The 57671-nt window shown below is 67.6% G+C and carries 47 protein-coding genes, 1 tRNA gene and 1 pseudogene (2 of these 49 running past the window's edge); 26 read left to right on the forward strand and 23 right to left on the reverse strand.

From position 1 onward, the window contains the following. From ACTTAG_RS05150 to ACTTAG_RS05160, 3 genes are all read left to right on the forward strand, one after another. Positions 1-136, forward strand: the 3' portion of a protein-coding gene (locus tag ACTTAG_RS05150; protein WP_444464465.1) for a ribonuclease E/G. It extends 905 nt beyond the left edge of the window; only the last 136 of its 1041 coding nucleotides appear in the window; its start codon lies off the left edge, out of view; it ends in the stop codon at positions 134-136. Then, the gene (locus ACTTAG_RS05155) at positions 133-306 is read left to right on the forward strand and encodes a DNA gyrase inhibitor YacG (protein WP_444464466.1); all 174 of its coding nucleotides are present in this window, start codon (positions 133-135) and stop codon (positions 304-306) included. Before ACTTAG_RS05150 ends, ACTTAG_RS05155 begins: the two co-directional genes overlap by 4 nt. A gap of 66 nt (positions 307-372) precedes the next feature. Continuing rightward, complete coding sequence (locus tag ACTTAG_RS05160) at positions 373-1083, forward strand: response regulator (protein WP_444464467.1); 711 nt, start codon at positions 373-375, stop codon at positions 1081-1083. On the opposite strand, the gene ACTTAG_RS05165 is transcribed toward ACTTAG_RS05160, so the two are convergent. Both ACTTAG_RS05165 and ACTTAG_RS05170 read right to left on the reverse strand, forming a co-directional pair. Further along, the gene (locus ACTTAG_RS05165) at positions 1050-3725 is read right to left on the reverse strand and encodes an ATP-binding protein (RefSeq protein WP_444464468.1); all 2676 of its coding nucleotides are present in this window, start codon (positions 3723-3725) and stop codon (positions 1050-1052) included. The genes ACTTAG_RS05160 and ACTTAG_RS05165 overlap by 34 nt on opposite strands. Next, a complete protein-coding gene (locus ACTTAG_RS05170; RefSeq protein WP_444464469.1) occupies positions 3722-5137 on the reverse strand; it encodes an ABC transporter substrate-binding protein in 1416 nt (471 codons plus the stop codon). Before ACTTAG_RS05170 ends, ACTTAG_RS05165 begins: the two co-directional genes overlap by 4 nt. A gap of 66 nt (positions 5138-5203) precedes the next feature. On the opposite strand from ACTTAG_RS05170, the gene ptsP reads away from it, so the two are divergent. From ptsP to ACTTAG_RS05225, 11 genes are all read left to right on the forward strand, one after another. Next, positions 5204-7684: a phosphoenolpyruvate--protein phosphotransferase gene (gene ptsP, locus ACTTAG_RS05175; RefSeq protein WP_444464470.1), complete on the forward strand. Its 2481-nt coding sequence runs from the start codon at positions 5204-5206 to the stop codon at positions 7682-7684. Beyond that, a complete protein-coding gene (gene pfkB / locus ACTTAG_RS05180) occupies positions 7681-8631 on the forward strand; it encodes a 1-phosphofructokinase (RefSeq protein ID WP_444464471.1) in 951 nt (316 codons plus the stop codon). Before ptsP ends, pfkB begins: the two co-directional genes overlap by 4 nt. 18 nt (positions 8632-8649) lie before the next feature. Next, positions 8650-10386, forward strand: a complete 1737-nt coding sequence (locus tag ACTTAG_RS05185) for a PTS fructose-like transporter subunit IIB (protein WP_444464472.1) — start codon at positions 8650-8652, stop codon at positions 10384-10386. A 246-nt stretch (positions 10387-10632) separates the two neighbouring features. Then, positions 10633-13392 (forward strand): sensor domain-containing protein, encoded by a 2760-nt coding sequence (locus tag ACTTAG_RS05190; protein WP_444464473.1) that lies wholly within the window; start codon positions 10633-10635, stop codon positions 13390-13392. A gap of 106 nt (positions 13393-13498) precedes the next feature. After that, entirely contained in the window at positions 13499-15466 is a 1968-nt protein-coding gene (locus ACTTAG_RS05195; protein ID WP_444464474.1) for a putative bifunctional diguanylate cyclase/phosphodiesterase, read from the forward strand. A gap of 128 nt (positions 15467-15594) precedes the next feature. Continuing rightward, complete coding sequence (gene trpB, locus ACTTAG_RS05200) at positions 15595-16803, forward strand: tryptophan synthase subunit beta (RefSeq protein ID WP_444464475.1); 1209 nt, start codon at positions 15595-15597, stop codon at positions 16801-16803. A 161-nt stretch (positions 16804-16964) separates the two neighbouring features. After that, positions 16965-18701 (forward strand): calcium-binding protein, encoded by a 1737-nt coding sequence (locus tag ACTTAG_RS05205; protein ID WP_444464476.1) that lies wholly within the window; start codon positions 16965-16967, stop codon positions 18699-18701. Between the two features lie 194 nt (positions 18702-18895). Next, positions 18896-19870, forward strand: a complete 975-nt coding sequence (gene cysK / locus ACTTAG_RS05210; protein WP_444464477.1) for a cysteine synthase A — start codon at positions 18896-18898, stop codon at positions 19868-19870. A gap of 216 nt (positions 19871-20086) precedes the next feature. Next, the gene (cysT, locus tag ACTTAG_RS05215) at positions 20087-20923 is read left to right on the forward strand and encodes a sulfate ABC transporter permease subunit CysT (protein ID WP_444464478.1); all 837 of its coding nucleotides are present in this window, start codon (positions 20087-20089) and stop codon (positions 20921-20923) included. Next, entirely contained in the window at positions 20916-21779 is an 864-nt protein-coding gene (cysW, locus tag ACTTAG_RS05220) for a sulfate ABC transporter permease subunit CysW (protein WP_444464479.1), read from the forward strand. The genes cysT and cysW overlap by 8 nt, the downstream gene beginning before the upstream one ends. A gap of 8 nt (positions 21780-21787) precedes the next feature. After that, positions 21788-22507 (forward strand): sulfate/molybdate ABC transporter ATP-binding protein, encoded by a 720-nt coding sequence (locus ACTTAG_RS05225; protein WP_444464480.1) that lies wholly within the window; start codon positions 21788-21790, stop codon positions 22505-22507. A 361-nt stretch (positions 22508-22868) separates the two neighbouring features. Here the strand turns inward: ACTTAG_RS05225 and ACTTAG_RS05230 are convergent, their stop codons facing one another. The 4 genes from ACTTAG_RS05230 to ACTTAG_RS05245 form a co-directional block, all read right to left on the reverse strand. After that, complete coding sequence (locus ACTTAG_RS05230; RefSeq protein WP_444464481.1) at positions 22869-23567, reverse strand: hypothetical protein; 699 nt, start codon at positions 23565-23567, stop codon at positions 22869-22871. Positions 23568-23630: 63 nt separating this feature from the next. Beyond that, positions 23631-25019: a PucC family protein gene (locus ACTTAG_RS05235; RefSeq protein ID WP_444464482.1), complete on the reverse strand. Its 1389-nt coding sequence runs from the start codon at positions 25017-25019 to the stop codon at positions 23631-23633. A gap of 93 nt (positions 25020-25112) precedes the next feature. Continuing rightward, complete coding sequence (locus tag ACTTAG_RS05240) at positions 25113-25289, reverse strand: light-harvesting protein (RefSeq protein ID WP_444464483.1); 177 nt, start codon at positions 25287-25289, stop codon at positions 25113-25115. A gap of 21 nt (positions 25290-25310) precedes the next feature. Then, positions 25311-25460, reverse strand: coding sequence for a light-harvesting protein (locus ACTTAG_RS05245; RefSeq protein WP_097068188.1), 150 nt, complete (start codon positions 25458-25460; stop codon positions 25311-25313). A gap of 816 nt (positions 25461-26276) precedes the next feature. Here ACTTAG_RS05245 and ACTTAG_RS05250 point away from each other — a divergent pair. Both ACTTAG_RS05250 and preA read left to right on the forward strand, forming a co-directional pair. Continuing rightward, positions 26277-27608 (forward strand): NAD(P)-dependent oxidoreductase, encoded by a 1332-nt coding sequence (locus tag ACTTAG_RS05250; protein ID WP_444464484.1) that lies wholly within the window; start codon positions 26277-26279, stop codon positions 27606-27608. A gap of 1 nt (position 27609) precedes the next feature. Next, entirely contained in the window at positions 27610-28911 is a 1302-nt protein-coding gene (gene preA, locus ACTTAG_RS05255) for an NAD-dependent dihydropyrimidine dehydrogenase subunit PreA (protein WP_444464485.1), read from the forward strand. Positions 28912-29177: 266 nt separating this feature from the next. On the opposite strand, the gene ACTTAG_RS05260 is transcribed toward preA, so the two are convergent. Further along, the gene (locus ACTTAG_RS05260; protein ID WP_444464486.1) at positions 29178-29462 is read right to left on the reverse strand and encodes a helix-turn-helix domain-containing protein; all 285 of its coding nucleotides are present in this window, start codon (positions 29460-29462) and stop codon (positions 29178-29180) included. Positions 29463-29765: 303 nt separating this feature from the next. Between ACTTAG_RS05260 and ACTTAG_RS05265 the strand changes: the two genes are divergently transcribed. The 6 genes from ACTTAG_RS05265 to ACTTAG_RS05290 all read left to right on the forward strand — a co-directional run bounded on the left by ACTTAG_RS05265 (position 29766) and on the right by ACTTAG_RS05290 (position 36179). Continuing rightward, positions 29766-31016 (forward strand): Zn-dependent hydrolase, encoded by a 1251-nt coding sequence (locus ACTTAG_RS05265; protein WP_444464487.1) that lies wholly within the window; start codon positions 29766-29768, stop codon positions 31014-31016. Positions 31017-31099: 83 nt separating this feature from the next. Further along, entirely contained in the window at positions 31100-32551 is a 1452-nt protein-coding gene (gene hydA, locus ACTTAG_RS05270) for a dihydropyrimidinase (protein WP_444464488.1), read from the forward strand. 6 nt (positions 32552-32557) lie between these two features. After that, positions 32558-33349, forward strand: coding sequence for an ABC transporter ATP-binding protein (locus ACTTAG_RS05275; protein WP_444464489.1), 792 nt, complete (start codon positions 32558-32560; stop codon positions 33347-33349). A gap of 93 nt (positions 33350-33442) precedes the next feature. Next, positions 33443-34306 carry an ABC transporter permease gene (locus ACTTAG_RS05280; RefSeq protein WP_444464490.1) on the forward strand — a complete coding sequence of 288 codons (864 nt, stop codon included), beginning with the start codon at positions 33443-33445 and terminating at the stop codon, positions 34304-34306. Next, positions 34303-35151, forward strand: a complete 849-nt coding sequence (locus tag ACTTAG_RS05285; RefSeq protein ID WP_444464491.1) for an ABC transporter permease — start codon at positions 34303-34305, stop codon at positions 35149-35151. The genes ACTTAG_RS05280 and ACTTAG_RS05285 overlap by 4 nt, the downstream gene beginning before the upstream one ends. A gap of 47 nt (positions 35152-35198) precedes the next feature. Further along, positions 35199-36179, forward strand: coding sequence for an ABC transporter substrate-binding protein (locus tag ACTTAG_RS05290; RefSeq protein ID WP_444465200.1), 981 nt, complete (start codon positions 35199-35201; stop codon positions 36177-36179). Positions 36180-36217: 38 nt separating this feature from the next. Here the strand turns inward: ACTTAG_RS05290 and ACTTAG_RS05295 are convergent, their stop codons facing one another. Further along, positions 36218-38773: a hypothetical protein gene (locus tag ACTTAG_RS05295; protein ID WP_444464492.1), complete on the reverse strand. Its 2556-nt coding sequence runs from the start codon at positions 38771-38773 to the stop codon at positions 36218-36220. A gap of 182 nt (positions 38774-38955) precedes the next feature. On the opposite strand from ACTTAG_RS05295, the gene ACTTAG_RS05300 reads away from it, so the two are divergent. After that, entirely contained in the window at positions 38956-40857 is a 1902-nt protein-coding gene (locus tag ACTTAG_RS05300; protein WP_444464493.1) for a putative bifunctional diguanylate cyclase/phosphodiesterase, read from the forward strand. A 68-nt stretch (positions 40858-40925) separates the two neighbouring features. Here ACTTAG_RS05300 and ACTTAG_RS05305 read toward each other — a convergent pair whose 3' ends face one another. From ACTTAG_RS05305 to ACTTAG_RS05370, 14 genes and pseudogenes are all read right to left on the reverse strand, one after another. Then, positions 40926-41960: a class I SAM-dependent methyltransferase gene (locus ACTTAG_RS05305; protein WP_444464494.1), complete on the reverse strand. Its 1035-nt coding sequence runs from the start codon at positions 41958-41960 to the stop codon at positions 40926-40928. Positions 41961-42113: 153 nt separating this feature from the next. After that, positions 42114-42189: transfer RNA gene (locus ACTTAG_RS05310), tRNA-Ala, on the reverse strand. An 83-nt stretch (positions 42190-42272) separates the two neighbouring features. Further along, entirely contained in the window at positions 42273-42716 is a 444-nt protein-coding gene (gene trxC, locus ACTTAG_RS05315; protein WP_444464495.1) for a thioredoxin TrxC, read from the reverse strand. Between the two features lie 55 nt (positions 42717-42771). Further along, positions 42772-43362: a thymidine kinase gene (locus ACTTAG_RS05320; RefSeq protein WP_444464496.1), complete on the reverse strand. Its 591-nt coding sequence runs from the start codon at positions 43360-43362 to the stop codon at positions 42772-42774. 69 nt (positions 43363-43431) lie between these two features. Continuing rightward, complete coding sequence (locus ACTTAG_RS05325) at positions 43432-44778, reverse strand: DEAD/DEAH box helicase (RefSeq protein ID WP_444464497.1); 1347 nt, start codon at positions 44776-44778, stop codon at positions 43432-43434. A 232-nt stretch (positions 44779-45010) separates the two neighbouring features. Continuing rightward, positions 45011-45460 (reverse strand): D-aminoacyl-tRNA deacylase, encoded by a 450-nt coding sequence (dtd, locus tag ACTTAG_RS05330; RefSeq protein ID WP_444464498.1) that lies wholly within the window; start codon positions 45458-45460, stop codon positions 45011-45013. Continuing rightward, positions 45457-46380 carry a carbohydrate kinase family protein gene (locus ACTTAG_RS05335; protein WP_444464499.1) on the reverse strand — a complete coding sequence of 308 codons (924 nt, stop codon included), beginning with the start codon at positions 46378-46380 and terminating at the stop codon, positions 45457-45459. Before ACTTAG_RS05335 ends, dtd begins: the two co-directional genes overlap by 4 nt. Positions 46381-46434: 54 nt before the next feature. Beyond that, positions 46435-47562: a primosomal protein N' (replication factor Y) - superfamily II helicase gene (locus ACTTAG_RS05340; protein ID WP_444464500.1), complete on the reverse strand. Its 1128-nt coding sequence runs from the start codon at positions 47560-47562 to the stop codon at positions 46435-46437. 3 nt (positions 47563-47565) lie between these two features. Beyond that, a pseudogene (locus ACTTAG_RS05345) lies at positions 47566-48679 on the reverse strand (SPFH domain-containing protein). A gap of 9 nt (positions 48680-48688) precedes the next feature. Beyond that, positions 48689-49633, reverse strand: coding sequence for a DUF2927 domain-containing protein (locus ACTTAG_RS05350; RefSeq protein ID WP_444464501.1), 945 nt, complete (start codon positions 49631-49633; stop codon positions 48689-48691). Continuing rightward, positions 49630-50796, reverse strand: a complete 1167-nt coding sequence (locus ACTTAG_RS05355) for a toxic anion resistance protein (RefSeq protein ID WP_444464502.1) — start codon at positions 50794-50796, stop codon at positions 49630-49632. The genes ACTTAG_RS05350 and ACTTAG_RS05355 overlap by 4 nt, the downstream gene beginning before the upstream one ends. 22 nt (positions 50797-50818) lie before the next feature. Continuing rightward, positions 50819-51520, reverse strand: a complete 702-nt coding sequence (locus ACTTAG_RS05360; protein ID WP_444464503.1) for a hypothetical protein — start codon at positions 51518-51520, stop codon at positions 50819-50821. A 128-nt stretch (positions 51521-51648) separates the two neighbouring features. Continuing rightward, positions 51649-52554, reverse strand: coding sequence for a 5-bromo-4-chloroindolyl phosphate hydrolysis family protein (locus ACTTAG_RS05365; protein WP_444464504.1), 906 nt, complete (start codon positions 52552-52554; stop codon positions 51649-51651). A 157-nt stretch (positions 52555-52711) separates the two neighbouring features. Beyond that, the gene (locus ACTTAG_RS05370; protein WP_444464505.1) at positions 52712-54514 is read right to left on the reverse strand and encodes a pseudouridine synthase; all 1803 of its coding nucleotides are present in this window, start codon (positions 54512-54514) and stop codon (positions 52712-52714) included. 119 nt (positions 54515-54633) lie between these two features. Here ACTTAG_RS05370 and ACTTAG_RS05375 point away from each other — a divergent pair, with 119 nt between their 5' ends. The 3 genes from ACTTAG_RS05375 (at position 54634) to ACTTAG_RS05385 (ending at position 56979) form a co-directional block, all read left to right on the forward strand. Next, complete coding sequence (locus ACTTAG_RS05375; RefSeq protein WP_444464506.1) at positions 54634-55083, forward strand: nucleoside deaminase; 450 nt, start codon at positions 54634-54636, stop codon at positions 55081-55083. A gap of 411 nt (positions 55084-55494) precedes the next feature. Next, entirely contained in the window at positions 55495-56454 is a 960-nt protein-coding gene (gene nudC, locus ACTTAG_RS05380) for an NAD(+) diphosphatase (protein ID WP_444464507.1), read from the forward strand. 66 nt (positions 56455-56520) lie between these two features. Then, complete coding sequence (locus ACTTAG_RS05385) at positions 56521-56979, forward strand: SRPBCC family protein (protein ID WP_444464508.1); 459 nt, start codon at positions 56521-56523, stop codon at positions 56977-56979. Between the two features lie 179 nt (positions 56980-57158). Here ACTTAG_RS05385 and ACTTAG_RS05390 read toward each other — a convergent pair whose 3' ends face one another. After that, positions 57159-57671 carry the 3' portion of a prephenate dehydratase gene (locus ACTTAG_RS05390; protein ID WP_444464509.1) on the reverse strand. It continues 327 nt past the right edge of the window, so only the last 513 of its 840 coding nucleotides appear in the window; its start codon lies off the right edge, out of view; its stop codon occupies positions 57159-57161.

A 57671-nucleotide genomic window follows, 5' to 3' on the forward strand; every position in this document is an offset into this window, starting at 1 on the left:
ACAGCAGCTGCGCACCGCTTTCAAGGGCGAGGCGGCGGAAACCAGCCTTGCGGGCTGGACGCCGCTGGGGCTTTATGAACTGGTGCGCAAGCGCGACCGCGTGGCGCTGGCGTCTCTGCTTGCGGGGCGGACATGAGCTGCCCGATCTGCGGCAAGGAGACGGCGCCGAAATACCGCCCCTTCTGTTCCAAACGCTGCGCCGATGTCGATCTGGCGCGCTGGCTGAACGGCAGCTACGTCATCCCCGGCGACATCGCCGAGGAAGAGGAGCGCCCGGGCGAAGACCCCGCGGGCCCGGTGCAGTAAAGCCCTTGCCGCAAGACTGGCGGGCCGGGCGATCCCTTCTTATGCTGCGGCGGGGGAGGCCTGCGGATGGTGAGGATTCTGATCGTCGATGACGACCCGGATGTGCGCGAGCTTGTGCGCTACGAGCTTGAAACGCGCGGCTGGGAGGTGACCGAGGCGGCGACCGCGGCCGAGGTGGCGCCGGCGCTGGCCGCGGCGGCGCCCGATCTGATCTTGCTCGATCTGCGCCTGCCCGATGAAGACGGGCTGGTGCTGGCGGCGCGGTTGCGCGCGGTCTCGCGGCTGCCGATCATCATGCTGACCGGTCTGGGCGGCGATGTGGACCGGATCGTCGGCCTTGAAATGGGCGCCGATGATTATGTGGTGAAACCCTTCAACCCGCGCGAACTGGTGGCGCGGATCAAGGCGGTGCTGCGCCGGGCGGGCGTGGCCGCGGTGCCGGTCGCGCTGAGCGAACATGACCGGCGCAGTTTCGCGGGCTGGGTGATCGACCTGACGGCGCGCAGCCTTGAAACCCCCGCGGGGCAGTCGGTGGCGCTGACCAATGCGGAATTCCTGCTGCTCGAGGCGTTCGTGCGGGCGCCGCGCTGCGTGCTCAGCCGCGATCAGCTTCTGGAACGCACCCGGACGGATGGCGGCGAGGTCTTTGATCGCACCATCGACGTGCTGATCTTGCGGCTGCGGCGCAAGATCGAGCCCAATCCGCGCGCGCCGCAGCTGATCCGGACCGAGCGCGGCGCGGGTTATGTGCTCGATGCCGAGGTGCGGCGGCTCTGATCTTCCAGCGTCAGGCGGATCGCGGCGGCCAGCACCTCCTCGGGGACGGGTTTTCGAAGCAGGTTCGGCAGATCCGCCCCCGCCTTGCCCGGCGCGCCGGAGGTAAAGAGCACCGGCAGATCCGGGCGCAGCGCCCGCGCCCGTTCGGCCAGCGCCCGGCCATCCAGACCGGGCATGGCGAGATCGGTGTAAAGCAGGTCGATTTCGGGAATTTCCTTCAGCATTTCCAAGGCGGTCAGCCCGTCGGGCGCGGTCACCACGGCATGGCCCAGCCGACGCAGCTGATCGGCGGTGATCTCCAGCAGGTCGGCGTCATCATCGACGGCCAGAATGCAGGCCTCGGCCGTCTCCAGCCCCGCCGGGCGCGGCAGATCGGGCGCGGTGCTTTCGGGCAGGCGCAGGCGGACGCAGGTGCCCGCGCCCGGGGCGCTTTCGATCGTCACCGTGCCGCCCGATTGCCGCACGAAGCCATAGACCATGGAGAGCCCCAGCCCGCTGCCCTTGCCCACGGGTTTCGTGGTGAAGAAGGGCTCGAACACCTGATCCAGAAGCTCGGGCGGGATGCCCGCGCCGGTGTCGGAAACGGCCAGTTCGACAAAGCCATCCTCGGCGCGCCGGGTGGTGACGGTGATCTCGCCCACGCCCTCCATCGCGTCGCGGGCATTCACCGCCAGATTCATCAGCGCGTTTTCCAGCTGCCCCGGATCGACCCGCACCCGCGGCAGATCTTCGGCGAGACCGGGGGTGATCCGCACGCCCGATCCCAGGCTTGAGTGCAGCAGATCCAGCGTCCCGCGCACGAGGCCGTTCAGATCGACATTTTCGGGCGCAAGGCGCTGGCGGCGGGAAAAGGTCAGCAAACGGTTGATCAGCCCGGCGGCGCGGTTGGCTGCAGAAAGGCCGCGTTCGGCGCGGGCCTTCAGCGCCGGGCTGGGGCCCAGTTCGCGCGCCAGAATGTTCAGATTGCCGATGATCACCGCAAGGATGTTGTTGAAATCATGCGCAATCCCCCCCGTCAGCTGGCCCACCGTCTCCAGCTTTTGCGCATGCAGCAGCTGGCTTTGTGTCGCCCGTTGCTCGGTCACATCCATGTGGATCGTGGCAAAGCCGCCCATCGGGATCGGGTTCGAGCGCAGCTCCAGCACCCGCCCCGAGGGAAAGCGCATCTCGACCCGCGTCGGCCCGGCCAGCCGCCGCGGCACGAGGTCATCGAGATCGACCGGCGTGCCGTCCGGCAGGCTGGCCTGCACCCCGCGCGCCACCAGCCTTTGGTTGATCTGCGCAATCGTCGGGGTGTCGGCGACCTCTTCGGCGCTGAAATCATGCAACGCCAGATATTGCGGGTTGAAAGCCACCAGCCGCCGGTCGTGGTCAAAGACGGAAAAGCCGTCCTTCATCGTCTCGAAGGTCGCCAGCAGCAGGTTCGAACGCTCCGCCAGCTCCCGGTCCAGCTTTTCCACCTGCGCCGAGTTTTCGCGAAAGACGGCGAAGGCGCGGGCCAGATCGCCGATCTCGTCGGCGCGATCCGCCCCGGGCACGGTGGCGTCGCGTTCGCCCGCGGCCAGCCGCACCATCGCCGCCGTCACCGCGCGCAGATTGCGCGACAGCGGCCCGATCACCAGACCATAGGACAGCCCGCCCGCGATCAGGATCACCGCAAGGCCGATCGCCGCGAAATGCGTCGTGCGTTCCAGAATGGTGCGGCGCAGGCTTTCGGTCACCTCGGCGGTGGTGCGGCTGGCGGCCAGAACCCGTTCCTCGACCGCGGCTTTCAGATCCACCGCCCGCGCCGCCGCCGCGGCCAGCGCCGTCTCGGCCGCGGCGCGGGCGCGCAACTCCTCGGCCTGCAGATCGAAAAGCCCCCCCGGCCCGGCCTGATCGCGCAAGGCGGCAAGCGCCGCGCCGAAATCGGCGCGCAGCCCCGCGGGCAGCGCCGATCCGGTGGCGTCAAGCTGCGCCAGCGTGCGCAGATAGGCGGCCCGCCCGTCTTCAAGCGCCTGCGCCTCGCGGGCATCGCCCGCCAGCAGCAGCTCCGACATCGCCCGGTCGGTCAGCCGCTCTGCCGCCAGAAGCGGCGCCTGGGACCGGACGGCGGTGCGGTAGATCTCCGGCTCGGGCAGGCTTTGCCCGGCGGTGATCGCCTCGACCGCCAGGATCGAGGGGCCGAGCAACTGGCGCAAAGCATCCTGTTGCGCCAGCATCTGCGCCCGCTCCCCCGCGCGCCGCGCCGCCAGATCGCGCAGCTGCCCCAGATCGGCGCTCAGATCGCGCAGCCGCGCCGCCAGATCCCCCGACAGCGTCGCGATCCGATCCGGGCTTTCCGTGGGCGCGGCGGCCCGCAGGGCGCGCATCTGCTCGGCAAAGGCGGCCAGATCGGCGTCGATGGCGCGTTGCGCCTCGGTCAGGGCGGCATCGGTGCTGGCGGCCATCAGGCTCGCCCCGCGGCTTTGCAGCCGGTCGCCGATCCGCGCGAGCCGCAAGGCCGCCGTCATCGCGGGCACGTCGCGGCCGGTCACCGTTTCGGCCGCCTCGCCGATCTGATCGAGCGCCCGGATCGCCGCGACCCCGGCCAGCGCCATGGCCAGCGTCGACAGCGCGACGATCAGCAAAAGCCGCCCCTGAATGCCGCGCCAAAGGGTCATCTGGATGCCTCCAGCCCCATCGCCTCACGGTAGTGGCGGCGCTGGCTGGCGCGGCCGAGCCGGTCGGTGATCCGGTCCCATTCCGCCGCCGCTTCCGCCAGCGCGGCCTCGGGCGTGATCTCGCCCGCCAGCACCCGGCCGATCCGGGCATCGAGCGCGGCCATATAGGCGGGATAGCCTGGCAGGCGCAGATCCGGCGCGGTCTGCGGCGCCGACAGGCTTTCGCGCAGCACGGACAGGTAGTCACCCGCCGCCTGCGCCCCCATCAGTCGCGTCCAGCCCGCGCTGTCCTCAAGTTGCGACAGCCGATAGGGGTTGAAGCCCGAGGCGCCCGACATCACATCGCGCGCCGCCCGCGCCGGATCGGCCATGAAGGCGATGTAATCCCAGGCGGCCTTCGGATCGGCGGCCCCGCGCGGCACGACCGCGATCCAGCCGCCGAAGGCCAGAAACGGCACCGGGCGCGGCGCCGTCAGCTGGTCCCAGCGTTTCGCGACCGGGTTCCAGACCTGATCGGCGCCGGGCAGCGCAAAGAAGCCGACCCGGTCGCGGATTTTCGACGCGGCGGGATCGGTCGCCACCGTGCCGATGTCGGACCAATCGAGCGCCATCGCCCCCCGGCCCGCGGCAAAATCCGTGCGCACGCCGTGACTGGCCAGCGGCGCCCCCGGCGCGGTGGCGAGCGCGGCCAGATAATCCTGCAGCGCGCGACGCCAGGCCGGGTTGTCGATCTCGGGCGCCATCGTGTCCGGGTCGAAGAAGAAATGCCCCGGATGGTCGGGATGGGCGGTATAGGCCGCCGCATGGGAGAAAAGCGACCAGAGCCGCTGGCCATTCTCGGCCGAGGCTTCCAGCGTGCCGGCAACGCCCCGGGCGCGGAAAAATCCCGCAAGACGGGCGTAATCGTCCCATGTCCGCGGCGGCTCCAGCGCGCGGCCGGTCTGCGCCCGATAGGCTGCCTGCGTTTCCGGGTCCTCGAACAGGTCGCGCCGATAGGCGCCCATGTGCAGATCGCCATCCAGCGTGACCGCCAACCATTTGCCGCGCCAGCGCATCTGCCGGTCGCGATAGGCGGGGTGGATGCCCTGCACCAGCGGGCTTTGCACCAGCGCCTCGGGCACCGGCATGAGATAAGGCGCCACATCGGGCAGCCAGTCGGCGGGCAGGATCAGCACATCGGCGGGGGTTTGGCCGGTGACGAAGCCCATCATCACCTCGCCGTAAAGCGCATCAAACGGGCGGGGCGTCACCTGCACCGCGACGCCGGTTTGCCGCGCAAACTCCGCCCCATGCGCGATGGCGGGCCCGGCAATCGGGCCGCCGTCGCGGGTCAGCACCTCCAAAGCCTCGGCGCGGCCAAGGCTCAGCGCCAAGATGACAATTGTTACAAGCCGGGCCGTCACGGGCGACATACTCCATTCATCTGCCGGGCGCTTCGTTCCCCCAGAGCATCGCACATCCGATGCCGAGGAGGAACCGTGATACCCCTGACCAGCGAACTTGTGGCCATCGGCAAGACGGCCACCGACAAGGCCGATGCCATCGCGCAGGCCGTGGACCTGCTGACCGCCGCGGGCAAGATCGACCCGCGTTACGGCCAAAGCATGATGGGCCGCGAGGCCGTCGCGAACACTTTCCTTGGCAATGGCATCGCCATTCCGCATGGTCTGCCGCAGGATCGCGACCTGATCCATGACACCGCGATTGCGGTGGTGCAGTTGCCCGCGGGCGTGGACTGGGCGCCGGGCGACAGGGCGCGTCTGGTCGTGGCGATCGCCGCGAAATCGGATGAGCATCTGCAGGTTCTGAGCAATCTGACCGACGTTCTGGCCGACGAGGCCGAGGCCGAGCGGCTGGCGACGACGACGGACGCCGCGGTGATCGTGGCGCGGCTGACTGGCGCCGCGGCGCCCGTGGCGGCCACCGAGGTGCCCGCGGATTTCGCGCAGGGCTTTGACGTGGTGGTGACGGGCGTGCATGGGCTGCATGCACGGCCCGCGACCACGCTTGTCGATCTGGCCAAGGGTTTTGCGGCCGAGATCCGGCTGCGCAACGGCGCCAAGGTGGCGAATGGCAAAAGCCTGATTTCGCTGCTCAATCTGGGCGCGGCGCAGGGGGCTGCGCTGCGCGTCAGCGCCGAGGGCCCGGATGCGCAAGCGGCTTTGGCGGCCATCGCCGCGGCTTTCGAGGCCGGGCTTGAGGACGAAGAAGACACCGGTGCGGCGGCCCCCGAAGCCGCAACGCCCGGTCTGACGGGGGCGGGGGCGTCGATGGCCTGCTACGAGGGGCGCACCCTTCATGGCATCTCCTCCTCGCCGGGTTACGCGCTCGCCCCCGTCTTCCGCTTTGCCCGCGACGCGGTGGTCTTTGACACCGACGGCACGGATGCGGCCTTTGAAACCGACCGGCTGGAGGCCGCGCTTCAGACCGCCTGGCACGAGCTTGAAGAGCTGCACGACGAGGTCTGGAAGAAATCCGGCCCCGCCCGCGCCGCGATCTTCCGCGCGCATCAGGAGTTCCTGCACGACCCCGAAATGGTCGAGGCCGCCAAGGCGCTGATCGGGCAGGGCCGCTCGGCCGGGTTTGCCTGGCATCGGGTCTTCAGCGAGCGCGCCGACCTGCTGGGGGCGATGAAGGATGCGGTGCTCTCGGGCCGCGCCATCGACCTGCGCGATGCGGGACAGCGCGTGTTGCAACATCTGGGCCGGGTGCAGAGTGGCGAAACCCATCTGCCCACCGCGCCTTGCATCCTTCTGGCCGATGACCTGACGCCGTCTGACACCGCGCGGCTGGATCCGGCGCTGGTGCGCGGCCTTGCCACGGCGCAGGGCGGGCCGACCTCGCATACCTCGATCATTGCGCGCGCGCTTGATATTCCGGCCGTCGTGGGCCTTGGCGCGGGGCTTTTGGACCTGCCCGCGGGCACGCCGGTTCTGCTCGATGGCGGCGCAGGCGTGATCGTTGTGGCGCCCACCCCTGCCGATACGGCACGCGCCGAGGCCGCGATGGCGGCGCTGACGGCGCAACGCGAGGCCGAGGCGCGCGAACGCTACAAGCCCGCGCTGACGGTCGATGGCGCGCGGGTCGAAGTGGTTGCCAATATCTCGGACGTGGCCGAGGCCATCGCCTCGGTCGAGGCCGGGGCCGAGGGGGTGGGCCTTCTGCGCACCGAATTCCTGTTCGTGAACCGCGAGGCCCCGCCCAGCGAAGACGAACAGGTGGCGATCTATTCCGCCATGCTGACGGCGCTGAACGGGCTGCCGATCATCATCCGCACGCTGGATGTGGGCGGTGACAAGGAAATCCCCTATCTGCGCATGCCGGTTGAACAAAACCCGTTTCTGGGCGTGCGGGGCATCCGCTTTTGCCTGAGCCACGAAGACCTGTTCCGCACCCAGTTGCGGGCGATCTACCGGGCGTCCGCCAAGGGTCATGTGCGCATCATGTTCCCGATGATCGCGATGATCGAGGAGCTGGAGACCGCCCGCCGCATCGCCGAGGAGGTCCGGGCCGAGCTTGGCGCCGAACCGGTCGAGATCGGGATCATGATCGAGATCCCCTCCGCCGTGATGATGGCGGCGGAACTGGCGAAACGGGTCGATTTCTTCTCGATCGGGACGAATGACCTGACGCAATATGCCCTTGCCATGGACCGGATGCATCCGGTGCTGGCGAAACAGGCCGACGGGCTGCATCCGGCGGTGCTGCGGCTGATCGACTTCACCGTCCGCGCGGCGGATGCGGCGGGGATTTGGGTCGGCGCCTGTGGTGGCATCGCGGGCGATCCGATGGGGGCGGCGGTGCTCTCGGGCCTTGGGGTGCGGGAACTGTCGGTCTCCATCCCCGCGGTGGCCGGGATCAAGGCGCAGCTGCGCCGGTCCTCGATGGCGGACAACCGCGATCTGGCGCGCCGCGCACTGGCGTGCTGCGACGCCGCTGAAGTGCGGGGGCTGACATGAGCCCCCGGATTGCGACGGTTTCGCTCAATTCCGCCGTCGATCAGACGGTGACCGTGCCGGGCTTTACCGCCGATGCGGTGAACCGGGTCGCGGCGTCCCGGATCGATGCGGGCGGCAAGGGCGTCAATGTGGCCTCGTTCCTGGCCCATTTCGGCCATGAGGTTGCGGTGACCGGCCTGCTGGGCCTTGAAAACGAGGCGCTTTTTGCGCGCCATTTCGCGGCGGCGGGGCTGGTGGATGCCTGCCTGCGCCTGCCCGGCGCGACGCGGACGAATGTCAAGATCGTCGATCCGCTGCAAGATCAGGTCACCGATCTGAACTTCCCGGGCATTGCGGCCGGGCCTGCGGATCTGGACGCCGTGGCCGCGCGCCTGACCGATCTGCTGGCGCAAGGCCTTGATTGGGTTGCCCTTTGCGGCAGCCTGCCCGAGGGGCTGGGGCCGGAGGCCTATGCCCATCTGACCGCGATTGCCCGCAAAGGCGGCGCAAAGGTCGCCGTCGATACCTCGGGCCCGGCGCTGGCTTTGGCGCTGGCGGCCTGCCCCGATATCGTCAAGCCGAACACGGCCGAACTTGGCGCGCATCTGGGCCGCAGCCTGACCGATCTTGAAGCCGTGATGGCCGCCGCCCGCGATCTGATTGCCGAAGGCGTCGGGCTGGTGGCTGTGTCGATGGGCGAGGCGGGCGCGGTGTTGGCGCGGGGCGACGAGATTGCCCTTGCGATCCCGCCCGCGACGCGGGTCGCCTCCACCGTGGGGGCGGGGGACGCGATGGTGGCGGGGCTGATCCATTGCGCCACGCGCGGCCTGAGCCTGTCCGACACCGCCGCGCTCGCCACCGCCTTTTCGCTGGGCGCGCTGGGCGAGATCGGCCCGCATCTGCCGCCGCAAGACCGCATCGCCGGGCTGGCCCGCAGCGTCACCGTCAAGACGCTGCCGCCCGTCTGAGCCGAAGGGGAGGAACCCATGTCGAACATCATAGCCGTGACCGCCTGTCCCACAGGCATCGCCCATACCCATATGGCCGCCGAGGCGCTGGCCGCCACCGCGCGCCAGATGGGCCATGACATCCGTGTCGAGCGCCACTCTGCCATGGGCGTCGAGGCGCCCCTGCAGGCGGCCGAGATCGCCGCCGCCGATGTGGTGGTGATCGCCGCCGATATCCGTGTCGAGGAGGCCCGCTTCGTCACGAAACCCGTTTACCGGACCACGACCAGCCGCGCCGTCACCCGGACGGCGGCGGTTCTGGCCGAGGCCCTTGCCCTGACCGGAGAGGAGACCCCGCAGATGACACAGGAAACAGGCCAAAGGCCGCTCAAGGTGGTGGCGATCACCTCCTGTCCGACCGGCATTGCCCATACGTTCATGGCGGCCGATGCGCTGAAAAAGACCGCCGCCGCGCGCGGCTGGGAGATCGCGGTGGAGACCCAGGGCTCGGTCGGCTCGCAAAACGCCCTGACCGAGGCGCAGATCAAGGCCGCCGATCTGGTGGTGATCGCGGCCGATACCCATGTCGATGACAGCCGGTTCGGCGGGAAAAAGGTCTACAAGACCTCGGTCGGGGCGGCGGTGAAGGGCGCGGCCAAGGTGCTGGATGCGGCGCTGGCCGAAGGCGTGGTGCTGGGCAGCAATCTGGCCGATACCGTCGATGCGCTGAAGGCGCAACGCGCTGCGAACCGCTCCGGCCCCTACATGCATCTGCTGACGGGCGTGTCCTACATGCTGCCCTTGGTGGTCGCCGGTGGTCTGCTGATCGCGCTGTCTTTTGTCTTTGGCATCAAGGCCTTCGAGGCCGAGGGCACGCTGCCCGCGGCGCTGATGGCGATCGGTGGCGGCGCGGCCTTCAAGCTGATGGTTCCGGTTCTGGCGGGCTTCATCGCCTATTCGATCGCCGACCGTCCCGGCCTGACGCCGGGTCTGATCGGCGGCATGCTGGCGGTGAACCTGAACGCCGGGTTCCTGGGCGGGATCGTCGCGGGCTTCCTGGCGGGCTATGTCGCGCGCTGTTTGCGTGACGCGATCCAGCTGCCGCGCACGCTTGAGGGCCTCAAACCCGTCCTGATCCTGCCGCTTCTGTCCACCGCGATCACCGGCCTTGTGATGGTCTATGTGGTGGGCGAGCCGGTGGCGGCGATCCTGGCGGCGATGACCTCGTTCCTGCAGGGGCTGGGCACCACCAATGCCGTCGTTCTTGGCCTGATCCTCGGTGGCATGATGGCCGTCGACATGGGGGGCCCGATCAACAAGGCGGCCTATACCTTTGCCGTGGGCCTTCTGACCTCGGAGACCTATGGGCCGATGGCGGCGGTGATGGCCGCGGGGATGACGCCGCCGCTCGGTCTGGCGCTGGCGACGCTGGTTGCGAAGAACCGCTTCACCGCGGAAGAACGCGAAGCCGGTGGCGCCGCCGCGGTGCTGGGGCTCTCCTTCATCACCGAAGGCGCCATTCCCTTCGCCGCCAAGGACCCGGCCCGGGTGATCCCCGCGATCATCGTCGGCTCGGCGATCACCGGGGCGCTGTCGATGGCGCTGGGCTGCCTGCTGGTCGCGCCGCATGGCGGGATCTTCGTGCTGGCCATTCCGAATGCGGTGACCCATCTGGGCCTTTACGCCGCCTCGATCGTCATCGGCACGCTGGTGACCACGGGCCTGCTGATCGCGCTGAAGAAACCGATCCCGGCCGAGGGCGCCGCCCGCGCCTGACCCGGCTTCAGACCCCCGCCGCCGACGGTCCCCCGACCGTCGGCGCCTTTTCCGGCCCGGCCTGCGTGTCGGAATTTTCTAAAATGCCTTTGAAATTCGGGGATTGTCGCGGAAATCGTCAGGATTGCTTCATCCCTTCCGGTGCAGGTTGACCAAGGGTCTCGGGGCGGTCCGTTCACGGCGATTGACACATCGTCCGCGTTCGTGTCCGACTTTCCCTGACCCGGAACACACCCAAGGCACACCATGCCCGCCAGACTGGTTCAACATGTCACCGCGTTTCGGATCGCCGCCGCCTATGCGCTGGTCGGCGTGCTCTACATCCTGACCAGTGACCGGCTGCTGGCGCTGGTGGCCGGGGATCTGCCGCAATATCAATCTTATCAGACGCTGAAAGGCTGGGGGTTCATCGCGCTCACCTCGCTGGGGCTGTGGCTGATGCTGCGCTTTGCCTTTCGCCGCCTTGAACACACGCTGCGCGCCGTCACCCGGGCCGAGGACCGGCTGCGCGGGGCGCTGGACGCGGCGGGGGGCTGTGCCTGGGAAACCCGCATGACCGCAGCGGGCGAGGTGGTCTTTCGCGCCAGCGGCAGCCTTGCGCGCGCGCTGGGCTTCGTGGGCGAGGGGCCGCTGCACCAGGCCGATCTGCAGGGGCGGGTGCATCCGGAGGATCTGGCCGCCTGCGATGCCCATTTCACGGCGCAGCGGGCGGTGATGCTGGGACAGATCGACTCGGTGCCGCCGCTGCTGCTGCGGCTGCGGGCCGAGGACGGGCAGTATCGCTGGATCAAGATCGTCGCCGATGTCGATGGCCATCGCCGCGACCCCGAGGGCAGCCTGTTCGGTTTCGCGCTGGACGTCACCGACCTGCAGCAGGCCCATCACAGCCTGGCCGATGTGATCGCCGGCGGCGAGGTCGGAACCTGGCGGCACGACACCCGCACCGACCGGCTGACGGTGAATGACCGCTGGGCGGCGATGCTGGGGCGCAGGCTGCAGGACCTGCCGCAGCCGCTGACCATCGACGACTGGCGCGCGCTCGTGCATCCCGAAGATCTGGCGCAGATGACCCGGTCGCAGGCGCGCAAATTCCTCAGCCGGGATTATTTCTGCACCGAAGAATTCCGCATGCGCCATGCCGATGGCCATTGGGTCTGGATCCTGTCGCGCGGCCGCGCCGTCGAGGTGTCGCCCACCGGCGAGGCCGAGGTGCTGTCGGGCGTGCATGTCGACATTTCCCGCCGCAAGGAACTGGAGGCCGAGCTGATCGCGAAAAGCGATTTCCTGCAGCGGCTGACGGAAACCTCGGTCTCGGGCATCCTCGCCTTCGATCCTTCGGGGGCGATCGTCTTCGCCAACATGGAGGCCGAGCAGATCCTCGATGCCGCGGGGGCGGGTCTGGTGGGGCGCGACCACAGCGCGCTGGGCTGGCTTTACGGCAGCCCCGGCTGCGGCTTCCCGTTCGAGCGCGTCGCGCGCGGGGGCGAGACGCTGCATGACCTGCGCCTGACGCTGCCGCGCGCGGACGGGACGGAGCGGGTGATCTCGGTCAATGCGGCGCCGATGGCGGCGCGCGGCGGGCCGGTGCAGGTGGTCTGCTCGGTCTCCGACATCACGCAGCGGCTGCAGGACGAACGGCGTCTGGCCGAGGCCGCCGAGGAGGCGAGCCATGCCGCGACCCATGATGCGCTGACCGGCCTGCCGAACCGCGAATCCTTCCGCGCCCAGGTGGCCCCGGCACAGGCGCGGGCGCGCGGGGCAGGTGAATTGCTGCAGCAGGTCTTCCTGTCGATCGACCAGTTCCAGCAGATCAAGGACCGCTTCGGCCCGCAGCTGGGCGACCGGGTGATCTGCAAGGTCGCCGAACGGCTGGAGGCGCTGCGCGAGCCCGACCAGCTTCTGGCGCGCGTCGGCGCCGAGGAATTCACCTTCCTGCGCCGCTGCCGCATCGCCGAGGAGCCCGAGGGGGCGACGCGGATGCTGAGCGCGGTCTTTGCCGAACCTTTCGACATCGACGGCCAGCCGCTCTATCTCTCCGCCTCGATGGGGCTGAGCCAGTTTCCGATGGATGCGCAAAGCCCCGAGGAAATGTGGCTGAACGCCGATCTGGCGATGTATGAGGCCAAGGCGCTGGGCGGCAACCGCTCGGTGCCGTTCACGCCGAAGCTGCGCGACCGCCTCGCCCGCGAGGCGACGATCGGGCAATCGCTGCAACGGGCGATCCGTGACGGCGCCTTTGCGCTGTATCTGCAGCCCAAGGTCAATCTGCTGGAAGGCGACAGCCTCTCGGGCGCCGAGGCGCTGGTGCGCTGCACCGATCCGGCGCTGGCGGGCATCGGCCCCGACCTGTTCATGCCGATCGCCGAAAAGACCGGACTGGTGCGCGACATCGACCTGTTGATGATCGACCTTGTCGGCGCCTTCCTGGCCGAGCTGCGCGGGCGCGGGCAGCGGCTGTGCGTCTCGGTCAACCTCTCGCCCGAAAGCCTGCGCCGCGCCCGGTTCGGGCAGGCGGTGCTGGCGCATCTGGCGGCGGCGGCGCTGGGCCCCGAGGATGTGCTGTTCGAGATCACCGAGGGCGCGGTCGTCGATCTGAACTCCGAGGCGCGCGACAGCATCGAGGCGCTGCTGGCGGCGGGCTTCGAGCTTTCGGCCGATGATTTCGGCACTGGCTATTCCTCGCTCAGCTATCTGCAGAAGCTGCAGCTGAAGGAGCTGAAGATCGACCGCAGTTTCGTCTCGCGCATCGCGCTGGACGATGGCGCCTCGGATGCGATCGTGCGCGCGACGCTGGCGATGGCGGCGGCGCTTGGGCTGCGCACCGTCGCCGAGGGCATCGACACGCCCGAACAGGTGGCCTGGCTGCGCCAGCACGGCTGCGATGTCGGGCAGGGGTATTTCTTCGGCAAGCCGATGCCTGCCAGCGCGTTTCTGGACGCCTATCCGGGCGGCACCGCCACCTGTGCAGCGACCTGTGCCGCCACCTGTGCTGCGGCGGGGGGCTGATTTTCACCGCTTTCCGGCCCCGCGGCACGATTTTTCGATCCGCCTTCAGCCGCTGGTTACCATTTGCGGTCATGATCCGGTCGACTGTCTGCAAAGAAAGATTGCCGTGTTGCGTCTGATCCACTCCCTGCTGGCCCGGATCGGGGCGGTGCTGACCAAGCACCCCAGCCCCGAAGACGTCGCCAGCGTGGTGCATGGCACCCCCGCGGGGGTCATCGTCACGGTGATCAACGCGCTGATCTATGCGCTGGGCTCGCTGGAATGGGGGGGCGATGCCTTTTTGCTGATCTGGATCGGCGCGGTGATGGCGCTGGGGCTGACGCTGGGGCGGATGTCGAAACGCGCCGCCGGGCGCAAGGTCACCCGGGTCTCGGCGCGGGCGGCGCGGCGGCTGATCGCGACCTCGGTCTTGCTGGCCACGCCCTGGGCGGTGCTGCCGCTGCATGTGCTTGGCCTGCATGGCGCGGGCGAGCCGCTGATCGTGCTGCTGGTCTGCACCGGAATGCTGGCGGGCGGCGCCTTCATGCTGCACCGCGCCTTTGTCGCCGCCCTCGCCTTCGAGGGGACGATCCTTGCGGCGGTGATCCTGTCCTTTCACCTTGGCGGCTGGGCGCAGGCCTGGACGGTGACGCTTTATGCGCTCGTCTATGGTGCCTTCCTGGCCTATTTCGCCTTTCGCATCGGCGAAACCGCGCGCCAGCGCGACGACTCGCTGGCGGCGCTGTCGCGGGCGGTGCACAGCCTGCGTCAGGCGCGCGACGAAAACTACCTGCTGGCCAATATCGACGACACCACCGGCTTGCTGAACCGCAAGGCCTTCAACGCCCGCCTGGCCGAGGCGGTGGCCCGCCAGCGTGCCAGCGGTCAGGGCTTTTCCCTGCTGCTGATGGATCTTGACCGGTTCAAGAACGTCAACGACCTGTTCGGCCATGGCGTCGGCGACGACCTTCTGGCCGAGATCGCCCGGCGGCTGCGGGCCACCCTGCCCGCGGGGGATGTGATCGCGCGGCTGGGCGGCGACGAATTCGCGGTGATCCTCGCCGAGGTGGCCGATCCCGCGCAGATCCGTCCGATTGCCGGGCGCCTGCTGGCCGCCTTTGATCAGCCCGCCCATCTGGCCGGGCGGCGGGTGCATCCGGGGGCCTCGATCGGGGCGGTGATCTGCCCCAACGACGCCGCCGATCCGGTCGAGCTGCTGCTCAAGGCCGATCTGGCGCTGAACCGCGCCAAGGAGACCGGGCGCGGCCAGTGCCTGCTGTTTGACGAACAGCTGCGTCGCCGGGTGATCGAAAGCAACCGGATCGAAGCGGGCCTGCGCGAGGCGCTGGAAGGCGAGCAGCTTTATGTGCAATATCAGCCGAAGATCGCGCTGACCGATGGCCGCCTGCTGGGCGCCGAAGCGCTGGTGCGCTGGCGCAGGCCCGATGGCTCGGCCATTGCCCCCGACAGTTTCCTGACCATCGCCGCCGAACGCGGCCTGCTGCCCAATCTGTCGCGCCGCATCGCCGAAACGGTGGCGGCCGATCTGCAGGGCTGGCGCGGCGCGGGCCTTTGTCCGGGCAAGATCGCGCTCAACATCCATCCCGACGACATCAAATCGCCCGAATTGCTGCTCGACACCATCGCCATGTTCGAGGCCGGGGGGATCGACGGCCGCGACCTGCTGCTTGAAATCACCGAGGGCTGTTTCGTCGGCCGCGGCACCGACATGGCGATCAGCCTGCTCGATGCGCTGGCCGATCGCGGCTATGAACTGTCGCTCGATGATTTCGGCACCGGCCATGCCTCGCTGGGCGATCTGAAGAAGGTGCCGGTGGCGGAGCTGAAGATCGACCGCAGCTTCATCGCGGGCCTGTCCTTCCGCCGCGAGGATCGCGCCATCGTCGCCGCCATCGCCGAGATCGCCCGCGGCATGGGCATCCGCTCGGTCGCCGAGGGGGTGGAGGACGAGGAGCAGCGGGCGGTTCTGGTCGAGCTGGGCGTCGATGTCGGGCAGGGCTTCCTGTGGTCGAGCCCGATGGATGCCGCCGATTTCGCCCGCTTTCTGGCCCGCGACGCCCGCCGCAGCGGTTGACCCCCGGTTGCGGCGATCCGCCCCCCGGGCCCCTTTTCGCAAGATCCCGGCTGTGGCGCTTTCGCGCCTTGCCCTGCGTCCCGGTTCGGCGTCAAATCCCGCCCGGCAAGACCCTGGGAGGACCGAGGATGACATCCTATCTCAAGACGACACCGGACAAGGACGGCTGGTTTGGCAGCTATGGCGGGGCGATGCTGCCGCCGCCGCTGGAACCGCATTTCAAGGAGATCCGCGAGGCCTATGCGAAGATCTCGAAATCGGCCGATTTCATCGCCGAGCTGCGCCATATCCGCAAGCATTTCCAGGGCCGGCCGACGCCCGTTTCCTATCTGAAGAACCTCTCGACGCTGTGCGGTGGCGCGCAGATCTATGCCAAGCGCGAGGATCTCAACCATACCGGCGCGCACAAGCTCAACCATTGCATGGCCGAGGGGCTTTTGGCGAAATTCATGGGCAAGACCAAGCTCATGGCCGAGACCGGGGCGGGGCAGCACGGGGTCGCGCTGGCCACGGCGGCGGCCTATTTCGGGATGGAGTGCGAAATCCACATGGGCGAGATCGACATCGCCAAGGAGGCGCCGAACGTCACCCGGATGAAGCTTCTGGGCGCGACGGTGGTGCCGGTCTCCTTTGGCGGGCGCTCGCTGAAAGAGGCGGTGGACAGCTGCTTCCAGAGCTACATTTCCCAGGCCGAGACCGCGCTTTTCGCCATCGGCTCGGTGGTGGGGCCGCATCCCTTCCCGATGATGGTGCGCAATTTCCAGCATGTCGTGGGCGTCGAAGCGCGCGAGCAATTCCTTGAAATGACGGGGGAATTGCCCGACATGGTGGCGGCTTGCGTCGGTGGCGGCTCGAATGCGATGGGGATTTTCTCGGGCTTCATCGACGATGCTTCGGTCAGCCTGCACGGGGTCGAACCGCTCGGCACCTCCTCGAAGCTGGGCGAGCATGCGGCAACGATCTCCTTTGGCGAGGATGGCGACATTCACGGCTTCCGCACGCTGGTGCTGAAAGATGCCAATGGCGAGCCCGCGCCGGTGCATACGGTCGCCTCGGGGCTGGATTACCCCGGCGTCGGCCCCGAACATGCGCATCTGCACAAGATCGGCCGGGTGCATTACACCACCGCCGACGACAAGGAGGCGCTGAAGGCCTTTTACGCGCTGTCGCGGCACGAGGGGATCATCCCGGCGCTGGAAAGCGCCCATGCCGTGGCTTTCGCGATGCGCGAGGCGGCGGCCCATCCGGGCAAGTCGATCCTGATCAACCTGTCGGGCCGGGGCGACAAGGACATCGACTATGTCACCCAGACCTACGGGTTCGGCAGCGATCTGTGACGGAATGGCGCGTCGGGGCCCGACCCCGGCGCGCGGCTGTGCGCCAGTGCAAGGGCGCCCGGCTTGACGGCTTTTCGCGCCGGGCGGATACTTGAGGTGTTTTGCAGGGCCCGCCATGGCTTCCGCGGGCGCTTTTCCAATCTTGCCCAGCGAGGTTCGTCATGACCAGCACATCCGGCACGTTGATTGCGAGCATGCGCCTTTACGGGGGCTACACGCCCCCCGACACCGATCCGCCGCCGGTGATCGCCGCGATCGGGGATGACACGCTGACCGGCGGCCCCGGCAATGACACGATCGACGGGCTGTCCGGCAATGATCTGCTGCACGGGATGGGCGGCAACGATTCCCTGATCGGCGGCCCGGGCAATGACACGCTGGCGGGCGACGAGGGGGCCGATACGCTGATCGGCGGCACGGGCGACGACACCTATATCGTCATCGACACGCTGGATACGCTGACAGAGGCGGCAGGGGGCGGCACCGATCTGGTGGAAAGCGCGGTCACGCTGACGCTGGGGGCCCATCTGGAACGGCTGACCCTGACCGGCACGGCGGCGATCAACGGCACCGGCAACGATCTGCACAACCTGCTGACCGGCAATGCGGCGGCGAACCGGCTGGAGGGCGGGCTGGGCTCCGACACGCTGGACGGCGGGGCGGGGGCGGACACGCTTCTGGGCGGGGTCGGCAATGATGTGTTCCTCACCGACGGGCTCGACACGCTTGTTGAAGCGGCCAATGGCGGCATCGACCGGGTGCGCAGCACCGCCACGCTGACGCTGGGGGCGCAATTCGAAAACCTGGAGCTGATCGGCACGGCGGCGATCGACGGCACCGGCAACAGCCAGCGCAACGGGCTGACCGGCAACGAGGCCGCCAATGACCTGAGCGGGCTGGGCGATATCGACTCGATCTGGGGCAATGGCGGCGATGACACGCTGCGCGGCGGCACCGGGGCGGATTCGCTTTACGGCGGTGCCGGGGCCGATCTGCTGATCGGCGGCGCCGATGACGACAGCTATTTCACCGATGGCGCCGACCGGCTGGTCGAACAGGCGGGCGGCGGCGTCGATCTGGTGCTGTCCACGGTGTCGTTCACGCTGGGGGCGCATCTGGAAAACCTGCGCCTGACCGCGATCACCGGCGATCTGAACGGCACCGGCAATGGCCTTGCGAACGGGATCGTCGGCAATGGCGGGGCGAACCGGTTGCGCGGGCTGGCGGGCGATGACACGCTGGACGGGGGCGGCGGCGCCGATACCTTGCAGGGCGGCGAGGGCGATGACACCTATCACACCGACGGACTTGATCTGATCAGCGAGGCGGCGGGGGCCGGGCGCGACACCGTCCGGGCCCGGGTCGATTACACGCTGGGCGCCAATCTGGAAAACCTGGTGATGGCCGCCACCGCCGCGGTGGTCGGCACCGGCAACGGGCTGGACAACCAGATCACCGGCAATGTCTCTGCCAATACCCTGTCCGGGCGCGGCGGGGCGGATACGATCGACGGTCTGACCGGCGATGATACGATCCGCGGCGGGCTGGGCGCGGATCTGCTGACCGGCAATCTTGGCGCCGATACCTTCGTCTATGCCGCGACCGGCGAAAGCGGCGGCGCCAATCGCGATACGCTGACCGATTTCACCCATGGCATCGACCGGATCGACCTGCATCTGATCGACGCCAATACCGCGCTTGGGGGCAATCAGGCTTTCGCCTTCATCGGCACCGTCGCCTTTGGCCATGTGGCGGGGCAGCTGCGCTATGTGGTGACGACGGTCGACGGCCTGTCGCAGATCCGGCTGCAGGCCGATACCGATGGCGACGGGCTGGCGAATCTGGTGATCCTGCTTGACGGGGCGACTCTGCTCTCGCAGGCGGATTTTGTTCTTTGAATCGGGGGTCGTGACGGGGATTGACGCGTTCTGCGCGGTTTTGCCGCCGCTTTCTTGGGATAATTTCCTTTCGTGCGGCGGCGGCAAAACACCATTCTCCCGAAGTTCGGCCGCTTTCAGGACGGCGGGTTTTAGCCCCTTTTCAACCGCCTTCGGGCGTGGTCGATAGGGGGACCACATTCGGGGAGAGGCAGATGACCACGGTTTTCGAAGACAATTCGCTGTCGATCGGCGGCACGCCGCTGGTGAAGCTGGGACGGCTGGGGCAGGGGCTGGGCGCCACCGTCTTGGCCAAGATCGAGGCGCGCAATCCGGCGGGCTCGGTCAAATGCCGGATAGGCGCGGCGCTCATTTGGGACGCCGAGGAACGCGGCATCCTGACGCCGGGCAAGGAAATCGTCGAGCCGACCTCGGGCAATACCGGGATCGCGTTGGCCTTTGTCGCCGCCGCGCGGGGGATTCCGATCACGCTGACCATGCCCGAAACGATGAGCCTTGAGCGGCGCAAGCTGCTGCTGGCTTACGGCGCGAAACTGGTGCTGACCGAGGGGGCCAAGGGCATGGCGGGCGCCATCGCCAAGGCCGAGGAAATCGCGGCCTCCGATCCGAAATATGTCCTGCTGCAGCAGTTCAGGAACCCGGCCAACCCGGCCATTCACGAACGCACCACCGGCCCCGAGATCGCGGCGGCGACCGGCGGCAAGATCGACATTTTCGTGGCGGGCGTCGGCACCGGCGGCACGATCACCGGCGTCAGCCGCTATTTCAAGAAAACGCTGGGCCATGCGCTCACCTCGGTCGCGGTTGAACCTGCGGCGAGCCCGGTGCTCAGCCAGACCCGGGCGGGCGAGCCGGTGAAGCCCGGTCCGCACAAGATTCAGGGCATCGGCGCGGGTTTCGTGCCCGAGGTGCTGGACCTGTCGCTGGTCGATGCGGTGGAGCAGGTAACGAACGAGGAGGCGGTGGCGGTGGCGCTGCGATTGGCGCGCGAGGAAGGCATTCTGGCCGGGATTTCCGGCGGCGCGGCCACGGCGGCGGCGCTGCGGCTGGCGGCGCGGCCCGAAAACGCGGGCAAGACCATCGTGCTGATCCTGCCCGACTCGGGCGAGCGCTACCTGTCCTCGGTGCTGTTCGAGGGCGTCTTCGACGGCACCGGCGCCCCGGCCTGATCCTTTTCCCCCATCTTTTCAAAGGCCCTGCCCCGGCGGGGCCTTTTTCTTTGCCCCAGTCCTTCTTGACCCACGTCCTTCTTGGCCCGAGTCGCGGCGGGGCAGAGAATAAAATTCTATATTCACGACAAAGAATGACGTGATTTATCCCTTTCAATCCCGACTTCCGCGGTAGATATTTTGGAAATGACATGGCTCACAGAAAGGACCGCCCCGATGCCGCGCCCGCTGATCCACCGCTCGCCGATGCCGGGGCTGAGGCTGTCGATGGGGATCACGCTCACGATGCTGTCGCTCGTCGTGCTGGCCCCGATCGGCGCACTGCTCGCACAAGGGGCGAGCTACGGGCTGGACGGCCTTTGGGCCACGGTGAACCGCGAACGGGTCTGGGCGGCGCTGGAACTGTCGTTCCGGCTGTCGTTCTTCGCGGCGCTGTTCAACCTGGTCTTTGGCGTCGCCTTGGCCTGGGTACTGGTGCGCTATGATTTCCCCGGCCGCCGTCTGGTCGATGCCGCGGTCGATCTGCCCTTTGCCCTGCCCACCGCCGTCGCGGGCATCGCCCTGACCACGCTTTACGCGCCGAACGGGGTCTTTGGCGCCTTGGCGAAAGAACTCGGGCTGAAAATCGCCTATACGCAAGGGGGCATCTTTCTGGCGCTGATCTTCGTCGGCCTGCCGTTCGTCACCCGCACCGTGCAACCGGTGATCGAGGAGATCGACCGCGAGGTCGAGGAAGCCTCGGCAACGCTGGGCGCCACCCGGTTCACCACCCTGCGCCGGGTGATCGCGCCGATGCTGCTGCCCGCCGCGCTGACCGGCTTTGCGCTGTCGCTCGCGCGGGCGGTGGGCGAATACGGCTCGGTCATCTTCATTGCCGGAAACATCCCGCTGAAAACCGAGATCGCGCCGCTTCTGATCGTGATTCAGCTCGAAGAATTCAACTATGACGGCGCCGCCGCCATCGGCATCGCCATGCTGGTGATCAGCTTCGCGATGCTGCTTGCCATCAACCTGATCCAGATCTGGAGCCGCCGGAGGATTGGCGATGTCTGACGCAGCCGAACGCAACTGGCGATCCGCCACCGATGAAACGCCGCTGGTGCGGGGGCTTCTGATCCTGGCCGCCGTGGCCGGGATGGCGCTTCTGGTCGCGGCGCCCCTGCTGACCGTCTTTGTCGAGGCGCTGGCGAAGGGCTGGTTTGCCGCGCTCAAAAGCCTGGGCAACCCCGATGCGCTCTCGGCCATTCGGCTGACGCTGCTGATTGCCGCGCTGTCGGTGCCGCTCAATGCCGTCTTCGGCATTGCCGCGGCCTGGTTCATCACCCGCTTCGAGTTTCGGGCCAAGGCCTTCCTGATCACCCTGATCGACCTGCCGTTTTCAGTGTCTCCGGTCGTGGCGGGGCTCTGCATCGTCTTGATGTTCGGGGCCAATTCCGCGATCGGCGGCTGGCTGGTGGCGCAGGGCTATCCGATCGTCTTTGCCCTGCCCGGGATCGTGCTGGCAACGATGTTCGTCACCTTCCCCTTTGTCGCGCGCGAGCTGATCCCGGTGATGATCGAGCAGGGCTGCCAGGAGGAAGAGGCCGCGCTGACGCTGGGCGCCTCTGGCTGGCGGGTCTTCACCACGGTGACGCTGCCGAAGATCCGCTGGGCGCTGCTTTATGGCGTGCTTTTGTGCAACGCCCGCGCGATGGGGGAATTCGGCGCCGTTGCGGTGGTGTCGGGCAAGATCCGCGGCCAGACCGCGACGATGCCGATCACCATCGAGATGCTTTACAACGAATATCTCTCGGTCGCGGCGTTTTCGCTGGCCGGGCTGCTCACCGCGCTCGCGCTGGTCACGCTGCTGGTCAAGACCGTGCTGGAACTGCGCCACGCCGACGAAATCGCCGCCACCCACCGCCATTGAGGGACATGATGGACATCGACATTCAGGACATCTCGAAGCTCTTTGGCACCACGGCGGCGCTGCATCCGGTGTCGCTGACCATCCCTTCGGGGGCGCTGGTGGCGCTGCTCGGCCCCTCGGGCTCGGGCAAGACGACGCTTCTGCGCATTCTGGGCGGGCTCGAATTCCCGACCTCGGGGCGGGTGCTGTTTGACGGCCAGGACGCCACCAATCTGCGGGTGCAGGATCGCCGCGCGGGCTTCGTGTTTCAAAGCTATGCTTTGTTCCGGCACATGACGGTGTTTGAAAACATCGCCTACGGGCTGCGCGCCCGGCCGCGGGCGGAGCGGCCGCCGAAGCTGGAGATCGCCCGGCGGGTGGCGCGGCTTCTGGAGCTGATCCAGCTGCCCGAGATCGGCGCGCGCTATCCCAGCCAGCTCTCGGGCGGGCAGCGCCAGCGCGTGGCCCTGGCCCGGGCGCTGGCGATCGAGCCGCGGATGCTGCTTCTGGACGAACCCTTCGGCGCGCTGGATGCCAAGGTCCGCAAGGAGCTGCGTCAGGGGCTGCGCGACATTCACGACGCCACCGGCCTGACCACGGTCTTCGTGACCCATGATCAGGAAGAGGCGATGGAACTGGCCGATATGGTGGTGGTGATGTCGATGGGCCGGATCGAGCAGATCGGCCGCCCCGCGGACATCCGCGCCCGCCCGGCAACCAGTTTCGTGCGCGATTTCATCACCGCGTAAGGGTGGGAGCGGGCGGAGAAGGAAAGGCATCGCCTTTCCCCGCCCGTAGCGCTCTCGCCCGTTGCACGACCGTATCCGCAAGCGTGACAGAGGCCGGCGCCTGCCCCGGCGGGCGAGAAGCGCCCGCCATGGGCGGGGCGGGCGCTGGCCGGGACGCTTTGGCGCCCCGGCGGTCCCGGGGCCAATGTCCCCGCATGACCTCGGCGATGGCCTCGGCCAAGACCGGCGGCCAAGACTCGCGGGCAGGGCAGGGGAGCCGAAATAAAAGACGCCCGCCTGTTCGGACCTTCCAGAGAAGGGCGGACAGGCGGGCGCAAACCCGAGGAGTGCAGGGGCGGTCAATGCCGCCCCTTGTCAGTGATCAGCGACGCTGAATGGTCGCCAGGCCGAAGGTGTTCGAGAAGGGCAGGAAGTCGCCCGGGATCACGTTCGATTGACGCGGCGTGTCTTTCAGCAGCGGGGCTTTCCAGAACTTCGCCGATTGCGCCGGAGCGTCAGCCGGAAGCAGCTTGACCTTCGGCGCGGTGGTTTTCACCAGCGGCGTCGGCCAGAAGTCTTGCGACATGAACTTGGTGCCTTCGTAGACGTTCTTCTTGCGCGGGGTGTCGAGCAGAAGTTTCCAGCCAAAGCGCTCCGAGAAGGCGCCGGGCTTTTCGTCGGCCTTGCAGGGTTGCGGCAGGAAGATGTGCCGGTGGTCTTTCATGATGTTGTCAGTCATTTCAGATGCGTCCTCACAGGTGAACTCTTCGGTTGCGTTCTCGACCGCGACCACCGCTGCGCGAGCAGTGATGGCGCGCACGAGTTTCGCCGCGCCGAGCGGCTTGTAGTTGACTTTCGCCACGAGCGCGGCAGCGCCGCCGGCGACACGTTCGGCATAGCCCGCAGCCGCGCTGGAATGCACGCCGGCGGACTTGAGGGCTTCGGCCAAGGCAGCGCCCTTCTTGCCGTCGGCGACGACGACCTTCAGAGCGCGTTTCGGGATACCTTCACTTTTCAGTTGTCTTGCGATGTCGCAAGCCGTTTCTTCATCGGCATAAAGCCGTGTGATCACCGTCGTCATGCGTCCTCCTCGGGTTCAAGGGCATTCTTCAGTCACGTCGTGGTGTCTTGTCCGATCCTCGTCTCATCGTCCCCCGCGCCGTGCCAGCGGAACCGCAAAGGCGATGGCGACGATCAGGATCAAGGCCTCGAGGGCAAACACCGTATTGTAAGGCCCCGCCACGCCGGACCCGAAGGCCCAAGGCAGGGCAACCAAACCGTCCCGAACCACCCCCGCAAGCGCGACGCCGACACCGGCAGCCGTCGCCTGCACCGCACCCCAGGCCCCCAGCGCCAGGCCGATCCGGTCGGCGGGCGCGGCGCGCATGGTCGCCGTCAGCGTGGCATGGCCGAACAGGCCGATGCCAAGACCGATGGCAAAGGTGCCCCCAAGGAACAGCCAGATACCGCCTTGGCTGATCAGCGAGGACAGAATGATGGCAGCAAACCCGGGAACCCCCACCAGTGCACCCAGCACCGCCAAAGGCATCGGCCTTGCCCCGTTCCCCAGCACACGGGACGCGGTGCCGAACCCGACAAGCGTCCCCAGCGCAAAGAGCGCGGTCAGTTTCGTCGTCTCCCCGACGGTCAGGTTCAGCGCCTGACCCCCATAGGGTTCCAGCAGCACATCGGCCATACCGAAGCCGAACGTGCCCAGCGCGATCACGGTCAGCAGCGCGCGCATCCCCGGCCGGGCCATCAGCAGGCCAAGGGCCTCCTTGAAGGTCGGGTGCACCGCCTGCTCCATCTGCCGGGCGCGTTCCCGGCTGATGGATTCCTGTTTCCACATCGCAGCCATGTTCAAAACGACACTCATCAACGCAGTGCCCTGGATCACCTGGATCAGGCGGCCCGGGGTGTAGTCCGCCAGCAACGCCCCATAGGTGAGCGCGCTGACCACCATGCCGAAGAGCAGCATCACATACATGAGGCCGACAACCTTCGGTTGGTCTTCCTCCTCGACGAGGTCGGTGGCAAGGGCCAGACCGGCGGTCTGGACGATGTGGACACCGGCCCCCACGAGGAGGAAGGCAAGGGCTGCCGCACTCATCCCGATCCAGCGCGGCGCGTCGACGGATTCTCCGAACCCCGACAGCACCAGAAGCGCGAAAGGCATGATGGCGAACCCGCCGAATTGATAAATCGTTCCCTTCCAGATCCAGGGCGCGCGACGCAGCCCCAGAGCCGACTTGTGGGTGTCGGACTTGAAGCCGATCAGCGTGCGGAAAGGTGCGAACAGCAACGGCATCGCCAGCATCACGGAGACGAGGGAGGCCGGAACCGCCAGCTCGACGATCATCACCCGGTTGAGGGTGCCCGCGAGCAGCGTCATCGTCATCCCGACAGTGATCTGAAAGAGCGAGAGTCGCAGCAACCGCGAAAGCGGAACCTCTTCACTCGCAACATCGGCGAAGGGCAGGTACTTCGGAGCGTGCCGCGCCAGGTTCTTCAGAGCAAAAGCACGGTAGCCCATCGTCCAGCCGCCCGTCGGAGAGAGAGTGCAAGGGGCTCGGCCCCGGAGAAATGGGCCCACCGACAGGTGCCGGTGGGCCCAAAGGTCAATGCGTCACTGAGCGACGGCGACGACCGCGGTCATCGGGGTGCCGTTCCAGTAGTTCGCGAACCAGGTGGTGTTGGTCAGCAGGCCGGCGTGCACGATCAGAGCGGCAACCGCAACGGCGCCGAGCATCAGCGGGATACCGGTCGAGGGTTTGACGACGGTCCAGAGTTTGGCGTTGTTCATCGTATATTCTCCTCTACCCGATTAACCGAGCCACGGCGTGGCGATGGCCGAGAGGATGTGCGCAACAAGCGCCATCGCCCCGAACACACGGGTGCCGTCGATCAGGTAGCTGTGGATTTCTTCAGCTTCTTTCAGCGTCAGGCCGCTCGGCCCAGCTTTATCGTCAGTCATTGTCCCGAATCCTCCAAAACTGGGATCATTGGGAACGTTGAAGGAACTCTCTCACTTAAGTTCGAGCCCCGTCTCAGCGCCCCCCCGCTGCCGGACCGTCTGTGATCCGACCTCGTGAGACGCACTATGGGAGCCCAAGTGTCGGCGATCAAGTGTAAAGTCGGGCTGACACTGCGGCAAATTCGGCCACCCCCGGGGGGCGCAAAACCCCAGTGAAAACAGGTGTCCAAGACGTATCTTTGAGCGATTCCAGGGGTGCTTCGGCCCCCCCGTCCGGGGCTGCGGCAGGGGGGTGCGACAGGGCGCAAGCGCCATGCTGCAAAGGGGGTTTCCGCATTGCGGCGGCGCGGCGCGGGGTGGCGGGCGGGGCGGCCGAAACCGGGGTTCGGATCCAGCTTTCCGCCGGAATGGGGCTTGAACTGTGCCAGGCTGTCGCAGCTTGCCGGTCCGGACCCCGGTTCCGGGGTCGGACGGGCTGTCGCAGGCAACCGAAATTTTCGGGTCGAAATGTCGCGCCGTTTTTACCGGCCGTGAGGGGTTGAAAGCCCCCGACCGGCTTCCCACCTCGCCCGATTGGAGAGTTGCGCCGCGCTTGCGGCCGATTCCCGGGCCGAATCTGCCCCGACTCCCGGCGCGAAAAGCGGTCTTTTGCGGCCTGCGCCGAATCTCTGACCACACTTCGCGCCCTCGAAGCCCATTCCTTGGGCAGATGCCCCGTGGCTTCGCAACTTCTGCGACGGGTCTTTATTTTACCTATTGATAAAATTTCGGATCGTGGCAGCCTTTCGGGCAAGAACAAAAGCCAGGGAGGTCCAAGTGACCACAAGCCAATACCGGCCCGGGGTGCATCCCGGGCGACTTTCGCCTGCGGCCTATTGCGAGGCCTTTGCCGATGTGGCGCCACCCTTGAACGCGCATCAGGCGCAGGTGGCCGCCGCGCGCTGCTATTTCTGCGCCGAAGCGCCCTGCACCACGGCCTGCCCGTCCGATATCGACGTGCCGCTGTTCATTCGGCAGATCCTGACCGGCACGCCCGAGGCGGCGGCGCAAACGATCCTGTCGCAAAACATTCTGGGCGGCATGTGCGCCCGGGTCTGTCCGACCGAAACCCTGTGCGAGGGCGCCTGCGTGCGCGAAGCGGCCGAGGGCAAGCCGGTCGAGATCGGCGCGCTGCAGCGCTTTGCCACCGACACGCTGCAGGCGTCGGGCAAGCATCCCTTCACCCGCGCGCCGCGCACGGAAAAGTCGGTCGCCGTCGTGGGCGCGGGGCCTGCGGGTCTGGCCTGCGCGCATCGGCTGGCGATGCTCGGCCACGAGGTCACCGTTTATGACGCGCGGCTGAAGCCGGGCGGGCTCAATGAATATGGCATCGCCGCCTACAAGGCGCCGGGCGGTTTTGCGGCGAAAGAGGTGGCCTGGCTTCTGCAGATCGGCGGCATCGCGGTGCTGGAGAACTGGAAGCTTGGCCGCAACGGGTCGGTGGCGGATCTGCTGGAAGACCATGACGCGGTGTTTCTGGGCATGGGTCTTGCGGGGGTGAATGCGCTGACGATCCCCGGCGCCGAACATGCCACCCCCGCGACCGAGTTCATCGCGCATCTGCGTCAGGCCGAGGATCTGGCAACGGTTCCGGTCGGTCGGCGCGTCGTGGTGATCGGCGGCGGCATGACCGCGGTCGATGCGGCGGTGCAGGCGAAACTTCTGGGCGCCGAGACGGCCTCGATCGTCTATCGCCGCTCGCAAGCCGAGATGCCCGCTTCGCGCCATGAACAGGAGCATGCGCAAAAGAACGGCGTGCGGATCGTGCCGAACGCCGCGCCCGTGGCGATCCGCAAGGATGAGCAGGGGTTCGAGGTCGAGTTCGCCCGCACCGAAACGCGGGATGGCAAGCTGGTGCAGCTTGACGACACCTTGCGGATCAAGGCCGATCAGATCTTCACCGCGATCGGCCAGACTTTGGGGCCGGTGCCTGAAGGCCTGACGATTTCGGGCGGCAAGATCGAGATCGACGCGCGGGGGCGCACCGGGCTTTCGCATGTCTGGGCGGGCGGCGATTGCGCCTCTGGCGGCGAAGATCTGACGGTGACGGCCGTTGCGCAGGGTCGCGATGCGGCCGAAGACATCCACGCTTTTCTGATGGGGGCCTGAGATGGCGAACCTGACTTCGACATTCCTTGGCATCAAATCCCCGAACCCGTTCTGGCTTGCTTCGGCGCCGCCGACCGACAAGGAAGTGAACGTGCGCCGCGCCTATGAGGCGGGCTGGGGCGGTGTCGTCTGGAAGACGCTGGGCCTTGACGGCCCGCCGGTGGTGAACGTCTCCGGCCCGCGCTATGGCGCGATTCACGGGCCCGATGGCACGCTTCTGGGGCTCAACAACATCGAGCTGATCACCGACCGGCCCTTGGAGGTGAACCTGCGCGAGATCAAATCGGTCAAGCGCGATTACCCGGACCGGGCCTTGGTCGTGTCGCTGATGGTGCCCTGCGACGAGGACAGCTGGAAAGCGATCCTCGCCCGGGTCGAGGAAACCGAGGCCGACGGGGTGGAACTCAACTTCGGCTGCCCGCATGGCATGGCCGAGCGCGGCATGGGCGCGGCGGTGGGGCAGGTGCCTGAATACGTCGAAATGGTGACGCGCTGGGTGAAGCAACATTCGCGCATGCCCTGCATCGTCAAGCTGACGCCCAATATCTCGGACATCCGCAAACCGGCGGAAGCGGCGAAGCGCGGCGGGGCGGATGCGGTCAGCCTGATCAACACGATCAACTCGATCACCTCGGTCGATCTGGATCTGTTTGCGCCAGAGCCGACGATTGACGGCTTTGGCACCCATGGCGGCTATTGCGGCCCGGCGGTGAGGCCCATCGCGCTGAACATGGTGGCCGAGATCGCCCGCAACCCGGCGACGCGCGGCCTGCCGATTTCGGGCATCGGCGGCGTCACCACCTGGCGCGATGCGGCCGAGTTCATGGCCTTGGGCGCCTCGAACGTGCAGGTCTGCACCGCGGTGATGACCTATGGCTTCAAGATCGTCGAGGAGATGATCTCGGGCCTGTCGGACTACATGGACCGCAAGGGCCTGACCGAGACGCGCGAGATCGTCGGCCGCGCCGTGCCGAAGGTGACCGACTGGCAGTATCTGAACCTGAACTACACCACCAAGGCCAGCATCGCGCAGGAGGATTGCATCAAATGCGGCCGCTGCCACATCGTCTGCGAGGATACCTCGCATCAGGCGATCACCATGGCGGCCGACCGCACGGTGACGGTGAAAGAGGAAGAGTGCGTGGCCTGCAATCTGTGCGTCGAGGTCTGCCCGACGAACTGCATCACGATGCGCGAGTTGGCCGAGGGCGAGCTGGATCTGCGGACGGGCAAGCCGGTCAGCGACTATCTGAACTGGACCGGGCATCCGAACAACCCGATGGCGACCACCAGCGGGAAGTGAGGCGTTTTACCTGACCTTGGTTCGGGCGGATCAGGAAAGGCACGGCCTTTCCCCGCCCGTATCGCAACGGCTTTGCCGGGACCGTATCCGCGAAGCGCGACAGAGGCCGGCGCCTGTGCCCTTCGGGCGAGAAGCGCCCGCCGAGGGCGGGGCGGGCGCTGGCCGGGACGCTTCGGCGCCCCGGCGGTCATCGGATCAATGCTCCGCGTGACCTCGGCGATGGCCTCGGTCAGGGATGTGTTTCAAGACCGCTGCGGCTTGCGTCCTTACGACGCCAACGCCTGTTTCACCGCTTCGGGGGCGGTCTCGATCACCCGCAGCAGCACGGCGGCCGGGCCGCTGATCGCGCGCTGGCCCTGTTCCCATTTGCGATAGCCCGACAGGCTCATGCCCATCATCGGCGCCATCTGCGCCTGCGTCAGACCCATCTTGCGCCGCAACTCGACCGGGTTGATGCGCTCCTGCCGGATCGGCTCGAAAGCCGCGCCGCCCTCGTAAAAGGCCGCGCTGCGTTCGAGCGCCTCCCAGAGGTCGCTCTCCATCTCTTCCATGCCTGCCTCGTCCTTGACTGCTCTGCCGTTCCGGCCGCGGGATTTTCCCTTTTGACCGGTCCCCGGGGCCTTCGGCGCCTTCTGGGTGCGATGACGCTAGCCCCATCGGCCGCGCCGATCAAGCCGCCGCTTGGCCGCGCCCAAAATTCGGGCAACCGCCTGTGTCCTTGGCGCCAAGCGGCCCGCAAGGCACGGGTTCCCCATTGACCGGGGCGGGGAAGCGTGGCCTCTTTCCTCTGACCAATCGGTCAGAAAACGAGTCGCAAGAGGGCAAAGCCCCGCAGACGACAGGGAGACAGCCAGATGCCATCACCCGGAGAAAACCTCCGTATCAATTCCGCGCGCCTGTGGGACAGCCTCATGCAGATGGCCAAGATCGGGCCGGGCGTCGCGGGGGGCAACAACCGCCAGACCGTGACCGACGCCGACGCCGAGGGCCGGGCGCTGTTCAAAAGCTGGTGCGATGCGGCGGGGCTGACGATGGGCCTTGACCGGATGGGCAACATGTTCATGCGCCGCGAGGGCACCGACCCCGAGGCCTTGCCCGTCTATATCGGCTCGCATCTGGACACCCAGCCGACGGGCGGGAAATACGATGGCGTTCTGGGGGTTCTGGGCGGGCTCGAGGTCATTCGCACGATGAATGACCGCGGCATCCGCACGAAACACCCGGTCGTGGTGACGAACTGGACGAACGAGGAAGGGGCGCGGTTCGCGCCCGCCATGCTGGCTTCGGGCGTTTTTGCGGGCATCCACAGCCTGGATTATGCCTATGCGCGCAAGGATCTGGACGGCAAGAGCTTCGGCGAAGAACTGGCCCGGATCGGCTGGCTCGGTGACGAAGAGGTGGGCGCGCGCAAGATGCAGGCCTATTTCGAGCTGCACATCGAGCAAGGCCCGATTCTTGAAGCCGAGGCGAAGACCATCGGTGTGGTGACGCATTGCCAGGGGCTGTGGTGGCTTGAATTCACCCTGACCGGGCGCGAGGCGCATACCGGCTCGACGCCCATGGGGATGCGGGTCAATGCGGGCCTTGCGATGGCGCGGATCATGGAAATGGTGCAAGAGGTCGCGATGGCTGCCCAGCCCGATGCGGTGGGCGGTGTGGGGCAGGTGAAATTCAGCCCCAATTCGCGCAACGTTCTGCCCGGGACGGTGATTTTCACCGTGGATATCCGCAGCCCCGATCAGGCGAAACTGGACGGGATGCGGGCGGAGATCGAGCGCCGCGCCGCCGCGATCTGCGAGGATCTGAAGGTCGGCTGCGCGGTCGAGGCCGTGGGCCATTTCGACCCGGTCACCTTCACGCCCGAACTGGTGGGGCGCGTGCGCGCCGCGGCCGAGAAGCTCGGTTACACGCATCGCAACATCATTTCGGGCGCCGGGCATGACGCCTGCTGGGCGGCCAAAGTCGCGCCGACGACGATGGTGATGTGCCCCTGTGTCGACGGGCTGAGCCATAACGAGGCCGAGGAGATCTCGCCCGAATGGGCGGCGGCGGGGACGGATGTGCTGTTGCATGCGGTTCTGGAAACCGCCGTCGTCGTAGACTGACCGCGCGCCGGGGGCTTTGCGCCCCCGGACCCCCGCAGGATATTTGAGCCAAGGTGAAAGCAGGCGCTTTCAGGGAGTTGGACATGACCACAGTCATCAAGAACGGAACCATCGTCACCGCCGATCTGACCTACAGGGCCGATGTGGCGATCGAGGGCGGGCAGATCATCGCGATCGGGCAGGGGCTGACGGGCGACACCGTGCTGGACGCCACCGGCTGCTATGTGATGCCGGGCGGCATCGACCCGCATACGCATCTGGAGATGCCCTTCATGGGCACCTATTCGAGCGATGATTTCGACAGCGGCACCCGCGCGGCGCTGGCGGGCGGCACGACGATGGTGATCGACTTCGCGCTGCCCAATCCGGGGCAGGGGCTGATGGATGCGCTGCAGCAATGGGACAACAAATCCGCCCGCGCGCATTGCGACTATTCCTTCCATATGGCGGTGACCTGGTGGGGGCAGCAAGTCTTTGACGAGATGCCGAAAGTCGTTGAACGCGGCATCACCTCGTTCAAGCATTTCCTCGCCTACAAGGGCGCCTTGATGGTGAATGACGACGAGCTTTTCGCCAGTTTCAAACGCTGCGCCGAGATCGGCGCCATCCCGATGGTGCATGCGGAAAACGGCGATATCGTTGCCGAAATGTCGGCGAAACTGCTGGCCGAGGGCAATGTGGGCCCCGAGGCGCATGCCTATTCCCGACCGAGCCAGGTCGAGGGCGAGGCGACGAACCGCGCGATCATGATCGCTGACATGGCCGGCGTGCCGCTGTACGTCGTGCATACCTCCTGCGAGGAAGCGCATGAGGCGATCCGGCGGGCGCGGATGCAGGGCAAAAGGGTCTGGGGCGAGCCTTTGATCCAGCATCTGACGCTGGATGAAAGCGAATATTTCCACCCCGACTGGGACCATGCGGCGCGGCGTGTGATGTCGCCCCCGTTCCGGGCGAAGCACCATCAGGACAGTCTTTGGGCCGGGCTGGCGGCGGGGACGCTCTCTTGCGTTGCCACCGACCATTGCGCCTTCACCACCGAGCAAAAGCGGTTCGGTGTCGGCAATTTCACCAAGATCCCGAACGGCACCGGGGGGCTGGAGGACCGGCTGCCGATGCTCTGGACGGCGGGGGTGAACACGGGGCGGATCACGATGAACGAATTCGTCGCCGTGACCTCGACCAATATCGCCAAGATCATGGGGATGTATCCGAAGAAGGGCGCGGTGCTGGTGGGGGCCGATGCCGATCTGGTGGTCTGGGACCCCGAGGCGACAAAGACAATTTCCGCGACCAGCCAGCAATCTGCGATTGATTACAACGTCTTCGAGGGCAAGGAGGTGAAGGGCCTGCCGCGCTACACTTTGAGCCGCGGGATGGTTGCGGTTGCAGACGGAAAGGTGCAAAGCCGCGAGGGCCACGGGCAGTTCGTGGCGCGTGACCCGAACGGGTCGGTGAGCAAGGCGCTGAGCACCTGGAAGGACCTGACCGCCCCCCGCCCGGTGGTGCGCGCGGGCATTCCGGCCAGCGGCGTGTAAGCAAGGATGACCGAAGACGTGAAAGCCCCCGTGATATTTGCCAAGGATCTGAACCTGGTCTTTCAGACGAATGACGGTCCGGTTCAGGCGCTGAAAGACGTGAACCTGTCGATCGAGCGGGGCGATTTCGTCAGCTTCATCGGTCCTTCGGGCTGCGGCAAGACCACCTTCCTGCGCTGCATCGCGGCGCTGGAACACCCGACCAGCGGCACGCTGACGGTGAATTCGATCCCGCCCGAGGAGGCGCGCAAGGCCCGCAGCTATGGCTATGTGTTTCAGGCGGCGGGGCTCTATCCTTGGCGCACGATTGCGGGAAATGTGAAACTTCCGCTGGAAATCATGGGCTATACCAAAGCCGAACAGGATGCCCGTGTTGAAAAAGTGCTATCTCTGGTGGACCTGCAGGGCTTTGCGAAGAAGTTCCCCTGGCAGCTTTCGGGGGGGATGCAGCAGCGCGCCAGCATCGCCCGGGCGCTGGCTTTCGATGCGGATATCCTCTTGATGGACGAGCCCTTCGGCGCGCTCGACGAGATCGTCCGCGACCGGCTGAACGAGGAGCTTTTGAAGCTTTGGGCGCGGACCGGCAAGACCATCGGCTTTGTCACCCATTCGATCCCCGAGGCGGTTTACCTTTCAACCAAGATCGTCGTGATGTCGCCGCGTCCGGGACGGATCACCGATGTGATTGAAAGCACCCTGCCGCGGGAACGCCCGCTGGATATCCGCGACAGCGAGGAATTCCTGAAGATTGCCCATCGCGTCCGCGAGGGGCTGCGCGCGGGGCATGCCTATGATTGAGCGCCGCGCATCGGGACCGCTGTCGGACGGGGGGCTGTCTGCCCCCCGCACCCCCCGAGGATATTTGAGGCAAGATAAAGGGGGGGCGCAGGCATGAGGTCGATCCTTCCGATCCTGACGGTTCTGAGTGCCATTGTCGCGCTGTGGTATGGTGCGGCGGTGATGCTGAACAAGCAATGGACCTATGATCAGGCCGCGCGCGCCGGGGTGACGGTCACCACCGCGCAGATGCTGGCCGATACGATGGCGCAGGAGCGCCCCGTCCTGCCCGCGCCGCATCAGGTGGCCAAGGGGCTTTGGGACGGGTTTGCGGGGCAAAAGATCACCTCGAAGAAAAGCCTGGTGCTGCATTCCTGGATCACCTTTTCGGCGACGATGGCGGGCTTTGCGCTGGGCACGGCGGCGGGGATCTTGCTGGCCGTGGGCATCGTGCATTCGCGCGCCATGGATATGAGCGTGATGCCCTGGGCAATTGCCAGCCAGACGATCCCAATCCTGGCGATTGCGCCGATGGTCATTGTCGTGCTGGCATCTTTGGGTATCAAGGGCTTGATTCCAAAGGCGATCATTGCCGCTTACCTGAGCTTCTTCCCGGTGCTGGTGGGCATGGTCAAGGGGCTGCGGGCGCCCGACGGGATGCAGCTCGACCTGTTGCGCACCTATAATGCCAGCGGGGCGGAGACGTTCTGGAAGCTGCGGCTGCCGTCTTCGATGCCCTATCTGTTTGCCTCGCTGAAAGTGGGCATCGCCGCCGCGCTGGTGGGCACGATCGTGGCCGAACTGCCTGCGGGGGCGTCACAGGGGCTTGGCGCGCGGCTGCTTTCGGGCAGCTACTATGGCCAGACGATCCAGATCTGGTCGGCGCTTTTTGCCGCCGCGATCCTGGCCGCGGGGCTGGTGATGATCGTCGGGCTGATCGAGGGCCGGGTTCTCAAGCGCATGGGGATGGTGAAATGAGCGCGGTCGGTTGGGGGGCGATCCTGTTCTGGGGCGTCGCGATGGCGCTGAACTTCCATCTGGCGGAGCGGTTTCCGAATTCCCGCCCGGTCCGCAGTTTCGTGGCGACGCTGTTCGGTGTCACGCTGCTGGTGCTGTGGCAGGGGCTGGTGCGGGGGCTGGATGTCAGCCCCGTCATCCTGCCCGCGCCGAGCGACATTGCCGCCGCGATTGCCGGCAACCTGCCGCTTTTGTGGGGGGATTTCGTGCAGACGATCCTCAAGGGCGCGCTTTCGGGCTATCTGATCGGCTGCGGCGCGGCGGTGGTGGTGGCGATTGCGGTGGACCGCTCGCCCTTCCTGCAACGCGGGCTTTTGCCGGTGGGCAATTTCGTCGCCGCCCTGCCCATCGTCGGCATCGCGCCGATTCTGGTGATGTGGTTCGGCTTTGACTGGCACTCGAAGGCCGCCGTCGTCGTGGTGATGGTGTTCTTTCCGGTGCTGGTGAACATGGTCGCGGGGCTGGCCGCAACGGATGCGCTGAGCCGCGATCTGATGGCGACCTGGTCGGCCAGTTACAGCCAGAGCCTGATCAAGATGCGCCTGCCCGCGGCCTTGCCGTTCCTGTTCAACGGCTTGAAGATCGCCACCACGCTGGCGCTGATCGGCGCGATCGTTGCCGAGTTTTTCGGCTCGCCCACCCGCGGCATGGGGTTTCGCATCTCCACCTCTGTAGGGCAGCTTGATCTGGCGCTGGTCTGGGCCGAGATTGCGGTGGCGGCGCTGGCGGGATCGGGCCTGTTCGGGCTGATCGCGATGATCGAGAAGGCGGCGACCTTCTGGCACCCGTCGCAGCGCGCAAGATGAGTTCAACCAACCGGGCAGAAGTCCCGGATGCAACAGGAGAGACGATGATGAAAAAGATGATGCTGGGGGCGGCGGCACTGGCGCTGATGGCGGGCGCCGCCTCGGCCGAAGAGGTCAAGCTGCAGCTGAAATGGGTGACGCAGGCGCAATTCGCGGGCTATTATGTCGCTGCGGAAAAAGGCTATTTCGAGGAAGAGGGGCTTGAGGTGACAATCCTGCCGGGCGGGCCGGACATTGCCCCCGAACAGGTGATCGCGGGGGGCGGTGCCGATGTGATCGTGGACTGGATGCCGCCCGCCTTGGCCGCGCGCGAAAAGGGGCTGAAGCTGGTCAACATCGCGCAGCCTTTCAAGCATTCGGGCATGATGCTGACCTGTCTGAAGGAATCGGGCGTCGCCACCACCGCCGATTTCAAGGGCAAGACGCTGGGCGTGTGGTTCTTCGGCAATGAATATCCGTTCCTGAACTGGATGTCGAAGCTGGGCATTCCGACGACGGGCGGGGCCGAGGGCGTCGAAGTGCTGAAACAGGGCTTCAACGTCGATCCGCTGTTGCAAAAGCAGGCCGCCTGCATCTCGACGATGACCTACAACGAATATTGGCAGGTGATCGATGCGGGGATCAAGCCCGAGGATCTGGTGACCTTCAAATATGAAGACGAGGGCGTCGCGACGCTGGAAGACGGGCTTTACGTCATGGAGGACCGGCTGGCCGATCCGGCCTTCAAGGCGACGATGGTCAAGTTCGTCCGCGCCGCGATGAAGGGCTGGAAATATGCCGAGGCGAACCCGGACGAAGCCGCGATGATCGTTTTGGAAAACGACGAGACCGGGGCGCAGACCGAGACCCATCAGAAACGCATGATGAGCGAAGTGGCGAAGCTGACGGCGGGCTCGAACGGGGCGCTGGATGTGGCGGATTACGAGCGCACCGTGGCGACGCTGATGGGCGGCGGCTCGGATCCGGTGATCACCAAGGCGCCCGAGGGGGCCTATACGCTTGAGATCACCAACGAGGCGCTGAACTAAGCCAACCGGAAAGGGCGCCTGCGGGCGCCCTTTTCCGCTCAGAAGACCACGAAATCGGCCGAGGTCAGATCCAGATCGGCGGCCAGCCGCGCCAGCAGCACCCGCCCGCCCGCGGCCGAGCCGTTCGCGTCGTAAAATAGCCGCCCGGTGTCGCTTTCATAGATCAGCCGGTCATCGGCATCCCCGGCCAGACCCGTGGTGTTCACCACAAAGGCCCGCGCCGCCACCCGCCCCGGCGTCAGCGCGTCAAAGATCGCGTCCTCCAGCCGGATCGTGTCATCGGCCGGGGTGAAGTCGATCAGCCGGTCGACATTGTCCGCCGCGGGGGCGGTGTCGAAGATGAAGCTGTCCGCCCCCGCGCCGCCGCGCAGCGTATCGGCCCCGAGCCCGCCCGCAAGCCGGTTGGCCCCCGCATTGCCGGTGATCTGATTGTCCAGCGCATTGCCGCTGCCCGCCAGATTGGCGCTGCCGGTCAGGATCAGGTTTTCCACGAAGCGCAGGCCCGCCGTCGCCTGAAGATTGATGCTGACCGTGGCGCGCAGCAGATCCACCCCGCCGGTATCGGTGCCGTTCGCGGTGATCTCGATCACCCGGTCGGCCCGGTTGTCGACGATATAGGTGTCGTTGCCCGCCCCGCCTGCCATCGTATCGGCGCCGCCCCCGCCATTCAGCCGGTTCGCCGCGGCATTGCCGGTCAGCCGGTTGTCAAGCGCATTGCCGGTGCCGTCGATCGGGGCGGTGCCGGTCAGCACCAGCCGCTCGACAAAGGCCGCACCCGCGCCGAGGCTGAAACTGGCCGTGCTGCGCACCGAGTCAAGGCCGCCCGCATCGGCGCCGGCGCCGCGCGTCTCGATCACCCGGTCGGCCGGATCATCGACCAGATAGGTGTCGTTGCCCGCCCCGCCGCGCAACACGTCGCGGCCGGTGCCGCCATCCAGCGTGTCATCCCCCGCAGCGCCCAGAAGCAGGTCGTTGCCCGCAAAGCCAAGCAAGGCATCATCGCCCTGGCTGCCCGAGAGCGTGTCATCGCCGCGGCTGCCCGACAGGCGGCTGGCGAAACTGCCGCCAAAGATCACCGCCACGGCGCCGGTCGCGGCCGGATCGCCCGCCAGCCCCGGCGCCCCGAGGATCAGATCGCCCCGGCCGTCGCCGTTCAGATCGCCCGCCGCCGCGACCGACATCCCGACCGAGGCCCCCGCAGTCGTGCCCGGCAACGCCAGCCCGTCAAGCGGGTCCAGATCGGCCAGATCAAGGGTGCCGAAGGGCGCGGCCCCGGCCGCGACATTGCGCCCGAAGATCACCCAGGCGCCGCCACCGCGGCTGGCGGCGGCGCTTTCGCCCGGGGCGCCGATCACGATATCGCCGATGCCGTCGCCGTTCACGTCGCCCGCCGCGCCAACCGACCGGCCCAGGTCCCCGTTCGCGTGGGCGCCCAGGATGGCAAAGCCCTCGCCCGGGTCCAGATCGGCCAGATCAAGCGGGCCGAAAGGCGCGGCCCCGGCCGCGGTGTCGCGGCCATAAATCACCCAGACGGCGCCGCTCCAGGGGGCGCCGCCCTGCGCCAGGGGCGCCCCGATCGCCAGATCGTCCAGGCCGTCGCCGTTGATGTCGCCCAAGGGCGCCACCGCCCAGCCCGCCGCCGCGCCATCGCCCGGACCCGAAAGCGCAAAGCCGGTCTGGGGCGTCAGCGCCGCCAGATCGACCGGCGCGCCGGTCGGATCGGCGCGGCCGAAGATCACGAAGGCCGCCCCCGCATCCTCGCCCGTCGGTTGCGCCCCGGCAATGTCGCGGCCGGGGGCGCCAAGGATCAGATCCCCCAGGCCGTCGCCGTTCAGATCGCCCGCGCCCGCGACCGACCCGCCCAGCAGATCCCAATCCGCAAGGCCGGTGATGGCGAAACCGGCCCCGGCGGGAAGGCTGTCCAGCGACAGGCGGCCCAGATGCGACAGATCGGGGCCGCCGCGGATCAGCCAGACCGTGCCGGTATCGGTGCCCGTGCCGCCGCTTTCGTCGCGCGGAACGCCGATCAAGAGATCGCCCCGGCCGTCGCCGTCGACATCCCCCGCCGCCGCGACGCTGGCACCCGCCTGATCGGCCTCGCCGCCGCCCGCGATCCGCAAGGCCTGCGCCGCGGTGGCGCTGGCCAGATCGAGCGTGCCGCCCGCGCCGATCCCGGCCGCGCCGAAGATCACCCAGGCCGCGCCGCTGTCTTCGGCCCCGGCATCGCTGCGCGGGGCGCCGATCACGATGTCGTCGAAACCGTCGCCATTGACATCGCCCGCCGCCGCGAGGCTGGCGCCGAGACGGTCGCCCGCCGACGTGCCGCGGATCACGAAGCCCTGTCCGGGGGCACGCGCGTCCAGATCCGGGCTGACCGGCGTGCCCGGGGCGGCGCCGAAGATCACCCAGACCGCGCCCGCCTCGCTGCCGCCGGTGCTGTCGCGCTCTGCCCCGATCAGCAGATCGCCAAAGCCGTCGCCATTGAGATCCCCGGCCGAGGCGACAGTGCAGCCGAACTGCGTTCCTGTCACGCTGTCGCGCAGGACAAAGCCCTGATCCGCCGTCAGGGCCGAGAGTGCGACCTCGCGCGTCACCGCCTCCTCCCGCGCACCGACTTGTGCCGCGGCAAGTCTGCGCCGCTCTGCCGGTTCCGGCAAGGCAATTCTGACCCGATGCCCGCAGCGCGGCCGTGCGGGCAAAAACATCTTGCGCGTGCAAAGCCGGGGTCGCATCAAGGTTTTGGTCGCAACTCGGGTATATGCAGGGGGCGGGATCGGTGCCGGTCCCGCAACAGGAGGACTTCGGTGACGAGATCGCAAGCCGTCGGTCGATGCGCTGCCCGGCGCCCAGTGTGGGCGTGGCCGGGGCGGGCGTGGCCGGGGCGGTGCCGATGCGGCGGCGGGAGGGTGCGGCGATGATGGATTTCGCCTCCTGTCCCGGTGACGGTTCCGGGCCCGAGGCCAAGCGCCAGGATCAGGCCTGCGCGGCGGGGCAGGGGCCCTTGCGCGCCCGCTGGCTGGCGCAGATCGAACGGATGGCCGGGGTCGGCGCCTTTGCGCTCGACCCCGAAACCGGCGCGATCGAGGCCTCGGACGGCGTTTTTCAGCTGCTCGGGCTGGAGCCGGCGGCGGGCTTGACGCTGGAGCGGCTGCTGGAGCGGTTCGTGTCCGCCAAGCTGCGCCGGGCGCTGCGGGCCGATCTGGCGCGGCTGGCCCGCGCCCGGGCGCCGCTGGATCTGGAAGCCGTGCTGGCCACCCCCGACGGGGCGCTGCGCCGGGTGCGGCTGCAGGCCGAGGGCGAGACGGCCCCGGGCGAGGCGATGGGCGAGGAGGCGGGGGATGAAGCGGGGCGGCTGACCCGCATCGTGGGCGTGCTGAGCGACATCACCCGGCTGCACGAGGATCAAGAGCGGCTGTGGCAGGCCGCCAATATCGACGAGCTGACCGGGCTGGCCAATCGCCGCCTGTTCCACAAACAGCTGCAGGCGGCGCTGGCGGGCGGGCCCTTTGCGCTGGTGCTGCTCGACATCGACGATTTCAACGCGGTGAACGATTCGCTGGGCGCCGAGGCGGCCGATGCGCTCTTGCGCGATGTTGCGGCGCGGCTGGCGGGGCTGGTCGGTCCGGCCGGGGTGGCGGCGCGGCTGGGGGGCGACGAATTCGCCCTGCTTGTGCCCGCGGCCGCGGCCGATGTCATCGCCGAACGTCTGGCCAGCCAGGCCCGCGCGGCGCTGGCGCAGCCCTTCGACAGTGTCGCGACGCGGCTGACGGCCAGCATCGGTCTGGCCGCCTGTCCCGCCGATGCCCGCGACGCCGAGGGATTGTTGCGCTGCGCCCGGCAGGCGCTCTCCGAGGTGAAAGCGGCGCATCCCGGCACCGCCGCATTTCTGCGCGGGCCGCTGCGCGACCGGTTCGACGCCCGCCGCGCCGCCATCGCCTTCGTGCAGGACGCCGCGCGCGAGGGGCGGATTCTGGCCTGGTATCAGCCCAAGGTGCGGCTCGACAGCCGCCGCATCGCCGGTTACGAGGCGCTGGCGCGCATCCGCGCCCCCGATGGCCGGATCTGCGGCCCCGAGGTCTGGGGGGCGGCGCTTGACGATGTCGATTGCGCACGGCTCATCGACGGCAATGTGCTCGATGCCGTTCTGGCCGATCTGCGGCGTGCCGCGCCGCGGCTGATCCGGGTGGGGGTGAATTTCTCCGAAGCCTCGCTGCGGGGCATGGATTTTGCCGAACAGATCCTGGCGCTGATCGCGGCGCGCGGGCTCTCGCCCGGTCTGATCGAGCTTGAGGTGGTGGAAACCGTGCTTGTGGGGCAGCGCACCGGCACGCTGGCGCAGGGCTTCGCGCGGCTGCGCGCTGCGGGCATGCGGATTGCGCTGGATGATTTCGGCACCGGCTTTGCCTCGCTGTCGCATCTGCGTGATTTGCCGATCGACCGTATCAAGCTCGACAAATCCTTCGTGCTGGGGCTTACGGCCGATCACCGCAACGCGCCGATCCTGCGCGCCGTTCTGGATCTGGCCGCGGTGCTGGGGCTTGAGACCGTGGCCGAGGGGGTGGAAACCGAAAAGGCCGCCATCTATCTGCGCGGGCTTGGCTGCCTGGAGGGGCAGGGATACCGCTTTGGCGCGGCATCGCCCCTGGAGGCCCTGCCCCCGGCGGGCACGAGGCGGTAACCGCCTCATGCCGCATTGTTTATTGGATCCCGTCCGGTCTTGGGTGCCACCGGGCCCGGTGCCGCGGCTCAGCCCTGCAGCGCGCGCCGGTCGCGCCGCCGCTTGCGCCGTTGCCGGTTCCACAGCCGCAGCTGCCCGATCATCTTGCGCGGGTTCAACAGCAGGCTGCGCAGCGGATGCCGGGTTTCCTCGGCGACGATGTCCCATCGCGGGCGGCTCATGAAGGGGGTCTCGCCCAGCCGCAGCGCGACCGCGCGCATCAGCGCGGCCCGGTGCCGGTAAAACGCCGCATCATCGCGCGCGACCGGCGCCCGCGGCTTGCGCAGATGCGCGAAGAATTCGTGCCCCTGGGTCGGCATGATTTCCAGAATCTCGAGATCGACCAGGCCGAGATGGATCAGCTCGCGCAGATGCAGTTCGAACAGCTCGGGGAAGAGCACGCTGCAATGCGCGTCGGTGTAGTCATAGGGCGCCTGCAGCCGGGCCACGAAGGCCTGATATTGCGCCTGCAGATCCTGTTCGGGCACGAAACGCGCCGGGTCCTCGCTCAGAAAGCCGCCCGCTTCGGATTTTTCCGCGCCGCGCCAGTAGAAGGCGCGATAGGCGGCGCCGTCGAAAAGCGTCACCGGATCGGGCTTGTCGCGATCTTGATGGAAGGCCAGCAGCCAGTCCGCCAGCCGGGTCGGGAAGCGGAAATGGTCGAAACAGGCGCGCCCGTCCGGAATCGCCATGCTGAGCACGCCGCCCGGTTTCAGCGCCCGCGCCGCGCCCTGCAGGAACAGGACCGGGTTCGCCAGATGTTCGAAATTATGCGACGAGACGATGTGGTCGAACTGGCCCAGCAGGCCCTCGGCCTCCAGCACCGCGCCGATCCGGCAGGCATCGCCGACGAAGTCGACCGGCTCGATCTCGGCGATGCGGCTGTCGGGGATGAAGCTGTTCTCGCGCGCCCGCGCCCGCAGCGTCTCGGTGTCGAAGACGTCGAAAACCTTGACATTGCAGCCCGACCGCTTCGGCAGGGCAGGGTTGAAATAGGGGGCGATCTCGATCCCGGCGGCCGTCGGGTCCACATGTTTCAACAGCTGGTCGAGGCGCGAGGCCATGGCCGGTCTCTCCTGAAAAGGCGGCATCGCGATGGCTCGAAACGCCGGATCAATCTTGTGCACGCGGCGGCCGCATCCCCGCGACCGGCGTGGTCCGTGAACGGTCCCGGCGCCAGACCGCCCTGTAAAAACAACATCTTGCAGGGAACGGCTTGGTGGAGCTGAGGGGGATCGAACCCCTGACCTCATCATTGCGAACGATGCGCTCTCCCAACTGAGCTACAGCCCCTCGCCGTGGCGGGTGTTTCGCCCAAGGCGCGGGCATTGTCAAGCGCCTCCCCCGCGTTGCGCGCGATTTTTTTTCGTCCGCTTTCAGGGACGTGCCGCAAGCTTGCCGCGCACGAAGGCGACCAGATCGGCGGCCGGGCGGGCCCCGGCGGCGCGGGCGATCTCGCGGCCGTTGCGGAACAGCACGAAGGCGGGGATGCCCTGGATCCGGTGCCGCTGCGCCGCCACGGGATGGGCCTCGGTGTCGATCTTGGCCAGCCGCACCTGCCCGGCCAGCGTCGCCGCCGCCGACTGGAATTGGGGCGCCATCTGCCGACAGGGGCCGCACCAGGGCGCCCAGAAATCGACCAGCAACGGCACATCATCCCGTTCCGCCTTGGCCAGAATCGCCGGATCGACCTCCGTCACCTTGCCCGGCATCAGCGCCGCGCCACAGATGCCGCATTTCGGCCCGGCCGTCAGCCTGTCATGGGCCACCCGGTTCGCCTGCCCGCAGGCCAGACAGGTCAGCCGCAATGCTTCCGCCATGTTTGCCTCCATCATATTCGTCTTGCGGAATATATGGCCCCGGAGGCGGCGGGTTTCAAGCCTGCGGAGCCTCGCCCATGGCCGCGCGCCAATGCTGGCGGCACAGCGAGACATAGCTTTCGTTGCCGCCGATCTGCACCTGCGCGCCGTCGTGCAGCGCGCGTCCATCGGGCCCAAGCCGCACCACCATCGTCGCCTTCTTGCCGCAATGGCAGATCGTGCGGACCTCGCGCATTTCATCGGCCAGCGCCAGAAGCGTGGCCGAGCCGGGGAAAAGCTGGCCGCGAAAGTCGACACGCAGCCCGTAGCACATCACGGGCAGGCCCAGATCATCGACGGCGCGGGCCAGTTGCCATACCTGCGCCTCGGTCAGGAATTGTGCTTCATCAACAAAAACACAGGCACAGGGGCCCTGTTCAAGCCGTTTCTTGCACAAATCGAACATATCGGTTTCTTCGGTGAAACTCAGCGCCGCGGCCGAGATGCCGATGCGGCTGGCGATCCGCCCCGTCCCGGCGCGGGCGTCCAGACCTGCGGTGACCAGCAGGGTCTGCATGCCGCGCTCGATATAATTGTAGGAAGCCTGCAAAAGCGCGGTGCTTTTGCCGGCGTTCATCGTCGAATAGTGGAAGTAAAGCTTGGCCATGTCGCCTTTTGCGCCAGCCCGCCCGGCCGCGCAAGGGGCCGCGGGGGCCGCAGCCCCCGCGCGCCAGGGTCAGTGCCCGCGCTGGGCGCGCGCCGGGCGTTTCGGTGCGGCCTGACCGCCCGCGGGGGCATGCCCCTCGGCGCGGCCGCCGCGCGGCGCGGCGGATTTCGCGTCGGGCTTGCGCGGGGCTTTCGCTTCGCCGTCGCGGGCAGGCTTCGGCCCCTGACCGCGGTGCGGCCGCTTTTGCTGGCTGTTGCGCCCCGGCGCGGGACGCGAGCCGCCCTCGGCATGGGCTTCGCCGCCGATCACCGGGATCTTCGCCCCCATCGCCGCCTCGATCGCGCGCAGATCGCTCATCTCAAGCGGGCCGCAAAACGCCACGGCGCGACCATCCCGCCCGGCGCGCGCGGTGCGGCCGATGCGGTGGACGTAGTTTTCCGGAACGTTCGGCAGGTCGTAGTTGTAGACATGCGCCACCTGCGGAATATCAAGCCCGCGCGCGGCCACATCGGTCGCCACCAGCACCTGCACCTCGCTGGCGCGGAACGCCGAAAGCGCCCGTTCCCGCTGCCCCTGGCTTTTGTTGCCATGGATCGCGGTGACCGAAAAACCCCATTTTTCCAAAAGCTTGGTCAGCTTGTCCGAGCCATGCTTGGTGCGGTTGAAGACCACGGCCAATTCGCCCGGATGGCGCGAGATATATTCGGCCAGCAGCGCGGCCTTTTCGCCCTGGGTGGTGAAATGCACGCCCTGGTCGATCTTTTCGGCGGCCTTTCCGGGGGTGGCGACCTCGACCCGGATCGGGTCGGTCAGGTAACTGGCCGCCAGTTCCTCCATCAGTTTCGGCATCGTCGCCGAGAACAGCAGGGTCTGCCGCTCCGCCGGGATCAGCTTGGCGATCCGGCGCAGCGCGTGGATGAAGCCGATGTCAAGCATCTGGTCGGCCTCGTCGAGCACCAGATATTTCGTCTCGCTCAGCACCAGCGCGCGGCGTTCGATCAGGTCGATCAGCCGGCCCGGGGTGGCGATCAGCACGTCGCAGCCCTTGGACAGTTTTTCCGCCTGCACGTTCAGCGAGGCGCCGCCGACCACGCGCTGGATGCGCACCGGGGCACCATCGGCATAGGACGCCAGGTTGTCATGGATCTGCGTCGCCAGTTCGCGGGTCGGCGCCAGCACAAGCGCCCGCACGGTTTTCGGCGCCGGGCGTTTGCCATAAGACAGGATGCGCGTCAGCATCGGCAGGCCGAAGGCGGCGGTCTTGCCGGTGCCGGTCTGCGCGAGGCCCAGCAGGTCGCGGCCGCGCACGATATGCGGGATGCCCTGCGCCTGGATCGGCGTCGGCTTGGTCAGGCCAAGGCCCGCAAGGTTTTTCAGCAGCATCGGCGCAAGGCCGAGGTTTTCAAAGTTTTCCAAAGATTTCGTCTTTCGTGGCGCCAAAGGGCGCGCAGGCATGGATCCCCCGATGGCGGGGGAACGGCGGGCGGGCGGTGCGACTGGCACCGGGCCCCCCGCGTGAATGTGAGGCCAATCTGTCCGGCTCGTGCACGGGATGGGTGCGGCTGCTCACGCGGCAGCGAAGGCGGGACAGCGTTCACATGGGCGCCGCTGCCCCCGAAGTCAAGACAATCCGCGCAATCTTCACGATTCAGTTGCGGTCGGTGCTGTCCATCCAGATCGTCACCGGGCCGTCATTGACCAGGCTGACCGCCATGTCGGCGCCGAATTCGCCAGTCGCGACCGGCAGGCCCATTTCGCGCAAGATGTTCGAAAAGTGCAAGTAGAGCCGGTTGCCCTCATCGGGCGGCGCGGCCGTCGAGAAGCCGGGGCGATTGCCGCGCGTGGTATCGGCGGCCAAGGTGAACTGGCTGACGACAAGGCAGGCGCCGCCGATATCGACGACCGAGCGATTCATCTTGCCCGCGTCATCCTTGAAGATGCGCAGCTTGGCGATTCGCGCGGCAAGTTTCTCGGCCTCGGTTTCGGTGTCGTCCTGCATGGCGCAGACAAGGATCAGCAGCCCCTGTGAGATTTCTCCGGTAACACGTTCCTCAACCTCGACTTTCGCGCGGCTAACGCGCTGGATGAGCGCCCTCATTGCAGCTCCTCCGCCCAGGGTGGGTTGGCGCCTGCGCGGCTGACGGTGATGGCGGCGGCGGCATTGCCAAGCTTCAGGCAGGCCGAGATCAGCGCCGCATCGGCGGCGGCGACATCGGCTTTGGAAAGCCGTCCCGCCCGGTCGAGCGCAGCCAGGACACCCGCGTTGAACGTATCTCCCGCGCCGACGGTGTCCACCACCGTCACCCGGTGCGCAGGTTCGAAAAGAGAAAGTCCAGCGCTGAAGGCATGCGCCCCGGTGCCGCCTTCGGTGACGAAAATCAGCTTCGGTCCGCGGGTCAGCAGACCGCGTGCCAACGTCTCGATCTCACCCGGGCCTTCAAGCCAGCGCAGATCCTCGTCCGAGAGTTTCACGATGTCGGCCAGCGCGATCATCCGCGCCAGGCGCGCGCGATAGGCGGCTTCGTCGCGGATGAAACCGGGGCGGATGTTCGGGTCAATCATGGTGACGCGGCTGGCCGCTTCGCGCGCCATCAGCGCCTCGTAGGTGCCGCCGCAGGGATCGACGGGCAGCGAGATGCCGCCGAAGAACAGCGCCTGAACCGCCGCGGGAAGCACCGGAAGGTCATCGGGCAAGATCATCCGCCCGGCGGTGTTTTCATCGTAAAATGCGTAGCTTGCATGACCATCGACCAGCTTGACGAAAGCCAGAGTCGTCGGCCGGTCAGAGCGGATCGCCAGGCGCGCATCGACGTTCGAGGCGGCCAGCGTCTCGGTCAGCGCCGCGCCGAACAGATCGGTCGAGATCCCCGAGAGAAACCCGGCCCGCACCCCCAGACGCCCCAGCGCGATCGCCGTATTGAAGACCGACCCGCCCGCATAGGGGGCAAAAGCCGCTTCGCCCGCCGTGCTTTGCCGCGGCAACATGTCGATCAGCGCTTCGCCACAACTCAGGATCATCCGTCCCTCCCCGTTTGGCGAGACATAGCGCCAAGCGGGGCAGGGTGCAATAATTCAGTATTGTTGAGCATTGTAGAACCAGACCCCCAGGCCGATCGCAATCGCCGCCAGAACGACCGCAAAGGCGATCTTCCAGGCCGACCAGGGCCGGTCGCCGCGCACCTGCCCGGTCTGGGCGTTGACGACGAAGCGATAGGAGCGGTCGCGGTATTTGTAGGCGGCGGTCCAGATCGGCAAGAGGATGTGTTTGAAGGTCTCGGCCGCAAAATCGGTGTCGATCGAGGCCACGCGTTGTTCGTCGCCGCCGATGTCGCGGCGCACATCCATGTCGATCACCCGCGCCATCTCGCTGCGGGCCTGATCGTGGCCGTCGGAAAGATCGACCGTATAGCCTTCGGCCTCGAATCCGGCAAGATAATCAGGGCGATAGGGCGTCAGCGCCGACAGATCCCAGGGCTGCAGCGCCGCCATATAGGCAGGCGGTAACGAGCGCGAGGCATAGATCACCACATCGTCGAAATCGCGTGCGACCCGGCCTGCGACCGGGGTCCAGCGTACATGCCGCACCTGCTGGCTGCGGGTTTCCGTGCGGCCGTTCACCTGAACCTGAACCTCTTCGGTCTCGTAATAGGCGTCGCCCCGCGCACCGGTGTAGCGCGAGCGCGTTTCGGCATCGAAGGTCCAGAACGGCGCATAGACGCCGGTCATCTTGCGCCCCTTGCGGGCATATTGCGTCAGCCCCGAAGGCGCGAACCAAAGCCCGGAAAGCCATTTGCTCAGCGCCGCATGGGCCTGCGCTTCGGTCAGGGCGAAAGGCACCACGCCCTGCGGCTTGATCAGCCGTGTCAGGCCGGTATCGAGCACCACCGGAGTTGCACAAAACGGACATTGCACCGCATGATTTGCCCCGGTGATCTCGATCAAGGCAGCACAATTCGAACATGTGAGCGTCCGGCTGTCCTGCATCGCCTCGGCTGGCAAACGCGCTGACAACCCGACCTCGAGGGGGAGTTCCACCAGCCCCGAGCGCCCGCGTCCCAGGGCGCGCGGGATCGCCTGTTCATGGCCGCAATGATCGCAGACAAGCTTTTCCTGACCCGGGGCAAAGCGCAGATCGGCGCCGCAGGCCTCGCAGGGGGTGTGATGCTCGGTCTTGTCGCGGGACACCTTGGGCAGGGCCATGGCTTACACCCCGGGCGGCGGGGGCGGCGGGGTGGTGGCGAAAAGGGCGGCCAGATCCGGCACCTCGGCGGCCGCCTTCCAGCCCTCCTGACCCGGGGCCCACACAAGGCTTGTCCGGGTGAAACCGCCCGCGGTGATCATTGCGGCGAGCTGCGCGCGGCCAAAGGGGCCGGTGGTCTGCCCGTTCGCCGCCACATGCCAGACGGCTTCGACGGGCGGCGGCGGGGGAGGGGGCGGTGCGACCGCGACCGCGGCGGGAGCGGCGGCGGGCGCGCCCCCAGGGCCCGGCGGCCAGGCCCATGCCCATCCCGGCGCCCATGCCCATCCCCATCGCCGTGCCCATCGGGCTGCCCGGCTGCGCCACCGCCTGCGCGGCGTTGAACTGCATGTAACGGTTCAGATCACCCACGATCCCCATCGAGGTGCGCTGATCCAGAACCTTTTCCACCTCATCGGGCAAGCTGATGTTTTCGATGTAGAATTCCGGGATCGACAGGCCATAGGCCGCAACCACCGGATCAATGGCGCCCGCCACCAGCTTGCCCATGTCGGCCGTGTTCGCCGCCATGTCGAGCACCGGGATCTTTGCCCCCGCGACAACGCGGGAAAACTCCTGCACGATCACGTTGCGGATCTGGAAGCTGATCTCGTCCGCGGTGAATTCGCCATCGGTGCCGACGATTTCCCGCATGAAAACAGCAGGATCGACGATGCGCATCGCATAGGTGCCAAAGGCGCGCAGCCGCACCGGGCCGAATTCCGGATCGCGGCAGGTCACCGGGTTCTTCGTGCCCCATTTCAGATCGGTGAAGCGGGTGGTGTTGAGAAAATAGATCTCGGATTTGAAGGGCGAGCGGAAGCCGTGATCCCAATGCTGCAGCGTCGTCAGGATCGGCATGTTGTTGGTTTCAAGCTGATAAAGCCCGGGCCCGAAGACATCGGCCAGCTGGCCTTCGTGGACGAAAACCGCCGCCTGCCCCTCGCGCACGGTCAGTTTCGCGCCGTATTTGATCGCATGCCCCTCGCGTTCGAAGCGCCAGACCATCGTGTCGCGCGTGTCATCGACCCAATGGATGACGTCGATGAATTCGCCGGTGAGGAAATCGAGAATGCCCATGGGGTCCCCCTAGCTGCCGCCGGTCAGTTCGGTGGCGATATCGGTGATGATCGGGCGCGCTTCGGCCTCGGTCATGCCGGGGCGCAGGCGCGGGTCGTAAAGCATCCGCAACAACAGCTCGTCGTGCCGGGTCAGCAGCGCGAATTCCTCGTCGTCATTGAAGACCGAGGGCCGGGCATGCGGATAATCGTTCGCAAGTCCAAGACCTTGCGCCAGCTCTTCATGCACACAGGAGCGCCGCAGCAGATCGGGGTGTTCGGCGCGGATCACCGCCACGGCATGGTTGTAGGCGGGGGCGGCGCCCTCGGAAAAGGCGAAGACGACGCAGAAGGTCGCGGGCGCCAGATTGGTGATCGCCGAGACCGAGGCGGCGTCGATGCCGGGCACCATCTGCATCAGCCGCGGCGCCAGCGCCCGGCGTTCGTCCTCGTTCACCACCAGAATGTCGAAATTCGCCCCCTCCGTCACCATCGAGACCGGATGGCGGCTGGCACTGGCCAGTTGCCCGGCATAGGCCGAGATCAGCGCCCGGTCATGGGCACGCTGCGCCAGCGGCACCGAGTCGCCGAAACTGACCGACATCCGCACCGGAACCTCCCAGCGGCGCAGCCGCGAGGCCCGGGTTTGCGCGATGTAAGTTCCTGCAAAGGCGGAATATTCATCGTAAAGCGCGATGTGGATGAAGTTGTCGATCAGCTGATGCGTGGCAAAGGGCGCATCGCGCGGCGCGACATCGACGCGCATCAGCCCGCGGCTGCGCAGCGTCGCCTCGACCTGACGGTAATAGGTCTCGGCGGCCAGACTTTCGGGGCTGCGCGGGCTGACCGACACCGGGGCGGGCGGCGCCGGTTCGGGCCGGGGCGAGCTTTCCAGACCGCGGCCCGGCCAATCGACGCAGCCCGACAGCGCCGCGCAGAGCGCCAGCACCCCCGCAAGCCTTTGACCTTGCGTCATTCCTTGCCCTGCACCGGCTTCGCCCGCGCCGAAGACAGGGTCTCGCGCAGCGTGGCCTCCAGCGTGACCAGTTCCGCTTCGGCCTCGGCGCGATGGCGCTTGCCCTCGTCGGCGATGCGCAGGCTGTCCTCGATCGTCGCGATCAACTCGGCATTGGCGCCGCGGATCGCCGCGATGTCAAAGACCCCGCGTTCCATTTCCGTGCGCACCGTCGCATTGGCCTCGCGCAGGGTCTTGGCATTCGCCGCCAAAAGCTCGTTCGTCAGATCGGCCGCCTCCTTCACCGCTTTCGCCGCATCGGCCGAGCGCTGGATCGTCACCGCCTGCGCCAGCTGCGTTTCCCACAGCGGCACGGTGTTCACGAGCGTCGAATTGATCTTGGTGATCAGGCTCTTGTCGTTTTCCTGCACAAGCCGGATCGAGGGCAGCGACTGCATCGTCACCTGCCGCGTCAGCTTCAGATCATGCACGCGCCGTTCCAGATCGTCGCGCGCGGCGCGCAGATCGCGCAGCTCCTGCGCGCGCAGCATCTTGTCGGCCTCGGGCGCGGCGGCGAGGGCGGCTTCCCTGGCGGGGATGTCGGTGCGGTCGGTCTCGGCGATCTTCGCTTCGCCCGCGGCGATGTAAAGCGCCAGTTCGTCGTAGAATTTCAGGGTCTTCTCGTAAAGCCGATCGAGCGCCTTGATATCGACCAGCAGCCGCTGTTCGTGGCCCAAAAGCGCATCGGTGATGCTGTCGATCTGGCCCTGCACCTCTTCGTAGCGGGCGACGAATTTCGCAAAAGGCGCGGCGCGGCCGGTGATCTTGTCCCACAGCGAGCGCTCGCGGCGGACATCGAGTTCCTCCTCGGAAAAGCCGCGGATCGTCGTCACCAGCGCCGAAAGACTGTCGCCCGCCGCGCCCAGATCCTTGGCGCGGACATCGGCCAGCATCTCCTGCGAGATCGCCTGCAATTCCACCTGCGCCTTGGTGCCGAACTGGGTGATCGAGCCGCTGTCGCGCAGGTCGATTTCCGCCATCCGGGCGCGGATCGCCTCGGCCAGGGGCGGGGCCGCCTCGGCCAGCGGCACCGGCGGCGGGGCGGGCTCGGCCAGCACGGTCGCGGTGACGGTTTCAATCTCGGCAAGCGCTCTGGCGGCCTCGGCGCGGACGGTCTCGGTCATGCTTCCCCCCGTTGGGGCGGTTTCAGGCCGGATCGACCTCGCCCCCGATCTGCACCCCACGCCTTGCGCCCTTGACCCGGGCCCGCAGCGCAATCAGGCAATCCAGCGTCTCGCCCGTGATTTTTTCGAGCGTATCCGCATAGCTGCCAAAGGCATATTCCTTCGTCGTCTCGGGAAGGACAACCGAAAGTTTACGGGTCGCGGTCTCGATCTGCACAAGCGCGCCGATCAGGCCGGTTTCGGCGTCGCGCCGCGTTTCGGCGGGGCGCGTTCGCAGATCGTGCAGCAGACGCAGCTGCGCGGCGCGGCATTCGGCGAAGACCGGCAGCAGCTCGGGGGCAAGACGGCGCAGCTGCCGGTGCACCTCGGTCATCCGCAGCTTCACCATCTCGGCCAGATCGCCCCCGTCCGCCAGCTGCTTGGCCGGGGCAAGCGGCTCTGGCGGCCGGTCCGGGGCCTTGGGCGCCGGGCGCAGCGCCGAAGCGCGGATCGACAGCCCGACGGCCAGCGCATGGGCACGGCTGACCAGCGGGCGGTGAAAGACCACCGCGGCCAGCGCCAGCGGGGTCAGACAGGCCGCGGCGGCGCCGTGCAGCAACGTCCAGACCGCCTCGGGCGGGGGCGGGGCGGCGGCCAGGGCGGCCTCGGCGGGCAGGGCCAGCGGCGGCGCCAGGCCCAGGGCCGCGGCGACGAACAGGCTTGGCGGCGGTGCAGTCGGGATCATGGGACACCTTTGGCTCATGTGCCGAACCTTGTTCCGCCATGCGGCCGATTTGTGGCCATGCCGCGGTTTTCGCTTGGAAATTGGGCGGTGGTCGCGGAACGCCCCGTTTCCGCTTCGGCAACGATGGCCTAATCGGCGCGGGGCGCGCTCACGCCGTCGCGGGCGAGCCGCTCGCGCAGCACCTCGATCTCGATCTCCAGCCCCTCGCGGCCGCCCTCCTGCAGCGCGCGGGTGCGGGCGGTGAAATGCGCTTCCAGATCGTCGAGCAGCGCTTCGAAATCGGCCCGGGCCCCGGCGTCGCGGCTGCCCACCCAGAGATCGGCGAATTTCACCCCGGCGTCGCGGGCGCCCTGCAGATAGATGGTCATGTAACGCCGCGCCGCGGTCAGATCGGCCGGGTCGTCCTCGACGGCGCGGAACAGGCCGCGGGCAGAGCTGGCAAAGGCCGCGGTCCGGGCGGTCAGCCGGGCGTCGTCGATCCGCGCGATGGCCTCGCGCAGGGCGGTCAGGTGCTTTTCGCCCTCGGCCACCACCTTGGCGACGCGGTCTTGCTGAAACGGGTCGATCCCCGCCATGCCCTTGTCGCGCATCGGATCGAGGCCAAAGGCGATCAGTCCCAGCGCGACGCCCACCGCCGCCACCAGCCCCGCGCCGATCGGGCCAAGCTCTGGCGCCTGCGCGCCAAGGGCCAGCCCCGCGCCCAGAACGACCGCGCCCAGAGCCTTGCGCGGCACGGCGGGGCGGCGGGCGGTCTTGCGCGCCTCCCAAGCCGCTTCGGCCTTCAGGCCTTCACGAAACAGGAAGGCGGCAAGGCCCAGCGTGGCAAAGGCGCCAAGATTGCGGGCCAGAGCGATGGGGCCATCCCCGAAAGCATTGAACAGAAAGGGGAAAGCCGCCGCGGCCAGCCAGACCGGGCGGCCCGCAAGGCGGTGACGCGGCGCGGCCTCGGGCAGGCGGTCGGGGGCGACGCCGGGAAAGCCCTTGGCGGGGTCCCCCGGCCGGGGCGAATATTTGCCGCCGAAACGCTGCGCCATCTCAGACCGTGCCTTTCAGCGCGACCGAGAAGATCAGCGCCAGAAGCAGTCCGAAAGCGATGGTTTGAATGGTCTTGCGCGACATGGGCCCTCCGCCGGTTGCCGGTTGCGCTCAAGGTAGGCGCAACCGGGCCGGGTTTGAAGAGGGCGCGCGGGATCAGCCGCGTTTCGGGCCGGGCTTGCCGCCGAAGGGGCGCTTGTCGCCGCCCGAGTGGCTCTTGAACCCTTCCGAGCGCGGTTTGCCGCCCGGTTTCCCGCCGCCGTGGCTTTTGAAGCCCTCGGATTTGAAGCCGGGCTTGCCGCCGCGCGGCCCGAAGGATTTGCCACCCTCGGCGCTCCGCGGCGCATAGGGCTTGCGGTCGCCATCCTCGCGCCGCGCATAGGGCTTCTTCTCGCCATCGCGCGGGGCATAGGGTTTGCGGTCGCCATCCTCGCGACGGGCGTAGGGTTTCTTCTCGCCATCGCGCGGCGCGTAGGGCTTGCGGTCGCCATCCTCGCGACGGGCGTAGGGTTTCTTCTCGCCATCGCGCGGCGCGTAGGGCTTGCGGTCGCCATCCTCGCGACGGGCGTAGGGCTTCTTCTCGCCATCGCGCGGAGCGTAGGGCTTGCGGTCGCCATCTTCGCGCCGGGCATAGGGCTTCTTCTCGCCATCGCGGGGCGCATAGGGTTTGCGGTCGCCATCCTCGCGGCGGGCGTAGGGCTTGCGGTCGCCATCCTCACGACGCGCATAGGGCTTCTTCTCGCCATCGCGCGGGGCGTAGGGCTTGCGGTCGCCGTCTTCGCGCCGGGCATAGGGCTTCTTCTCGCCGTCGCGGGGCGCATAGGGCTTGCGGTCGCCATCTTCGCGCCGCGCATAGGGCTTCTTCTCGCCATCACGCGGACCAAAGGACTTGCGGTCGCCGTCTTCGCGACGCGCCGCGAAAGGCTTGCGATCCCCGTCGTCCCTGCGGGCAAAGGGCTTGCGCTCGCCATCCTCGCGGCGGGCGAAGGGTTTCTTCTCGCCGTCCTCGCGATGCGATTTCATCCCGAAGGCGCGCGGCTTGCGGTCGCCCTCGGCGCCGGCGAAATCGCGCTGACGGCCAAAGCCCTTGCCCTCGCCGCGCGGGGCACGCTCTTCGCCCTCGGGGCGCGGTTTGCGCCCGCCGGGCTTCGGCGCCATCCGTTCCGACCGCGGCGGCTTGCCATCCTCGATCCCCGACAAGAGCCGGTCGCCCAGCTGATCGCGCAGCATCTTGCGCTTCACCTCGACCACGGCGCCCGGTTCCATGTCATTGAGCCGGAACGGCCCATAGCTGACCCGGATCAGCCGGTTCACCGTCAGACCGACCTCGCCCATGGCGCGGCGGATCTCGCGGTTCTTGCCCTCGCGGATGCCGACGGTCAGCCAGGCATTCGCGCCCTGCTGCCGGTCAAGGCTCACTTCCATCGGCTGGAAATCCTCGCCGTCAATGGTGATGCCGCGGCGCAGGGGATCAAAGGTCTCGGTCGTCGGACGGCCGTTCACCCGCACGCGATATTTGCGCAGCCAGCCGGTTTCCGGCAGCTCAAGCCGCCGCTTCAGCCCGCCGTCGTTGGTCAGCAGCAGCAGGCCTTCGGAATTGAGGTCAAGCCGGCCGACATTCAGCACCCGCGGCATTTCCTCGGGCATCTCGTCAAAAATCGTGCGCCGGCCCTGTTCGTCCTTCTCGGTCGTCACCAGGCCAAGCGGCTTGTAATACAGCCACAGCCGGGTTTCCTGCGGCGCGTCGATCGGCTTGCCGTCGATCACCACCTTGTCCGTGGGTTTCACATCGAGCGCCGGGCTCTCGACCTTCTTGCCGTTCACCGTCACCCGGCCCGCAAGGATCATCTTTTCCGCATCGCGGCGCGAGGCAACGCCCGAGCGCGCAATCACCTTGGCGATGCGTTCGGCCGTCGTGGCAGTCAGACTCCGGGCGGGGGTTTCATTCGTTTCGTTCATGACCGATCCTTCAGGGGAAGGGGGCGCGCGACCATCGCGGGCGAAGGGGCCTTCCTACACCTGTCGCGCCGGTTTGGAAAGCGGCTTGATCGGGCAAGGTTTGCGGGCGATGAAAGGCGATGCAGTTCAAAAGCCACATGCAGGCCGCCCTGGCCGAGGCCGAGGCCGCCGCCACCCGCGGCGAGGTGCCGGTGGGCGCGGTGATCGTCGCCCCCGACGGCCGGGTGATTGCCCGGGCGGGCAACCGCACGCGCGAGCTGAACGACCCGACGGCCCATGCGGAAATCCTTGCGATTCGGGCGGCTTGCGCGGCTTTGGGGACCGAGCGGCTGGTGGGGCACGACCTTTATGTCACGCTCGAACCCTGTCCGATGTGCGCGGCGGCGCTGGCATCGGCGCGGATCGCGCGGCTTTATTACGGTGCGGGGGATCCGAAATCGGGCGGCGTCGCGCAGGGGCCGCGGATTTTCGCCCATCCGCAATGCCACCATGTCCCCGAGATCTATGACGGCATCGCCGCCGAACCTTCGGAACGGCTTCTGAAGGAATTTTTCGCGGCGCGGCGCTGAACTCCGCTTGCCCTGACCGGGACGATTCGTCGGGGCGACGCGGCCGGGAGGAGGAGAGCCACGCCGCCCCAAGGCCGCCTCGCGCGGCCGGATCGGTCTGCACCCTTGCGGTGCGTCTTCAGATTTGCACCTTTGCGGTGCGGGTCCCCTGTCGGACTTTCTTCTTTCTTTCCTCGACCTTGCCGCGTCGCGGCGGAAACGGGAACCGGTTTTCGCCGCGATCCGGGGCCGAAACCGGAACTGGACGAAATGCAGCCGCGGTTTGCCGCCCCCTGCCTGATTTTTGCGCGCAACAGCAATGAACGGGCCATCTGCGGGCGGCAAAAGCGGGGGCGGCGCACTGGCCAACGGCGTGCCGCCATGCCAGAACCGCGGCAGGGTGGCGCAAGAGGGCAGCGCGAAAGGGCGGACATGGGCGGATCGCAGGACGGGCTGGGCTTCATCGGGCCCGAGGATGGCAGCGGCCTTGACCGGGCGGCGGCGCTGCGTGCCGATCCCGACCATGTTGCCCGCTGTGCCGCCGATCCCGGCGCCCGGTTCATCGTCTTTTCGCGCGGTCAGGTGCTGAGCGCCCCCGCGACGGTCCCTTTGACGGCCCCCGCCGATCCGCTGACCGGGGCGGGGCTGGCCAGCCTTGGCCCCGATCACCCGCTTTGCGCCACGGCCCCCGGCGCGCCGATCTTTCTGGGGCTGATCGGCGCCCGCCCGATCCTGGCGCTCGATCTGCCCGAGATCGCCCCCGAAACCTTGCCCGAGGGCGCCGAACTGGCCGATCTGCGCGCGCTCTTGCCGCGGCTGGATCCGCGCGCCTCGGAACTGGCCGCCACCGCGCGCGGGCTTTTTGTCTGGCACCAGACGCACGGGTTCTGCGCCGCCTGCGGGCAGCCGACGCGGATCACCCATGCGGGCTGGCAGCGGCTTTGCCCGGGCTGCGGCGCGGTGCATTTCCCGCGCACCGATCCGGTGGTGATCATGCGCATCACCCGCGAGGGTCAGGTGCTTCTGGCCCGCAGCCCGGGCTGGCCCGAGGGGCTGCATTCCTGCCCGGCGGGCTTCATGGAACCGGGCGAGACCCCGGCCGCGGCGGTCCGACGCGAGGTGTTCGAGGAAACCGGCATCCGGGTCGGCGCGGTGCGGTTTCTGGCGGCGCAACCCTGGCCCTTTCCGGCCTCGCTGATGCTGGGCTGCGCGGGGGTGGCCGAGACCGAGAGGATCACCCTCGATCCGGTGGAGATCGAGGCGGCGCTCTGGGTCGACCGGGCCCGTCTGGCGGCGATCCTGGCCGGGGCCGATCCCGAGATCCGGCCGCCGCGGCCCGGCACTGTTGCACGCTGGATGCTGTCGGACTGGCTTGCGGGCCCGGCCGATTGACATCTGCGCGGCCTTCGGGCGAAGGGAGTTGCCGTGGCCGCAGCGGTCACGACACAGGAGGCAGGCATGAAATTCAGCAACCGCGTCGACGTGGCCGTGCCCGCCGACAAGCTTTTCGAACGGCTTACCGACATTCCCGCGCTGGAAAACGCCGCGTTCAAGAAGGGCGTGGAAATGCGCCGGCTCGATTCGCTGGAACAGAAGGGCGCGGGCATGTCCTGGGACGTGGGCTTCCGGCTGCGTGGCAAGCCGCGGCAGATGATCGTCGATGTCACCCGCTACGAGGCGCCGCTGCGGATCGACTACAGCGGCACCTCGGCGGGATTCGAGGTGACGCTGGTGCTGGAATTCACCGCGCTTGCGCCGCGCCGCAGCCGGATGGCGACCGTGCTGGAAATCAAGCCGCGCACGCTGGGCGGGCGGCTTTTGCTGCAATCGGCGCGGCTTGGCCGGGCCAATCTGAACCGCCGCTATGACGAGCGGATCAAGAGCTTCCTGCGCGATCTGGAAAACCGCCACGCCTGAGCGGGCGGGGCAGGGGGGCTGCGCGCCCCTCTTGGCCTGCGGCCAATTCACCCCCGCGGCGTATTTTGCCAAGGAAAACGTGGTGTTTTTTCTTGGAGAAAATACGCCGGGGGGAGTCCGAAGGACGGGGGGCAAGGCCCCCCTTTTTCAGTCCTGCCCCGTCTTATTCCTGCCCCGTCTTATTCCTGACGGCGCGGATCGGCCGGATAGGTGCCCAGAATGTGCAGATACGAGGTGAAATAACGCAGCTCGTCCAGCGCAAGCCGGACGTTTTCATCCTCGGGGTGGCCCTCGATATCGGCGTAGAATTGCGTCGCGGTGAAAGAGCCGTCGAGCATGTAGCTTTCCAGCTTCGTCATGTTCACGCCATTCGTGGCAAAGCCGCCCATCGCCTTGTAAAGCGCGGCCGGGATGTTGCGCACTTCAAAGACGAAGGTGGTCATCATCCGTTCGGCGCGGCGGCGGTCGTCGGGGTCGCGGCCCATGACCAGAAAGCGGGTGGTGTTGTGGCCGTGATCCTCGATGTCGCGGGCGAGCACTTCGAGCCCGTAGATCGACGCGGCAAGCTCCGAGGCCAGAACCCCCTCGCCCGGGGTGCGGGACTGGGCCAGTTCGGCCGCGGCCCCCGCGCTGTCGGCGGCGGCATGGCCGGCGATGCCGTGTTCGCGCAGGAACCGCGCCGATTGCGGCAA

The organism is Rhodobacter capsulatus (assembly GCF_052363185.1).
Lineage (GTDB): Bacteria > Pseudomonadota > Alphaproteobacteria > Rhodobacterales > Rhodobacteraceae > Rhodobacter > Rhodobacter capsulatus_E.

What these genes read in the sequence shown, in the direction of transcription:
- ACTTAG_RS05230 (WP_444464481.1), bottom strand. Translation starts at nt 23,567, where the DNA reads ATGACGACGGTGATCACACGGCTTTATGCCGATGAAGAAACGGCTTGC.
- trxC (WP_444464495.1), bottom strand. Translation starts at nt 42,716, where the DNA reads ATGGCGGAAGCATTGCGGCTGACCTGTCTGGCCTGCGGGCAGGCGAAC.
- ACTTAG_RS05375 (WP_444464506.1), top strand. Translation starts at nt 54,634, where the DNA reads ATGCAGTTCAAAAGCCACATGCAGGCCGCCCTGGCCGAGGCCGAGGCC.
- nudC (WP_444464507.1), top strand. Translation starts at nt 55,495, where the DNA reads ATGGGCGGATCGCAGGACGGGCTGGGCTTCATCGGGCCCGAGGATGGC.
- dtd (WP_444464498.1), bottom strand. Translation starts at nt 45,460, where the DNA reads ATGAGGGCGCTCATCCAGCGCGTTAGCCGCGCGAAAGTCGAGGTTGAG.
- pfkB (WP_444464471.1), top strand. Translation starts at nt 7,681, where the DNA reads ATGAGCCCCCGGATTGCGACGGTTTCGCTCAATTCCGCCGTCGATCAG.
- ACTTAG_RS05290 (WP_444465200.1), top strand. Translation starts at nt 35,199, where the DNA reads ATGAAAAAGATGATGCTGGGGGCGGCGGCACTGGCGCTGATGGCGGGC.
- cysK (WP_444464477.1), top strand. Translation starts at nt 18,896, where the DNA reads ATGACCACGGTTTTCGAAGACAATTCGCTGTCGATCGGCGGCACGCCG.
- ACTTAG_RS05320 (WP_444464496.1), bottom strand. Translation starts at nt 43,362, where the DNA reads ATGGCCAAGCTTTACTTCCACTATTCGACGATGAACGCCGGCAAAAGC.
- trpB (WP_444464475.1), top strand. Translation starts at nt 15,595, where the DNA reads ATGACATCCTATCTCAAGACGACACCGGACAAGGACGGCTGGTTTGGC.
- ACTTAG_RS05155 (WP_444464466.1), top strand. Translation starts at nt 133, where the DNA reads ATGAGCTGCCCGATCTGCGGCAAGGAGACGGCGCCGAAATACCGCCCC.
- cysT (WP_444464478.1), top strand. Translation starts at nt 20,087, where the DNA reads ATGCCGCGCCCGCTGATCCACCGCTCGCCGATGCCGGGGCTGAGGCTG.
- ACTTAG_RS05365 (WP_444464504.1), bottom strand. Translation starts at nt 52,554, where the DNA reads ATGGCGCAGCGTTTCGGCGGCAAATATTCGCCCCGGCCGGGGGACCCC.
- ACTTAG_RS05340 (WP_444464500.1), bottom strand. Translation starts at nt 47,562, where the DNA reads ATGGCCCTGCCCAAGGTGTCCCGCGACAAGACCGAGCATCACACCCCC.
- ACTTAG_RS05165 (WP_444464468.1), bottom strand. Translation starts at nt 3,725, where the DNA reads ATGACCCTTTGGCGCGGCATTCAGGGGCGGCTTTTGCTGATCGTCGCG.
- ACTTAG_RS05275 (WP_444464489.1), top strand. Translation starts at nt 32,558, where the DNA reads ATGACCGAAGACGTGAAAGCCCCCGTGATATTTGCCAAGGATCTGAAC.
- ACTTAG_RS05355 (WP_444464502.1), bottom strand. Translation starts at nt 50,796, where the DNA reads ATGACCGAGACCGTCCGCGCCGAGGCCGCCAGAGCGCTTGCCGAGATT.
- ACTTAG_RS05260 (WP_444464486.1), bottom strand. Translation starts at nt 29,462, where the DNA reads ATGGAAGAGATGGAGAGCGACCTCTGGGAGGCGCTCGAACGCAGCGCG.
- cysW (WP_444464479.1), top strand. Translation starts at nt 20,916, where the DNA reads ATGTCTGACGCAGCCGAACGCAACTGGCGATCCGCCACCGATGAAACG.
- ACTTAG_RS05205 (WP_444464476.1), top strand. Translation starts at nt 16,965, where the DNA reads ATGACCAGCACATCCGGCACGTTGATTGCGAGCATGCGCCTTTACGGG.
- ACTTAG_RS05265 (WP_444464487.1), top strand. Translation starts at nt 29,766, where the DNA reads ATGCCATCACCCGGAGAAAACCTCCGTATCAATTCCGCGCGCCTGTGG.
- preA (WP_444464485.1), top strand. Translation starts at nt 27,610, where the DNA reads ATGGCGAACCTGACTTCGACATTCCTTGGCATCAAATCCCCGAACCCG.
- hydA (WP_444464488.1), top strand. Translation starts at nt 31,100, where the DNA reads ATGACCACAGTCATCAAGAACGGAACCATCGTCACCGCCGATCTGACC.
- ACTTAG_RS05225 (WP_444464480.1), top strand. Translation starts at nt 21,788, where the DNA reads ATGGACATCGACATTCAGGACATCTCGAAGCTCTTTGGCACCACGGCG.
- ACTTAG_RS05305 (WP_444464494.1), bottom strand. Translation starts at nt 41,960, where the DNA reads ATGGCCTCGCGCCTCGACCAGCTGTTGAAACATGTGGACCCGACGGCC.
- ACTTAG_RS05280 (WP_444464490.1), top strand. Translation starts at nt 33,443, where the DNA reads ATGAGGTCGATCCTTCCGATCCTGACGGTTCTGAGTGCCATTGTCGCG.
- ACTTAG_RS05370 (WP_444464505.1), bottom strand. Translation starts at nt 54,514, where the DNA reads ATGAACGAAACGAATGAAACCCCCGCCCGGAGTCTGACTGCCACGACG.
- ACTTAG_RS05185 (WP_444464472.1), top strand. Translation starts at nt 8,650, where the DNA reads ATGTCGAACATCATAGCCGTGACCGCCTGTCCCACAGGCATCGCCCAT.
- ACTTAG_RS05160 (WP_444464467.1), top strand. Translation starts at nt 373, where the DNA reads ATGGTGAGGATTCTGATCGTCGATGACGACCCGGATGTGCGCGAGCTT.
- ACTTAG_RS05190 (WP_444464473.1), top strand. Translation starts at nt 10,633, where the DNA reads ATGCCCGCCAGACTGGTTCAACATGTCACCGCGTTTCGGATCGCCGCC.
- ACTTAG_RS05170 (WP_444464469.1), bottom strand. Translation starts at nt 5,137, where the DNA reads ATGTCGCCCGTGACGGCCCGGCTTGTAACAATTGTCATCTTGGCGCTG.
- ACTTAG_RS05385 (WP_444464508.1), top strand. Translation starts at nt 56,521, where the DNA reads ATGAAATTCAGCAACCGCGTCGACGTGGCCGTGCCCGCCGACAAGCTT.
- ACTTAG_RS05350 (WP_444464501.1), bottom strand. Translation starts at nt 49,633, where the DNA reads ATGACGCAAGGTCAAAGGCTTGCGGGGGTGCTGGCGCTCTGCGCGGCG.
- ACTTAG_RS05240 (WP_444464483.1), bottom strand. Translation starts at nt 25,289, where the DNA reads ATGAACAACGCCAAACTCTGGACCGTCGTCAAACCCTCGACCGGTATC.
- ACTTAG_RS05285 (WP_444464491.1), top strand. Translation starts at nt 34,303, where the DNA reads ATGAGCGCGGTCGGTTGGGGGGCGATCCTGTTCTGGGGCGTCGCGATG.
- ACTTAG_RS05360 (WP_444464503.1), bottom strand. Translation starts at nt 51,520, where the DNA reads ATGATCCCGACTGCACCGCCGCCAAGCCTGTTCGTCGCCGCGGCCCTG.
- ACTTAG_RS05335 (WP_444464499.1), bottom strand. Translation starts at nt 46,380, where the DNA reads ATGATCCTGAGTTGTGGCGAAGCGCTGATCGACATGTTGCCGCGGCAA.
- ACTTAG_RS05245 (WP_097068188.1), bottom strand. Translation starts at nt 25,460, where the DNA reads ATGACTGACGATAAAGCTGGGCCGAGCGGCCTGACGCTGAAAGAAGCT.
- ACTTAG_RS05235 (WP_444464482.1), bottom strand. Translation starts at nt 25,019, where the DNA reads ATGGGCTACCGTGCTTTTGCTCTGAAGAACCTGGCGCGGCACGCTCCG.